This is a genomic window from Methylobacterium oryzihabitans, assembly GCF_004004555.2.
Classification (GTDB): Bacteria; Pseudomonadota; Alphaproteobacteria; order Rhizobiales; family Beijerinckiaceae; genus Methylobacterium; species Methylobacterium oryzihabitans.
Window position 1 is genome coordinate 56,642 of the sequence record NZ_SACP01000016.1, and the last position, 55,541, is coordinate 112,182.

Annotated in this window: 51 protein-coding genes and 1 tRNA gene (2 of these 52 running past the window's edge); 26 read left to right on the plus strand and 26 right to left on the minus strand. The window is 71.7% G+C overall.

From position 1 onward, the window contains the following. Positions 1-749, plus strand: the 3' portion of a protein-coding gene (locus tag EOE48_RS16815; RefSeq protein ID WP_127731201.1) for a vWA domain-containing protein. Its footprint begins 427 nt before the window's first position; only the last 749 of its 1,176 coding nucleotides appear in the window; its start codon lies beyond the left edge, outside the window; the stop codon is at positions 747-749. A gap of 382 nt (positions 750-1,131) precedes the next feature. After that, the gene (locus tag EOE48_RS16820; RefSeq protein ID WP_246154536.1) at positions 1,132-1,812 is read left to right on the plus strand and encodes a DUF2490 domain-containing protein; all 681 of its coding nucleotides are present in this window, start codon (positions 1,132-1,134) and stop codon (positions 1,810-1,812) included. Between the two features lie 3 nt (positions 1,813-1,815). Here the strand turns inward: EOE48_RS16820 and EOE48_RS16825 are convergent, their stop codons facing one another. The 3 genes from EOE48_RS16825 to hslV form a co-directional block, all read right to left on the minus strand. Beyond that, complete coding sequence (locus EOE48_RS16825) at positions 1,816-2,136, minus strand: 2Fe-2S iron-sulfur cluster-binding protein (protein WP_127731205.1); 321 nt, start codon at positions 2,134-2,136, stop codon at positions 1,816-1,818. Between the two features lie 257 nt (positions 2,137-2,393). After that, positions 2,394-3,707 (minus strand): ATP-dependent protease ATPase subunit HslU, encoded by a 1,314-nt coding sequence (gene hslU / locus EOE48_RS16830; RefSeq protein ID WP_127731207.1) that lies wholly within the window; start codon positions 3,705-3,707, stop codon positions 2,394-2,396. A gap of 64 nt (positions 3,708-3,771) precedes the next feature. Beyond that, complete coding sequence (gene hslV, locus EOE48_RS16835; RefSeq protein ID WP_127731209.1) at positions 3,772-4,302, minus strand: ATP-dependent protease subunit HslV; 531 nt, start codon at positions 4,300-4,302, stop codon at positions 3,772-3,774. Positions 4,303-4,608: 306 nt separating this feature from the next. Here hslV and paoA point away from each other — a divergent pair, with 306 nt between their 5' ends. From paoA to paoC, 3 genes are read left to right on the plus strand one after another with little or no spacing between them, the layout of a single operon-like run. Continuing rightward, positions 4,609-5,202: an aldehyde dehydrogenase iron-sulfur subunit PaoA gene (paoA, locus tag EOE48_RS16840; protein ID WP_246154548.1), complete on the plus strand. Its 594-nt coding sequence runs from the start codon at positions 4,609-4,611 to the stop codon at positions 5,200-5,202. Further along, the gene (locus EOE48_RS16845; protein WP_127731213.1) at positions 5,199-6,173 is read left to right on the plus strand and encodes an FAD binding domain-containing protein; all 975 of its coding nucleotides are present in this window, start codon (positions 5,199-5,201) and stop codon (positions 6,171-6,173) included. The genes paoA and EOE48_RS16845 overlap by 4 nt, the downstream gene beginning before the upstream one ends. Next, a complete protein-coding gene (gene paoC, locus EOE48_RS16850) occupies positions 6,170-8,389 on the plus strand; it encodes an aldehyde oxidoreductase molybdenum-binding subunit PaoC (RefSeq protein ID WP_127731215.1) in 2,220 nt (739 codons plus the stop codon). Before EOE48_RS16845 ends, paoC begins: the two co-directional genes overlap by 4 nt. Positions 8,390-8,520: 131 nt before the next feature. Here paoC and EOE48_RS16855 read toward each other — a convergent pair whose 3' ends face one another. Beyond that, positions 8,521-10,917, minus strand: coding sequence for a hypothetical protein (locus EOE48_RS16855; RefSeq protein WP_246154538.1), 2,397 nt, complete (start codon positions 10,915-10,917; stop codon positions 8,521-8,523). Between the two features lie 231 nt (positions 10,918-11,148). On the opposite strand from EOE48_RS16855, the gene EOE48_RS16860 reads away from it, so the two are divergent. From EOE48_RS16860 to EOE48_RS16870, 3 genes are all read left to right on the plus strand, one after another. Beyond that, entirely contained in the window at positions 11,149-12,876 is a 1,728-nt protein-coding gene (locus EOE48_RS16860; RefSeq protein WP_425463670.1) for a di-heme-cytochrome C peroxidase, read from the plus strand. Between the two features lie 160 nt (positions 12,877-13,036). Then, positions 13,037-14,173 (plus strand): helix-turn-helix transcriptional regulator, encoded by a 1,137-nt coding sequence (locus EOE48_RS16865; RefSeq protein WP_127731217.1) that lies wholly within the window; start codon positions 13,037-13,039, stop codon positions 14,171-14,173. 78 nt (positions 14,174-14,251) lie between these two features. Then, positions 14,252-15,517 (plus strand): cytochrome P450, encoded by a 1,266-nt coding sequence (locus EOE48_RS16870; RefSeq protein WP_246154544.1) that lies wholly within the window; start codon positions 14,252-14,254, stop codon positions 15,515-15,517. Between the two features lie 12 nt (positions 15,518-15,529). Here the strand turns inward: EOE48_RS16870 and EOE48_RS16875 are convergent, their stop codons facing one another. The 4 genes from EOE48_RS16875 to EOE48_RS16890 form a co-directional block, all read right to left on the minus strand. After that, complete coding sequence (locus tag EOE48_RS16875; RefSeq protein ID WP_127731219.1) at positions 15,530-17,053, minus strand: ATP-binding cassette domain-containing protein; 1,524 nt, start codon at positions 17,051-17,053, stop codon at positions 15,530-15,532. Between the two features lie 34 nt (positions 17,054-17,087). Further along, positions 17,088-18,014 (minus strand): branched-chain amino acid ABC transporter permease, encoded by a 927-nt coding sequence (locus EOE48_RS16880; protein ID WP_127731221.1) that lies wholly within the window; start codon positions 18,012-18,014, stop codon positions 17,088-17,090. A 37-nt stretch (positions 18,015-18,051) separates the two neighbouring features. Continuing rightward, a complete protein-coding gene (locus tag EOE48_RS16885; protein ID WP_127731223.1) occupies positions 18,052-18,927 on the minus strand; it encodes a branched-chain amino acid ABC transporter permease in 876 nt (291 codons plus the stop codon). 447 nt (positions 18,928-19,374) lie between these two features. Then, positions 19,375-20,613 carry an ABC transporter substrate-binding protein gene (locus EOE48_RS16890; protein ID WP_246154545.1) on the minus strand — a complete coding sequence of 413 codons (1,239 nt, stop codon included), beginning with the start codon at positions 20,611-20,613 and terminating at the stop codon, positions 19,375-19,377. A gap of 232 nt (positions 20,614-20,845) precedes the next feature. On the opposite strand from EOE48_RS16890, the gene EOE48_RS16895 reads away from it, so the two are divergent. Together EOE48_RS16895 and EOE48_RS16900 are read left to right on the plus strand one after the other, a co-directional pair. Then, entirely contained in the window at positions 20,846-21,691 is an 846-nt protein-coding gene (locus EOE48_RS16895) for a carbon-nitrogen hydrolase family protein (RefSeq protein ID WP_127731227.1), read from the plus strand. A gap of 85 nt (positions 21,692-21,776) precedes the next feature. Beyond that, on the plus strand, positions 21,777-22,259 hold the full coding sequence (locus EOE48_RS16900; RefSeq protein ID WP_127731229.1) for a DUF1178 family protein: 483 nt from the start codon (positions 21,777-21,779) through the stop codon (positions 22,257-22,259). Between the two features lie 239 nt (positions 22,260-22,498). Here EOE48_RS16900 and EOE48_RS16905 read toward each other — a convergent pair whose 3' ends face one another. The 8 genes from EOE48_RS16905 to EOE48_RS16940 all read right to left on the minus strand — a co-directional run bounded on the left by EOE48_RS16905 (position 22,499) and on the right by EOE48_RS16940 (position 29,706). After that, complete coding sequence (locus EOE48_RS16905; protein ID WP_127731231.1) at positions 22,499-23,005, minus strand: disulfide bond formation protein B; 507 nt, start codon at positions 23,003-23,005, stop codon at positions 22,499-22,501. A gap of 2 nt (positions 23,006-23,007) precedes the next feature. Beyond that, positions 23,008-23,589: a YqaA family protein gene (locus tag EOE48_RS16910; protein ID WP_127731233.1), complete on the minus strand. Its 582-nt coding sequence runs from the start codon at positions 23,587-23,589 to the stop codon at positions 23,008-23,010. A gap of 110 nt (positions 23,590-23,699) precedes the next feature. Then, positions 23,700-24,668, minus strand: a complete 969-nt coding sequence (locus tag EOE48_RS16915; protein ID WP_127731235.1) for a cupin domain-containing protein — start codon at positions 24,666-24,668, stop codon at positions 23,700-23,702. Further along, entirely contained in the window at positions 24,665-25,927 is a 1,263-nt protein-coding gene (locus tag EOE48_RS16920; protein ID WP_127731237.1) for a M20 family metallo-hydrolase, read from the minus strand. The genes EOE48_RS16915 and EOE48_RS16920 overlap by 4 nt, the downstream gene beginning before the upstream one ends. Continuing rightward, a complete protein-coding gene (locus EOE48_RS16925) occupies positions 25,924-26,802 on the minus strand; it encodes an alpha/beta fold hydrolase (RefSeq protein ID WP_127731239.1) in 879 nt (292 codons plus the stop codon). Before EOE48_RS16925 ends, EOE48_RS16920 begins: the two co-directional genes overlap by 4 nt. 204 nt (positions 26,803-27,006) lie before the next feature. Continuing rightward, positions 27,007-28,149 (minus strand): pyridoxal phosphate-dependent aminotransferase, encoded by a 1,143-nt coding sequence (locus EOE48_RS16930; protein ID WP_127731241.1) that lies wholly within the window; start codon positions 28,147-28,149, stop codon positions 27,007-27,009. Between the two features lies 1 nt (position 28,150). Continuing rightward, positions 28,151-28,930: an SDR family oxidoreductase gene (locus EOE48_RS16935; protein ID WP_127731243.1), complete on the minus strand. Its 780-nt coding sequence runs from the start codon at positions 28,928-28,930 to the stop codon at positions 28,151-28,153. 65 nt (positions 28,931-28,995) lie between these two features. Beyond that, positions 28,996-29,706, minus strand: coding sequence for a GntR family transcriptional regulator (locus tag EOE48_RS16940; RefSeq protein ID WP_127731245.1), 711 nt, complete (start codon positions 29,704-29,706; stop codon positions 28,996-28,998). 233 nt (positions 29,707-29,939) lie between these two features. On the opposite strand from EOE48_RS16940, the gene EOE48_RS16945 reads away from it, so the two are divergent. The 7 genes from EOE48_RS16945 to EOE48_RS16975 all read left to right on the plus strand — a co-directional run bounded on the left by EOE48_RS16945 (position 29,940) and on the right by EOE48_RS16975 (position 35,593). Beyond that, positions 29,940-30,782, plus strand: coding sequence for an ABC transporter ATP-binding protein (locus EOE48_RS16945; protein ID WP_127731247.1), 843 nt, complete (start codon positions 29,940-29,942; stop codon positions 30,780-30,782). Further along, positions 30,779-31,555: a class II aldolase/adducin family protein gene (locus EOE48_RS16950; protein ID WP_127731249.1), complete on the plus strand. Its 777-nt coding sequence runs from the start codon at positions 30,779-30,781 to the stop codon at positions 31,553-31,555. Before EOE48_RS16945 ends, EOE48_RS16950 begins: the two co-directional genes overlap by 4 nt. A gap of 15 nt (positions 31,556-31,570) precedes the next feature. Continuing rightward, positions 31,571-32,572, plus strand: coding sequence for an ABC transporter substrate-binding protein (locus EOE48_RS16955; protein WP_127731251.1), 1,002 nt, complete (start codon positions 31,571-31,573; stop codon positions 32,570-32,572). Beyond that, on the plus strand, positions 32,569-33,369 hold the full coding sequence (locus EOE48_RS16960) for an ABC transporter permease (protein ID WP_127731253.1): 801 nt from the start codon (positions 32,569-32,571) through the stop codon (positions 33,367-33,369). The genes EOE48_RS16955 and EOE48_RS16960 overlap by 4 nt, the downstream gene beginning before the upstream one ends. Then, positions 33,366-34,121, plus strand: a complete 756-nt coding sequence (locus tag EOE48_RS16965) for an ABC transporter permease (protein WP_127731256.1) — start codon at positions 33,366-33,368, stop codon at positions 34,119-34,121. The genes EOE48_RS16960 and EOE48_RS16965 overlap by 4 nt, the downstream gene beginning before the upstream one ends. Then, positions 34,118-35,422, plus strand: a complete 1,305-nt coding sequence (locus tag EOE48_RS16970; protein ID WP_127731258.1) for an LLM class flavin-dependent oxidoreductase — start codon at positions 34,118-34,120, stop codon at positions 35,420-35,422. The genes EOE48_RS16965 and EOE48_RS16970 overlap by 4 nt, the downstream gene beginning before the upstream one ends. A gap of 81 nt (positions 35,423-35,503) precedes the next feature. Then, positions 35,504-35,593 (plus strand) — tRNA-Ser (locus EOE48_RS16975). Positions 35,594-35,614: 21 nt separating this feature from the next. Here EOE48_RS16975 and asd read toward each other — a convergent pair. Then, a complete protein-coding gene (gene asd / locus EOE48_RS16980; protein ID WP_127731380.1) occupies positions 35,615-36,502 on the minus strand; it encodes an archaetidylserine decarboxylase in 888 nt (295 codons plus the stop codon). Between the two features lie 35 nt (positions 36,503-36,537). Between asd and EOE48_RS16985 the strand changes: the two genes are divergently transcribed. Continuing rightward, the gene (locus EOE48_RS16985) at positions 36,538-38,253 is read left to right on the plus strand and encodes an aminotransferase class III-fold pyridoxal phosphate-dependent enzyme (protein ID WP_127731260.1); all 1,716 of its coding nucleotides are present in this window, start codon (positions 36,538-36,540) and stop codon (positions 38,251-38,253) included. 19 nt (positions 38,254-38,272) lie between these two features. Here EOE48_RS16985 and EOE48_RS16990 read toward each other — a convergent pair whose 3' ends face one another. The 4 genes from EOE48_RS16990 to EOE48_RS17005 all read right to left on the minus strand — a co-directional run bounded on the left by EOE48_RS16990 (position 38,273) and on the right by EOE48_RS17005 (position 41,337). Next, positions 38,273-38,908: a hypothetical protein gene (locus EOE48_RS16990; protein WP_127731262.1), complete on the minus strand. Its 636-nt coding sequence runs from the start codon at positions 38,906-38,908 to the stop codon at positions 38,273-38,275. A gap of 43 nt (positions 38,909-38,951) precedes the next feature. Then, positions 38,952-39,623: a class I SAM-dependent methyltransferase gene (locus EOE48_RS16995; RefSeq protein WP_127731264.1), complete on the minus strand. Its 672-nt coding sequence runs from the start codon at positions 39,621-39,623 to the stop codon at positions 38,952-38,954. Between the two features lie 26 nt (positions 39,624-39,649). Then, on the minus strand, positions 39,650-40,033 hold the full coding sequence (locus EOE48_RS30500) for a hypothetical protein (protein ID WP_127731266.1): 384 nt from the start codon (positions 40,031-40,033) through the stop codon (positions 39,650-39,652). Positions 40,034-40,374: 341 nt separating this feature from the next. Next, positions 40,375-41,337 (minus strand): tyrosine recombinase XerC, encoded by a 963-nt coding sequence (locus EOE48_RS17005; protein WP_127731268.1) that lies wholly within the window; start codon positions 41,335-41,337, stop codon positions 40,375-40,377. Between the two features lie 135 nt (positions 41,338-41,472). Between EOE48_RS17005 and EOE48_RS17010 the strand changes: the two genes are divergently transcribed. The 4 genes from EOE48_RS17010 (at position 41,473) to ada (ending at position 46,423) form a co-directional block, all read left to right on the plus strand. Beyond that, positions 41,473-42,489: an NAD-dependent epimerase/dehydratase family protein gene (locus EOE48_RS17010; protein WP_127731270.1), complete on the plus strand. Its 1,017-nt coding sequence runs from the start codon at positions 41,473-41,475 to the stop codon at positions 42,487-42,489. Between the two features lie 50 nt (positions 42,490-42,539). Further along, complete coding sequence (locus EOE48_RS17015) at positions 42,540-43,835, plus strand: TetR/AcrR family transcriptional regulator (protein ID WP_127731272.1); 1,296 nt, start codon at positions 42,540-42,542, stop codon at positions 43,833-43,835. 157 nt (positions 43,836-43,992) lie between these two features. Beyond that, a complete protein-coding gene (locus EOE48_RS17020; RefSeq protein ID WP_127731274.1) occupies positions 43,993-45,243 on the plus strand; it encodes an acyl-CoA dehydrogenase family protein in 1,251 nt (416 codons plus the stop codon). Positions 45,244-45,355: 112 nt separating this feature from the next. Further along, positions 45,356-46,423 (plus strand): bifunctional DNA-binding transcriptional regulator/O6-methylguanine-DNA methyltransferase Ada, encoded by a 1,068-nt coding sequence (gene ada / locus EOE48_RS17025; RefSeq protein WP_127731276.1) that lies wholly within the window; start codon positions 45,356-45,358, stop codon positions 46,421-46,423. A gap of 61 nt (positions 46,424-46,484) precedes the next feature. Here ada and EOE48_RS17030 read toward each other — a convergent pair whose 3' ends face one another. Beyond that, entirely contained in the window at positions 46,485-46,838 is a 354-nt protein-coding gene (locus tag EOE48_RS17030; protein ID WP_127731278.1) for a hypothetical protein, read from the minus strand. 425 nt (positions 46,839-47,263) lie between these two features. Here EOE48_RS17030 and EOE48_RS17035 point away from each other — a divergent pair, with 425 nt between their 5' ends. Next, complete coding sequence (locus EOE48_RS17035; protein WP_127731280.1) at positions 47,264-48,592, plus strand: globin-coupled sensor protein; 1,329 nt, start codon at positions 47,264-47,266, stop codon at positions 48,590-48,592. A 161-nt stretch (positions 48,593-48,753) separates the two neighbouring features. Here EOE48_RS17035 and EOE48_RS17040 read toward each other — a convergent pair whose 3' ends face one another. Next, entirely contained in the window at positions 48,754-48,945 is a 192-nt protein-coding gene (locus EOE48_RS17040; RefSeq protein ID WP_127731282.1) for a hypothetical protein, read from the minus strand. A 327-nt stretch (positions 48,946-49,272) separates the two neighbouring features. Between EOE48_RS17040 and EOE48_RS17045 the strand changes: the two genes are divergently transcribed. After that, positions 49,273-49,749: a hypothetical protein gene (locus tag EOE48_RS17045; protein ID WP_127731284.1), complete on the plus strand. Its 477-nt coding sequence runs from the start codon at positions 49,273-49,275 to the stop codon at positions 49,747-49,749. On the opposite strand, the gene nrfD is transcribed toward EOE48_RS17045, so the two are convergent. From nrfD to EOE48_RS17060, 3 genes are read right to left on the minus strand one after another with little or no spacing between them, the layout of a single operon-like run. Then, entirely contained in the window at positions 49,750-50,802 is a 1,053-nt protein-coding gene (nrfD, locus tag EOE48_RS17050; protein ID WP_127731286.1) for an NrfD/PsrC family molybdoenzyme membrane anchor subunit, read from the minus strand. Further along, the gene (locus EOE48_RS17055; protein ID WP_127731382.1) at positions 50,799-51,701 is read right to left on the minus strand and encodes a 4Fe-4S dicluster domain-containing protein; all 903 of its coding nucleotides are present in this window, start codon (positions 51,699-51,701) and stop codon (positions 50,799-50,801) included. Before EOE48_RS17055 ends, nrfD begins: the two co-directional genes overlap by 4 nt. Positions 51,702-51,703: 2 nt before the next feature. After that, entirely contained in the window at positions 51,704-51,937 is a 234-nt protein-coding gene (locus EOE48_RS17060) for a hypothetical protein (protein WP_127731288.1), read from the minus strand. Positions 51,938-52,112: 175 nt separating this feature from the next. Between EOE48_RS17060 and fdh the strand changes: the two genes are divergently transcribed. Continuing rightward, entirely contained in the window at positions 52,113-55,301 is a 3,189-nt protein-coding gene (gene fdh, locus EOE48_RS17070; protein WP_281292781.1) for a formate dehydrogenase, read from the plus strand. Further along, positions 55,298-55,541, plus strand: the 5' portion of a protein-coding gene (locus EOE48_RS17075; RefSeq protein ID WP_127731294.1) for a hypothetical protein. It continues 56 nt past the right edge of the window; 244 of the gene's 300 nt are visible here — the first part of the coding sequence; its start codon is at positions 55,298-55,300; its stop codon lies beyond the right edge, outside the window. Before fdh ends, EOE48_RS17075 begins: the two co-directional genes overlap by 4 nt.

The following is a 55,541-nucleotide window of genomic DNA, read 5'->3' on the forward strand; positions in this document are numbered from 1 at the left end:
ACGGCACCAACCCCGAGGGCATCCGCATCGGCCAGGACCGCAACCGCAACTTCCGGGCGGTGAAGGTCTGGGACAAGCGCGAGTTCAGGGATCTCGACGACCGCGCCGAGCTGACCTCGCGTACCATGCGGGTCGCGTTGCGCCGCCTGCGCCGCTTCGCCCGGACGGGAGCGGCGGAGGAACTCGACCTCGACGGCACGATCCGCTCGACGGCCGATCGCGGCTTCCTCGACGTGCGCCTGCGGCCGGAGCGCCGCAACGCCGTGAAGGTGCTGCTGTTCCTCGACATCGGCGGCTCGATGGACTGGCACGTGGAACTCGCCCAGGAGCTGTTCACCGCCGCCCGCTCGGAGTTCAAGCATTTCGAGCACTTCTACTTCCACAACTGCCTGTATGAAGGCGTGTGGAAGGAGAACCGCCGCCGCCATTCCGAGACGACGCCGGTGCTCGACCTGATCCGCACCTACCCGTCGGACTACCGGGTGGTGTTCGTCGGCGACGCCTCGATGTCGCCCTACGAGATCGCGATGCCGGGCGGCTCGGTCGAGCACTGGAACGAGGAGGCCGGGCAGGTCTGGATGGGCCGAATCCTCGACCATTTCCCGCGGGCGGCGTGGCTCAATCCGGTGCCGCAGCCCCATTGGGGCTACACCCAGTCGATCCAGATGATGCGCCAGCTCATGACCGGCCGGATGTTCCCGCTGACCTTGGAAGGGATCGACGGGGCGATGCGGGCGCTGGTGCGATGACTGGGTTCCCAAGAGCGGCTGCCGCTTTCCGCTTCACTCCCTTTCCCGGACGACTGAAGCGACAGCGGAAGGAGATCCGGGATCCAGCACAAGACGTCGCGAAGCGTCCGAAGCTCTGCAACGTTGCAGGATATGGAGCCGCTTCGCGGCACATCTGACGTCTGGTTCCCGGATCTCCTTCCACTTCGTTCCAGTCGTCCGGGAAAGGGGCCCGCCCGACTGCACGGCACGCCATCGCGGGCGGTGCGGCCTGTGGCCGGCCGGCCACGAGGCCAGCCGCCGACACTCGGAATCCGGTTCAGGCACTGGACCGACCCCCGCGAACGAGAAATCCTGCCCGGAAGCCGGTGGCGTTCGGGACGGCGGCGGGGGAGGGATCGTGGTGAGAGGTGCGCTTCCCCTGGCGTCCGGCCTGTGGCTGCTCGCCTCGGCGCTGCCCTCCGGGGCGCAGGTCGTCCATGACGGCCAGTTCTGGTTCAACGCGACGATCTTCGGCGGGGTCGGCAGCGTCGCGTATTTCGCCGAGGTGCAGCCGCGCGTCGGCGACGGTCTCTCGCGCCTCGACCAGCTCATCCTGCGGCCGGCGATCGGCTGGAAGCTCGATGATCGCCTCTCGCTCTATCAGGGCTACGCCCGCGTCGAATCCACTCCGCTCGGCGGCCGGGCCTTCGGCGAGGACCGCAGCTTCCAGCAGGTCAACTGGGAGATCGGCCGGATCGGCCGGCTGAAGCTCTCGTCGCGCACCCGCTTCGAGCAGCGCTGGCAGACCAACGGCCGCGACGTCGGCTTCCGCCTGCGCGAACAGGTGCGCGCCGCCTACCCGCTGACGGACGCCAAGGGGAGCGTCTCGGCGCTGGGCTGGGTCGAGACCTTCGTCGCCCTCAACGACACCGACTGGGGCGCCCGCGCCGGGTTCGACCGGGTCCGGGCCTTCGTCGGGCTCGAGATCCCGGTCGTGGACAGGTCGACGATCGAACTCGGCTACATGAACCAGACGGTCAACGCCCCGGCCCGCGTCGAGATGGACCACGTCCTGTCGCTGAGCGTCCTCTACCGGCCGTGAGGCTCAGCCCTGGCGCGCCGGGGTGGTGACGGTCAGGCCGTCGATCTCGGGGGTGACGCGGATCTGGCAGCACAGGCGGGAATTCGGCCGCACGTCGGAGGCGAAGTCGAGCATGTCCTGCTCCATCGGCTCGGCCGGGCCGACCCTGTCCTGCCATTCCTCGGCGACGTAGACGTGGCAGGTGGCGCAGGCGCAGGCGCCGCCGCACTCGGCGTCGATGCCCGGGACGTTGTTACGCAGGGCGGTCTCCATCACGGTCGAGCCGACCTCGCCCTTCACGGTCCGGGGCGTGCCTTTGGCATCGACGTAGGTGATCTGGACCATCGCTCGCTCCGAGCCTTCCGGCGGGCCGCGTCCGGGTGGTGTCGCGGCGGGGTCTGATTGGAGGGTGCGCCCCCGGAATGCAAGCGCTCCCTCGGCATGCCGTGGTCGTCCCGGACGGCACCATGGACCGGCGCCGTCCTCGAAACGGACGCCGGCACAAAGGTCTAGGATGCCGTCGAGTTCCCCTGGGCCGGCCGAAAGTGGAGGCCGGGCCGGGGACGCGACCTATTTGCCGCAGCGCGAGATGACCGGGAGCATCACAGGATGAACCGGCTGAGATCGGCGTTCTGCGCCAGGCTCTCGACCCGCTCGCGGACATAGGCGGCGTCGATCGTCATCGACTCGCCCGAGCGGTCCGGCGCGGTGAACGAGATCTCGTCGAGCACCCGCTCCAACACCGTCTGGAGCCGGCGCGCGCCGATGTTCTCGACCGAGGAATTGACCTCGACGGCGACGCGGGCGAGCGCGTCGATGGCGTCGTCGGTGAAGCCCACGGTCACGCCCTCGGTCGCCATCAGGGCTACCGCCTGCTTGATGAGGCTCGCCTCGGTCTCCGTGAGGATGCGGCGGAAGTCGTCCACGGTGAGGGGGCTCAGCTCGACCCGGATCGGCAGCCGGCCCTGGAGTTCCGGCAGCAGGTCGGACGGCTTCGAGACGTGGAAGGCGCCGCTGGCGATGAACAGGACGTGGTCGGTCTTCACCGGCCCGTGCTTGGTCGCGACGGTGGTGCCCTCGATCAGCGGCAGCAGGTCGCGCTGCACGCCCTCGCGCGACACGTCGGCGCCGGAGCGGCCCTCGCGGGCGCAGATCTTGTCGACCTCGTCGAGGAACACGATGCCGTTGTCCTCGACCTCGCGTATCGCCTCCTGGACGATGGCGTCCTGGTCGAGGAGCTTGTCGGATTCCTCGGCGATGAGCGGCGCGTAGGCATCGCGCACGCTCATCCGGCGCGGCTTGGCGCGGCCGCCGCCGAGCGCCTTGCCGAGCATGTCGCCGAGATTGACCGCGCCCATCGCGGCGCCGGGCATGCCCGGGATCTCGAACATCGGCATGCCGGCCGGGCCGCCGCCGGCGAGTTCGAGCTCCACCTCCTTGTCGTCGAGTTCGCTGTTGCGCAGCCGGCGCCGGAAGGCGTCGCGGGTCGACTGGCTCGCGGTTGGGCCGACGAGGGCGTCGAGGATGCGCGATTCGGCGGCGGCCTCGGCCTTGGCCTTCACGCTGCGGCGCTTCTCGTCGCGCTTGAGCCCGATCCCGACCTCGACGAGATCGCGCACGATCTGCTCGACGTCGCGGCCGACATAGCCGACCTCGGTGAACTTGGTCGCCTCGACCTTCAGGAACGGCGCTCCGGCGAGCTTGGCCAGCCGACGCGAGATCTCGGTCTTGCCGCAGCCGGTCGGGCCGATCATCAGGATGTTCTTGGGCGCGACCTCCTCGCGCAGAGGGCCCTGGAGTTGCTGGCGCCGCCAGCGGTTGCGCAGGGCGATCGCGACGGCGCGCTTCGCGTCGCCCTGGCCGACGATGTAGCGGTCGAGCTCGGAGACGATTTCGCGGGGGGAGAACGTGGTCATCGGGGTCCCGTGGGATGGGGCGGCCGGGGGGCGGCGAGACGAAGGGAGAAGCCGGACAGCGGGCTCACGGCGTGTCCAGGCTCTCGATGACGAGGCTGCCGTTGGTGTAGACGCAGATCTCGGCGGCGATCCGCATGGCGCGGCGCACGATCGCCTCGGCGTCGAGATCCTGCTCCTCCAGGGCGCGGGCGGCGGCCAGCGCGTAGTTGCCGCCCGAGCCGATCGCCATCACGCCGCCCTCCGGCTCCAGCACGTCGCCGGCGCCCGACAGCAGCAGGCTCACGTCGCGGTCGGCGACCAGCATCATCGCCTCGAGCCGGCGCAGGTAGCGGTCGGTGCGCCAGTCCTTGGTCAGCTCGACGCAGGCGCGGGTGAGCTGGCCGGGATACTGCTCCAGCTTGCCCTCCAGGCGCTCGAACAGCGTGAAGGCGTCGGCGGTGGCGCCGGCGAAGCCGCCGATCACCGCGCCCTTGGCGAGGCGGCGCACCTTGCGGGCGTTGCCCTTCACGATGGTCTGGCCGAGGCTGACCTGACCGTCGCCGCCGATGACCACGCGCCCGCCCTTGCGGACCATCAGGATCGTCGTCGCGTGCATGCGGGGGGCGCCTGCGTCGTCGTGGGACAAGGGGAAGGACTCCGGAACTTGGGTGTTCATCGCCCCCACAGGTGGGGGCGCTGGGCGCGTTCGTCCACCTCGCCGGGGTCCCGCTGCGGCTCATGAGCCCGATCGGCGCGCCGCCCCTGTTCGCCGGACCGGCGGGCCATAGGTTGGATTCAATCCAGGGTGGTCGCTCCGATCGGGTCCGGCACTGCGCCGCGGCCGGTCCGTCACGGCCATCCGTCCGTTCTGGAGGACGCGATGCCAGATCCCGCTTCCCTCGACCTCAACCGGAGGGACCTGATGGTCGGAGCCACCGCCGCCGCGGCCGCGGCCGCGCTGCCCACCGCCGCCGGGGCGGCCTCGGCCGCTCCCGCCGCACCCGTGACGGCCAAGGTCGCCTTCACGGTGAACGGCGAGCGCCGCGAACTCGACCTCGACCTGCGCACCAGCCTGCTCGACGCGGCGCGCGAGCACCTGCACCTCACCGGCTCGAAGAAGGGCTGCGACCACGGCCAGTGCGGCGCCTGCACGATGATCGTCGACGGGCGGCGCATCAACGCCTGCCTCACCCTCGCGGTGATGCACCAGGGCGCCGAGATCACCACCATCGAGGGGCTCGGCCAGCCCGACAACCTGCACCCGATGCAGGCCGCCTTCGTCAAGCACGACGGCTACCAGTGCGGCTACTGCACCCCGGGCCAGATCTGCTCGGGCGTCGCGGTGCTCGACGAGATCAAGGCCGGCATCCCGAGCCACGTCACCGCCGACCTCAACGCCCCGATGCAGGTCACCGAGGCCGAGATCCGCGAGCGGATGAGCGGCAACATCTGCCGCTGCGGCGCCTATTCCAACATCGTCGAGGCGATGACCGAAGTCGCAGGGAGACGGGCATGAAGTCGTTCACCTACGAGCGCCCCGCCACCCCGGCCGAGGCCGCGGCGGCCGTCGCGCGCAACCCGGAGGCGAAGTTCATCGCCGGCGGGACCAACCTGCTCGACCTGATGAAGCTGCAGATCGAAACCCCGACCCACCTCGTCGACGTCAACGGGTTGACGCTCGACGCGATCGAGCCGACGCCGGAGGGCGGGCTTCGTATCGGCGCGCTGGTGCGCAACACCGATCTCGCGGCGGATGCCCGGGTGCGGCGGGACTACGCGGTGCTGAGCCGGGCGCTGCTCGCCGGCGCCTCGGGCCAGTTGCGCAACAAGGCTACCACCGCCGGCAACCTGCTGCAGCGCACCCGCTGCCCGTACTTCTACGACACGGCGCAGGCGTGCAACAAGCGCCAGCCCGGCTCGGGCTGCTCGGCGCTCGACGGGATCAGCCGGGGGCTCGCGGTGATCGGGGCGAGCGAGCACTGCATCGCGACCCATCCGGGCGACATGGCGGTGGCGATGCGCGTCCTCGACGCCACCGTGGAGACGGTCGACGGCGGCGGCGCCACGCGATCGATCCCGATCGCCGAGTTCCACCGGCTGCCGGGCGACAAGCCGGAAACCGACACCACGCTGAGGGCCGGCGAGCTCATCACGGCGGTGACGCTGCCGAAGCCCCCGGGCGGGCGGCACGTCTACCGCAAGGTGCGCGACCGGGCGTCCTACGCCTACGCGCTGGTCTCGGTGGCGGCCGTCGTGCAGCCGGACGGGACGGGGCGGGTGGCGTTCGGCGGGGTCGCGCACCGGCCGTGGCGGGTCGAGGAGGCCGAGGCCGAGCTGCCGAAGGGCGCCAAGGCGGTGACGGCGCGCGCCTTCGCGGGCGCCAGGCCGACCCACGACAACGGGTTCAAGCTGACCCTCGCCGAGCGGACGCTCGGCGCGGCGCTGCACGAGGCGCAGGCTCCCGGACGAGAAGGGGTGAGGCCATGAAGTTCGACACGCCCGCGGGGCAGAACCCGATCGACCAGCTCAAGGTGGTGGGCAAGGCCACCGACCGCATCGACGGCAAGTACAAGACCACCGGCACCGCGCCCTACGCCTACGAGCGCCACGACGTCGCGCCGAACCAGGCCTACGGCTACGTGCTCGGCGCCACCATCGCCAAGGGCCGGGTGCGCGGCATCGACACAGCGGCGGCCCGGCGCGCGCCCGGCGTGGTGGCGATCGTCACGACGCTCGACACGCCGCGGCTGGAACGCGGCCGGATGAACGCCGCCTACCTGTTCGGCGGCGACGCCATCCAGCACTACCATCAGGCGGTCGCCGTGGTGGTGGCCGAGACCTTCGAGCAGGCGCGGGCGGCGGCGTTCCTGGTGAGGGTCGACTACGCGCCCGAGCCCGGGCGGTTCGACCTCGCGGCCGAGGCGCCCGCCGCGCCGCCGGTCGGCGGCAACAGCGGCGAGGGCAGCGGCGCCGCGGGTGCCGAGCGCGTCGGGGACTTCGAGGGGGCGTTCGCGCAGGCGCCGGTCCAGCTCGACGCGACCTACGCCACCGCCGACGAGAGCCACGCGATGATGGAGCCGCACGCCACCATCGCGGCGTGGACCGGCGACAGGCTCACGCTGTGGACCTCCAACCAGATGATCGCCTGGAGCAAGGGCAGCGTCGCCAAGATCCTCGGCCTCAAGCCGGAGAACGTCCGGGTCGACTCGCCCTATGTCGGCGGCGGCTTCGGCGGCAAGCTGTTCGTGCGCGCCGACGCGGTGCTGGCGGCCTTGGGTGCCAGGGCGGCCGGCCGCCCGGTGAAGGTGGCGCTGACCCGGCCGCTGATCGCCAACAACACCACCCACCGGCCGGCGACGATCCAGCGCATCCGGCTCGGCGCGACGAAGGACGGAACCCTCACGGCGATCGGGCACGAGAGCACGTCCGGCAACCTCGCCGACGGCAAGCCCGAGACTGCGGTCGACCAGACCAAGCTGCTCTATGCCGGCGCCAACCGGCTGACCGCGATGAAGCTCGCCCGCCTCGACCTGCCGGAGGGCAACGCGATGCGAGCGCCCGGCGAGGCGCCGGGCCTGCTGGCGCTCGAGGTCGCCATGGACGAGATGGCGGAAAAACTCGGCATCGATCCGGTCGAGTTCCGCATCCGCAACGACACCCAGACCGACCCGATGAAGCCGGGGCGCCGGTTCTCGCACCGCAACCTCGTCGGCTGCCTGCGGACCGGAGCGGAAAAATTCGGCTGGGCGAAGCGCAACCCGACGCCCGGCCAGGTCCGCGACGGTCGCTTCCTCGTCGGCATCGGCATGGCGGCGGGCTTCCGCAACAACCTGCTGGTCAAGTCCGGGGCGCGGGTGCGGCTCGATCGCGACGGCAGGGTGACGGTCGAGACCGACATGACCGACATCGGCACCGGCAGCTACACCATCATCGCCCAGACCGCGGCCGAGATGATGGGCGTGCCGCTCGACCGCGTCGTGGTCCGTCTCGGCGATTCCGACTTTCCGGCCTCGGCCGGGTCGGGCGGCCAGTTCGGCGCGAACAATGCGACCTCCGGCGTCTACGCCGCCTGCGTGCAGTTGCGCGAGGCGGTGGCGCAGCGGCTCGGCATCAACTCGGCCGACGCGGTGTTCGCCAACGGGCAGGTGCGGTCGGGCAACCGCGCCGTCCCGCTCGGCGAGGCAGCGCAAGCGGGCGAGCTGAGCGCCGTGGACGCGATCGAGTACGGCGACCTCGCCAAGACCTACCAGCAATCGACCTTCGCCGGCCACTTCGTCGAGGTCGGGGTCGATGCCGACACCGCCGAGGTGCGGGTGCGGCGGATGCTGGCGGTCTGTGCCGCCGGGCGGATCCTCAACCCGAAATCCGCCCGCAGCCAGGTCATCGGCGGGATGACCATGGGGGTCGGCGCGGCGCTGATGGAGGAACTCGCCGTCGACACCCGGCGCGGCTTCTTCGTCAATCACGACCTCGCCGGCTACGAGGTCCCGGTCCACGCCGACATCCCGCGCCAGGAGGTGATCTTCCTCGACGAGGCCGATCCGATCTCCTCGCCGATGAAGGCCAAGGGCGTCGGCGAGCTCGGCATCTGCGGCGTCGGCGCGGCGGTGGCGAACGCGGTCTACAACGCCACCGGCGTGCGGGTGCGGGATTTCCCGATCACCCTCGACAAGCTGATCGAACGCATGCCCGACGCGGCGTGAGGAACGCGCGCGGCGGTCCCCCGCCGCGCGTAGAGCACTTCGCGATCGCAACGCGATCGCGAAGTGCTCTAGGTCTTTGAATTTGCCGCATTTTCTGCGACGAACCGGTATCCACTTCGTCGGAAAATGCTTTAACGGACGGTCCCGAGATACCGCTGGAACTCCCGCACGTTGCCGGCGGTGCAGATCTGGCGCGACAGGTAGTCCTGGACCGAACCCGACAGCCACCAGCTCATCGACAGTTCCTTGATCCCGGGCGCCCTGCGGGGCTCGGGGGCGGGCGCCGCGAGGGCGCAGCCGGCGGCGCCCGGCGTCGGCAACTGATCGTCGACCGACAGCGAGAAGGCGCGCTCGCCCGTCGCCAGCGTCGCCTCGGCGGCGTGCCCGTCGCGGGTGGCGTAGAGCGTGCGCAGCGGGGCGGCGGGCACCGCGTACCAGTCGACCGCCATCAGGCTGCGCTCCGGCACCGGCTGGCCGGCGCCGGAGACGCGCACCGATTCCGAGGTCGGGTTGTTGGTGACGTGCAGGATCACCGGCTTCAGGTCCGGCCGGACGGCCTCGATCGCCCGGGCGAGTTCGGCGGCCGTGGTCAGGCCGTCGTTCTCGAAGTAGCCGCCGTCGACCAGCATGTCGTAGGGGCCGGCCTTGTCGGGATCGGGGATGCCGGGCCGGTAGACGAGGGCCGGCGGCGACAGCACCGGGAACCGGGCGCTCGCCGTGGCGGCGGTGGAGAGGCGGAAGGCCCGTTCGGGCCTCCTGGCCGCCGTCGGCGGCGCCCCGCCGTCGCAGCCATGCGGCGTCCCGAGCGTCTCGTGGACGTCGATGGCGGCGGGAAAGATCCGCTCCTCCCGCGCGCCCTCGCACCAGAACGGCAGCAGGTCCGACAGGATCGCCCGCCGTCCGTCCAGGGTCGACGTGGTGTTCAGCAGCAGCAGCGGGGACCAGCGCGCCTCCTTGCCGGGGAAGCGCCCGAGGGGCCGCGCGAGGCCGCCCTCCGCCGCGCCGTCCCGGGCCGGCACGACGCGCCGGTACTGGTCCTCGAACGCCTGTTCGAGCAGGACCGCCCGGTCGCCGGCGCCGAGGGCCTGGAGCGCGAAGCCGAACAGGTCGCGGAACACCAGCCCGATCACCGGGCGCGACAGGAAATCGCCGGAGGCGAGGCCCTGGAGGCAGGTCTTCCAGGTCATCGGGCCGCGCTCGGTGCCGTGGCCGAACAGCGTCGACGGCGCCTCCCGGCACGGCGGCGCGCCGTCGGGGCCGGCATCGTCGAGGGCCGCCCGGATCATCGCGGCGCCGACCGCGCCGCCGGAGACGCCCGAGATGGCGAACAGGCGGGTGCGGAGCGCCGGCTGGCTGGCGTCGAGCATGTCGCCGACGACGCTCGCGGTGAAGAACGCCGCGCGGCTCGCGCCGCCGGCGCTCGCCAGGATGACCGGGTCGGCGCGGCACTCGCCGCCGCCGGGGCAGTTGGCCCGCGTCCAGGCGTCGAGGGCCCCGCGCAGGTCGGCGCGCTGGACGCTGGCGGCCCCGTCGACTGGGCGCAGGGCATGGAATTGCGGCGTCAGGCCGCTCAGGACCGCGCAGGCGAGCAGCAGCAGACCGAGGAGCGGCAGCCTCAGGTAGTGCGACCACGTCGACAGGTAGGCGAGCACCGAGAGCGGCAGGGCGAGGATCACCGGGACCAGCAGCGCGCGCGGGAAGGCGGCGGCGACGTGGTCGGGCCGCGCCACGGACCACAGCCAGACCGCCGCCAGGGCGGTGAGGCAGGCGAAGGCGAAGACGTCTCCGCGCGGATAAGTCCCGAGGGCGAGCAGGCGGCGGGTCTCGGTCTGGCGCTCCTCCAGGAACCACAGCGGGGTGGCGTCGCTGAGCAGGCTGCTGCGGGAGCCGAAGCGGAAGTCGTCCCAGTAGTCGAGCCAGGACTCGTACCGGGTCTCGGCGTCGAGGAAGCGCAGGCGCAGGAAAACGTAGGCGCAGTAGACCAGCGTCGCGCCCGCGAGCAGCCACAGCAGCCAGCCCGGATCGGGCTGCCCGAGAATGTCCTGGGCGGGGCCGAGATCGCCCCGCGCGCCGGTGATGCCGACCCAGACGGTGCCGAGGCAGCCCAGACCGAGCAGCCGCGGGACCCAGGCCGAGGCCAGCCGGTAGCGGTCCTGCAACCTCTCCCGCACCCGGTCCGGCAGCGGCAGGCGCTGGCCGGGCGCCGCCCAGGCCTGCTGCGCCAGCACCTTGCGCGCCGCGAAGTGGACGATGCCGGCCCAGAGCAGCACGAGGCCGAAGAAGGCGACCCAGTAGGCCGGCTGCCTGCCGAACTCCATGAACAGGTCCCGCGCCGGGGCGGCCTTCCGGAACAGCACGAAGGCGAGGGCGACGCTCGCCGCGCTGACCCGGCACACCCACAGCACCCGCGCCCAGCGCAGGACCACGTCCCACGCCCGCGCCACGGAGGGCCGGGCCGGATCCGGGTCCGGTTCGGGATGCGGCAGATCCGATCCGAAATACGGGAAGCGCGGATGGTGCGGGGTCATGGCGTCACCCTTCTGGGGCGGGGGCCTCGCCGTCCCGCCTCCCATGCCCGAGGCGGCACCATCCTGCATCCTCTGTTCGGATGAGGCGCCGGGATCCGGGCTTGCCTACCATTCGCGCCGAGCGGCGGCGGGGGCGCCGGCGGCGACGGGGGGCGTGCCGTGACCGGGTGCAAGGCTCCAATCGAGACTTCACGCAGAACGCCATGGTTCGCGGCCGTCGCCGCCGGGGCGATGCTCGTGGCGGGACCGGCCGCCACCGCGGCACCCGAGGAAGGTCCGGTCCACTTCGCCGACCAGTCGTGGAGCGAGACCGACCGGGCGTGGTTCTACGGCGCCAGCCAGGGCTCGCAGATCATGCCCTATGCCTGGTTCCTGTCGCTGGAGGCGCCCGAGGGCGGCGGGCTGTTCGTCGCCGACCGGCTGGAGCGGTTCGGCTACCTGCCCAATCCCTATGACGGCCGCACCGGCCCCGCCACCGGCCTGCCGGTCGGCTTCGTCAAGGACGTCGACGATCGCGGCGAGTGGGTCGGCATGACCTGCGCCGCCTGCCACGTGAACCGGGTGTCGCTGCGCGGCCGCACGATCCAGATCGACGGCGGGCCGACCAACGCCGACATGTTCGCGTTCATCGCCGAGCTCGGCCGCGCGCTGACCCTCACCGCGTCCGACGACGCCCGGTTCGACCGCTTCGCCCGCCGGGTGATCCCGGCGGAGCTGTCGGGGCAGGGCGGGGCCGACCGCCGCCGCCTGCGCGCGAGCCTGACGCGGTTCGCCGGCGACTTCGCCCGCTACGTCGAGCAGAGCCGGGCCAGGGTGGCGTGGGGGCCGGGGCGCCTCGACGCCTTCGGGATGATCTTCAACCGCGCCACCGGGATGGACCTGCGCGACCCGCGCAACATCGCCGAGCCGAACGCCCCGGTCAGCTACCCGTTCCTGTGGGACACCTCCTGGCACGACTGGGTGCAGTGGAACGGCTCGGCGCCGAACAACCTCGTTGTCGAGCGGCTCGGCCGTAACGTCGGCGAGGTGCTGGGCGTCTTCGCCCATGCCGACATCCGCGAGCCGACGCTGCCGCCGCTGTGGTTCCAGACCTCGGCCGACCGGCTCAACCTCATGCGGATCGAGGGCCGCCTGCGCGATCTCACGGCCCCGGGCTGGCCGAATGCCGTCGCGCCGCCGACCGAGTCCCAGCGCCAGGACGCCGCCGCCGGCAAGGTCCTGTACGACCGGCTCTGCCTGTCGTGCCACGCCATCGCGCCGACCGGGCCGGACCGCCGCCAGAGCGTGACGCTGACGCCGCTCGACCGGATCGGGACCGACCCGGCGATGGCGCGCAACGCCGAGTCGCGGCAGGCGTTCAGCGGCATCCTGGAGGGCGTGCGGATGCCGTTCCTGGTCACGACCCCGCCGCTGCCGGAACGGCTGCGCAGCCTCGACCTCGTCGCGGCGATCGTCGCCGGAGCGATCCTGGAGCCGGTCGACCTGCTGCAGAACCCGAGCCGCCTCGGCGCGGATCAGGCCGACATCGTCGCCCGCCTGCTCAAGCGCGGCGCCTCCGAGAGGGAAGCGCGCAACGAACTCCTCAACACCATGTCCGGAGCCGGCGGCAAGGATCTCGTCGCCCGCTTCCTCGGCGACCGGCGCGACCGCGATCTCCTCGTCTACAAGGCCCGCCCCCTGAACGGAGCCTGGGCGACCGGCCCGTTCCTCCACAACGGTTCGGTACCGAACCTCTACGAATTGCTGCTGCCGTCGGACCAGCGCTCGAAGACCTTCCGGGTCGGAAGCCGCGAGATCGACGAGACGAAGATCGGCTTCCGCTCGGACATCGGCCCGTTCCTGTTCGATACGTCGCTGCCCGGAAACTCTAATGCAGGACATGAAGGTCCAGACTATGGAACGAGCAATCTTACGGAAGCGGAGCGCCGCCAGTTGATCGAGTATCTGCGCACGTTGTAGGAGATATTTTTCGGGGATCGAGACAGTGCTGACGCCAAGGTGCGCTTGAACACGGCGTGAATATTTTGCTATCCTAAAATATCGATTGACGGCGGGACATGAAGGTCCCCCGGCAGGCCTTTGCGCTCGCGTCGATCGGGCGGGGCAACGGAGCACCGCGATGCAGGATCTCGAGACGTATTCGCGGCTGGTCGGCTCGATCTACGACCGCGTCGGGCAGCCCGAACAGTGGACGTCGCTGCTGGAGGACGTCACCGGCTTCGTCGGCGGCCGGGTCGGGCAGCTCGCGATCTTCAGCCTCGACGGCAAGCGCAAGCCGACCTGGGCGGTGTCCGGGTTCGACCGCACCGCCTACCGGACCTTCCTGTACCGGCACGCGACCGAGGATCCGCGGCTGCCCTACATCCTGTCCAACCAGGGACGGGTGATCCGGGCCGAGGAGGGCGTCGACGAGCGCCACTTCCGCGAGACCGCCCTGTTCAAGGAGGTCGTGCGCCCGTTCGGCATCGAGCACAGCCTCGTCAGCTTCTTCGCCAAGGAGGCCGACGTGATGGCGACGCTGGCGGCGATGCGCGACGAGGCCGCCGGTCCCTTCGGCGCCGAGGAGGCCGGGCGGCTCGCCCTCCTCGTTCCGCACCTGCGGCGCGCCTTCGAGTTCTACGCGCTGCTGCGCCACACCGGCGATCGCGCCGCCGACCTCGCCTCCGCCCTCGACCTCCTCGACGCGGCCGTGATCCTCACGGATTCGCGCCTGCGGGTCACCCATGCCAACCGCTCGGCCGAGGCGCTGGCCCGGTCCGGATCCGGCTTGTCGCTCGACAACGGCAGCCTCGCCTTCCGCAGCCACCACTGCTCGCGCCGGCTCGCCAAGGCGGCCGAGGAGGCGCTGGCCGCGGCGAACGGCGAGGTCCGGATCGACCAGGCCGATCACATCGCGGTGGCGTCCGGCGACGAGGGCTTTCCCTACCGCGTCTCGCTCCACCCGCTGTCGCGCCGCACCGAGACCGGCGACGACCCGAGGTCGCAACTCGCGGTGGTGATCCGCACCGGCGCGCCGCGGTCGCAGGAGGGCGCCGCCTCCCGGCTCCAGACGCTGTTCGGCCTCACCGCGGCCGAGGCGTTCCTCGCCGGCGCCATCGCGTCGGGCCGGTCGCTGCACGCCCATGCCCGCGACCGCGGCGTGGCGATCTCGACCGTGCGCACGCAGTTGCGGTCGCTGTTCGCCAAGACCGAGACCCGGCGGCAGGGCGAACTGGTGGCGCGGTTGCGCGAGGGGCTCGACGTGTCGCTGTCGTGAGGGCGCGGGCTGGTCGGACCCTCCCCCCTCTGCGGGGGAGGGTCGGGTGTGGCGATTCAACTCCAACCGAGGCCGGTGATGAACGCGATGAGCCCGAACCCGCAGGCCGCCGGCGCGCCCTGCCTCGACACCCTGGAGGCCCTGCCGCCGGCCGAACGCTGGCCGCTGGCACGGGACTGGATCGCGCGCGCGCCGCGGCCGTTCTTCGCCCAGCTCCGCCTCCGGCGTCCGGTCCTCGATTGCGGCGCGGTGATCCTCGTCGCCGAGCGCGGCGAGGTCGAGCAGATCCTGTCGCTGCCGCGCCTGTTCACCGTCGGGCTCTACGGCCCGAAGATGGGCGAGTTCATGCTGGCCATGGACGAGACGGAGGTGAACTACCGCGACAAGGCGGTGATGCGCTCGGTGCTGACCTGGCGCGACCTGCCGGTGGTGCGGGCGATGGCCGGGGAGGTCGCCGACGCGGTGCTGGATGGCGCCGGCGGCGCGGTCGACGTCGTCGGGGCGCTGTCGCGCCTCGTGCCGCTGCGGGTCGTGCAGCGGCATTTCGGCTTCGACGCGCCGGATGCCGACCTGCTGCGCTGGTCCTTCGCCAACCAGTGCGACCAGTTCAACAACCTGCCGTTCGACGAGCGGCCCGACGCCGACGCGGTCCACGCCGCCGCCGAGCAGGCCCGGGTCGAGATGCGGGCCGCCTTCGGCCGGCTGATCCCGGCCCGCCTCCAGGCGATCGCGGCCGGCACCGCCGCCGACGACACCCTGACCCGGGTGCTGCGCCTGCACCTGCCGGAGGCGGCCGGGTTCGGCATGGACCGGGTGGTCATCAACGTCGGCGGCCTGCTGATCGGCGCCATCGAGACGACCTCGGAGGCGATCGCCAACGCCCTGTGCGAACTGCTCGGGCGCCCCGACATCCTGTCGGCGGCGTGCGCCGCCGCGAAGGCCGGCCCCGCGGCCTTCGACGGCTACGTCTGGGAGGCGCTGCGCTTCGCGCCGATCGTCGCCTTCATGTTCCGGCAGGCCAGCGCCGACACCGTCCTCGCCCGCGGGACGCCGCACGAGACGCCGGTGGCGACGGGCCGGGTGGTGCTGCCGCTGAGTCTCTCGGCGATGTTCGACGAGACGCGGGTGCCCGACCCCGAGCGGTTCGACCCGACGCGGCCGGCCCACACCTACCTGCATTTCGGCCAGGGCCACCACGAATGCCTCGGCCGCTACGTGGCGGCCGAGATGATCCCCGAGGTCGTGCGCCGGGTGCTGCTGCGCGCCGACGTGTGCGCGGCGGGGCCGATCGACGACGGCGGGACGCCGTTCCCGGCCTCGTTCCCGATCACGTATCGCCCGTGACGGAACCGCCCGCTACAGGTATCCGGTCCCGGCCTCCGCGGCGAACCGGTCGGGCGGGCCCTCCCAGACGATGCGGGCATGCTCCAGGACGTAGACCCGGTCGGCGTGCGGCAGCGCGAAGGTGACGTTCTGCTCGCCGAGCAGGACGGTGATCGGCGTGGTCTGGCGCAGGCGCTCCAGCGCCTTCGAGAGCTGTTCGAGGATCACCGGCGCGAGGCCCAGCGTCGGCTCGTCGAGGATCAGCAGGCGCGGCTTCATCATCAGGGCGCGGGCGATGGTGAGCATCTGCTGCTCGCCGCCCGACAGGGTGCGGGCGATCTGGCCGCCCCGGCTCTTGAGGATCGGGAACAGCTCGTAGAGCCAGTCGCGCTGGCGGTCGCTCTCGGCCACCGGCAGGTGCTGGCCGCCGAGGTCGAGGTTCTCGCGCACGGTCATGTCGCCGAACAGCTCGCGGGTCTCCGGCACCTGGACGATGCCGCCGCGGGCGATGGCCGCCGGGCTGCGCCGGCGCAGGGTCTCGCCGGAGAAGCCGATCTCGCCGGAATACGGCACCAGTCCCGAGACGGCGTTGAACAACGTCGTCTTGCCGGCGCCGTTGAGGCCGACGACCGAGACGAACTCGCCCTCGTGGACGTGGAGCCCGACGCCTCGCAGGGCCTGGGCCTTGCCGTAGAACACGTCGAGGTTCTCGACCTTCAACAGCGGCGAGCCGGAGAAGGTCGATTGCGACCGGGCGGCGGTCTCGATGCTGCCGCCGAGATAGACCCGGCGCACGGTCTCGTTGCGCATCACCTCGGCGGCCGAGCCCTCGGCGACCGGCTCGCCGAGATACATCGCCAGGACCCGATCGACGAGGGCGGCGACGCTCTTCACGTTGTGGTCGACGAGGAGCACCGCCTTGCCCTCGTCGCGAAAGCCCCGGATCAGGGCCGAGAAGTCGGCGACCTCGCCGCTGGTCAGGCCGGCGAAGGGCTCGTCGACCAGCACCACCTTCGGGTCGCGGGCGATGGCCTTGGCCAGCTCCATCCGGCGCAGGTCGGCGAACGGGAGGGTGCCGGGGAGCCGGTCGAGGACAGCGCCGAGCCCGACCCGCTCGGCGATCGCCCGGGCCTGCCGCTCGACGCCCGGATCGGCGATCAGGCGCAGGAGGTTGTCGGGCAGGAGCGCGAGCTTGATGTTCTCCAGCACGGTCTGGCGGTGCAGCGGCCTGGAATGCTGGAACACCAGCCCGATCCCGGCGCGGGCCACCCGGTGCGAGGGCCGGCCGGCGATCTCCTCGCCGTCGAGGAGGATGCTGCCGGCATTGGGCCGTTCCAGCCCCATGATGAGCTTCATCACCGTCGACTTGCCGGAGCCGTTCGGCCCGATCAGGCCGAGGATCTCGCCCGGGCGCAGCGCGAAGCCGATGTTGTTGACCGCGACGAGGCCGCCGTAGCGCTTGACGAGGCCGGAGACCGAGAGGCGCGGCGCGGCCCCGGCGGTCTGGGGCGCAGGGGCCTGGGGGGCGGTCGGCGTCTTGAGGACGGCCAGGGTCATGCGCGGACCTCGGAATGGGGACGGGGAGGCCGCGTCACGCGCGCTGGCCCTGGCGGGTGAGGAGGCCGAGAAGGCCGGCCGGCACGAACAGGATGACGGCGAGCGCCATCGCCGAGACGACGAAGGTCGAGAGGGCGCCGAGCGGCCGCAGCACCTCGCCGGCGGCGATGAGGAACACCGCGCCGAGCACCGCGCCGACGATGGTGCGCCGGCCGCCGAGCACCGCCGCGATGATGACCTGGACGCCGACCGAGACGTCGACCAGCGTGCCGACCGAGGCGGTGCCCATGTAGAAGACGAACAGCGCCCCGGCGAGGCCGGAGAAGAACGCACTGACGCAGAACGCCGCGAGCTTGTGCTTGGCGACGTTGAAGCCGAGCGCCCCGGCCTCGACCGGATCCTGGCCGCTGGCCTGGAGGATCAGCCCGACCGGCGAGCGCGCGATGGCGAAGAGCACCAGCCCGCTCACCGTCATGAAGCCGAGCGCGATCCAGTAGTTCGTCGCCGCATCGATCGAGATCACGTCCGGCACGGTCAGGCCGATCTCGCCGCCGGTGGTCTCGGCGAAGACCACGATGAGGTTCTGCAGGATCAGCACCGCCACGACGGTGGTCAGGCCGAAATACGGCCCGCGCACCCGCAGGGCCGGCAGCGCCAGCACCACCCCGCCGACCACCGCCGCCACCGCGCCGGCGGCGAGGCAGACGGGGATCGACACGCCGTTGCCGTTGAGGATGCCGGCGGTGTAGGCGCCGAGCCCGATCAGGAAGGTCGGGCCGAAATTGACTTCGCCGGCGAAGCCGAACAGCAGGTCCCAGGCCATCGAGAACACGCCGAAATAATAGGCCACCGTGAGCAGGCCGAGGATGTAGCCCGACACGCCGAGCGGCAGGAACGCCGCCACGACGAGGAACACGATCGTGAGCCAGAACAGCGGGCTGGTGACGAGCTTCAGGGTCATCCGGAGGCGCCTCGGGCGAAGGGGGTTTCGGTGGACGTCAGCGCCGGCCCAGCAGCCCCTGCGGGCGCACGTACATGACGGCGACGAGGAGCAGCAGCGCGGGGATCGTCCGGTAGGCCGGCGAGACGAGGTAGGCGGTCATCGTCTCGAGGTAGCCGACGACGTAGGCGGCGATCAGCGAGCCCGAGACGCTGCCGAGGCCGCCCAGCACCACGATCGAGAACGCGCTCGCGGTGAGCGGGCCGACGCTGTAGGACGACACGCCGAGGAACTGGCCGAGCAGCACGCCGGCGATGCCCGCGAGCACGCCGTAGATGAGCCAGATCACGACGTAGATCTGCGACAGCTCGAAGCCGAGCAGCGTCACGCCGCGGGGGTTCATCGAGGCGGCGAGCACCACCTTGCCGGTGCGGGTGCGGTTCACCAGCAGCCACAGCAGGCCGATCACCGCCCAGCACACCCCGGCGGTGACGATCTGGTTCCACGGCGTGCGGATGCCGGCGATGAGCACGATGCCCTCGACCAGCGGCATCACCGTCTTGGCGTTGCTGGTGAACAGGTAGGCGATGAATTCCTGGATCATGATTCCCCACAGCAGCGTGCCGGTGAGGATGAAGATCTCCTTCTCGACGGTCGGGATCGCGGTCGAGCGGTCGATCGGCTTGACCACCAGGGCGTAGGTGGCGAGCGTCAGCACCGTGCAGGCCAGGATGCCGGCGGCCGCGCCTCCGAACGGCCCGAGGCCGAACTCGCTCGACGCCGCCCAGGCGACGACCGCGGCGGTGACCATCAGGGCGCCGTGCGAGAGGTTGAGCACGCCCGACACCCCGAAAATCAGGGTGAAGCCGGTGGCGCCGAGCGCGTACAGCGCCGAGATCGCGAAACCGTCGATGAGGATCTGGATGGCAGTCATGCGGGGTCCTGGCCTCCCGGTCGGGGGCATGCATGGTCGGCGGCGCGCGAAACGCTCCCCCCGTGCGCAGGGCCTTCCGGGGAAGCGTCTGGTGATGAGAGCCGCGCTGGCTTTCTCCTCTCCCCGCCCGCGCAGGGCTGTCCGGGGAAATTTCCTTGTAAAATCAGGCGCGGGATCCCCTCTCCCGAGTGGGAGAGGGGTAGGGGTGAGGGTGGCTCGGCTTCCGAGTAAAGCTTCAAGTGTCGAGCAGCGCAGCTCAACGGTTGGGTGCTTTATTCGGCACCGTCTCCACCCTCACCCCCGGCCCCTCTCCCACTCGGGAGAGGGGAGGCGCGCCCCAATTTTCCCCAGACAGCTCTGCCGCCCGCAGGAAGTGGGGACACACGCGCCTTTCCCTTTCTCCCAGGCAGCCCGTCCTGGGCTCGGGAAGGGCAGGATCGCGCCGGCTCAGTTCGCCGCGGTGCCGGCCTTGATGAAGCTCGGGAAGGTCATCTTGCCGTTGGCGACGGCCTCGGGCCAGATCGCGAGCTGCTTGCCGCCCTGCCACTGCATCATCATGCCGGAGACGAGGCCCGGCCCGTACTTGATCGAGTGGGTGAACGGCTCGTCCTTCCCGTAGAACTGGATCCGCCCGAGGGTGCCCTCCCAGTCGGTCGCCTCCAGCGCCTCGACGAGCTTGTCGGGGTCGGTCGAGCCGGCGCGCCTGATCGCATCGACGATGAAGTAGACCTCGTCGTAGGCGGTGTAGCCGGCATAGCTCGGATAGTTGCCGAACTTGGCCTTGAACGCCTCGGCGAAGGGCGCGGTCTTCGGCGTCACGTTGGTGCCCGGCGCGGCGAACATCTCGAACAGCACGCCCTCGACCGCGCCGTTGGTCTCCTTCCAGAACGTCGCGTTGGTCGCCTGCGAGGCGATGCCGATCATCGGAATCGGCAGTTGCTGGCTGCGCCACTGCACGGTCGGCTGCACGCCGACATGCGAGATGCCGGTGACGATCACGTCGGGCTTGGCGCCCTCGATGCGGCTGAAGATCGGGCTGAAATCGGTGGTGCTCGGCGAGAACCGGATGTGGTCGAGCACCTTGAGCCCGGCCTTGGGCAGGCACTCCTTGTAGCCCTCGTCGAGCGGCTTGGTCCACGCCGCGTCCTCGCTCATGATGACGGCGGACTTCATCTGCCGGCCCTCGGCGAGGATCGCCTTGGCGGCGTCGCACACCGCCTGCGCCTGCGCCGCCGAGGTGAGGTAGCCGTGGAAGGAATACTTGTTGCGGGCGTAGTCCTTGTGGACGTTGAGCGGGATCTCGTTCGAGGCCGCGCCGGGCGTGATGAACGGCATCTTCAACCGCGACGACCACGGCTGGAGCGCCAGCACCACCTCGCTGATGTAGCTCGCGATGACGGCGTGAGCCTTGTCCTCGCTCGCGGCGCGCTGGAAGGCGCGCACCGAGTCGGCCGCCGAGCTCTTGTTGTCGTAGGCGACGATCTCGACCTTGCGGCCGTCGAGCCCGCCCTTGGCGTTGATCTCGTCGGCGGCGAGCTGGGCCGCCTGCGGGATCGAGGCTCCGGCCAGCGCCTGCGCCTCGGCGATCACCGCGATCTTGATCGGGTCCTTGGTCTGGGCCTGGGCGGTGCCTGCCGCCATCAGCATCGTCGAGCCAAGAAGAGCCTTGAAGACGCGCCGCGTCATTCCCGGTGCAGACCTGCCCATGGCGTTCCCTCTGACTGACCGCCTTGTTTATCGGCGTGGCGGTTCGGGCGGGAGTTTAGCGGCTGTTTCGGCGCATACAAGCGTCGAGCCATGCGAATACGTTGGAGGCGGAATTTTCATCCTGTCCGGCGCAGGCGGGGCGGTGGAGTCCCGGATCGCGCGGAATTCGTCTAGGATGGCGCCCGAGATCGTCGCCCGAGGGCCGCCCGCCATGACCGCACCCCGCTTCGTCGCCGCCTGCGTCCAGATGCGCTCGGGCCGCGACCCGGCGCGCAACCGCGACGACGCGGTGGCGGGCATCCGCGAGGCGGCGGAGCGCGGCGCGGCCTACGTGCAGACGCCGGAGATGACCTCGCTGCTCGAGCGCGACCGCGAGGAACTGTTCCGGAAGATCCGGAGCGAGGCCGACGAAGCGACTCTCGGGGCCCTGCGCGACGTCGCCCGCGAACGCCGGATCTGGGTCCATGTCGGCTCCCTGGCGATCCGCAACGGCGACAAGGTCGCCAATCGCGGCTTCCTGATCGACCCGGACGGGGCGGTCGCGGCGTCCTACGACAAGCTCCACCTCTACGACGTCGACCTGCCGAACGGCGAGAGCTACCGCGAATCCGCGACCTATACCGGCGGGGCCTGCGCGGTGGTGGCGGACCTGCCCTGGGCGAAGATCGGGCTGGCGATCTGCTACGACGTGCGCTTCCCGGCCCTTTACCGGGCGCTGGCCGAGGCCGGTGCCGGGATCCTCACTGCGCCGGCCGCCTTCACCCGCCAGACCGGCGAGGCGCACTGGCACATCCTCCAGCGCGCCCGCGCCATCGAGACCGGCTCGTTCATGATCTCGGCGGCGCAGGGCGGCCGGCACGAGGACGGGCGCGAGACCTACGGCCACTCGCTGATCGTCGATCCGTGGGGCCGGGTGCTCGCCGATGCCGGCGGCGCCGAGCCCGGCGTGATCCTGGCTGAGATCGACCTCGGGCTGGTGGCCGACGCCCGCTCCCGGGTGCCGGCCCTGCGCCATGCCCGCCCGTTCACGATCGAGGCGGCGCGGCGCGCCGGCTGACCGGAGTGTCACGGCGGTGCAACATCGCGCCGCAAGGCGCCGCCGGCCCCTCGCGCCGGGGCCGCCGCAACCCGATATCCCGGTCATGATCCGTTACGCCCTGGCCTGCGACGCCGGCCACGATTTCGAGAGCTGGTTTCCGTCGAGCGCGTCCTACGACGAGCAGAAGGCGCGCGGCCTCGTGACCTGCCCGGTCTGCGACAGCGCCGCGGTGACGAAGCAGCTGATGGCGCCGGCGCTCGGGCGCGGAGCGCGCGAGAAGTCCCTGCCGGTGCCGGTCGAGGCTCCCGCGACGCCCGTTGCCACGCCGCCGCCGGCCGCGCCGGTGCAACTGATGTCCGAGCCCGAGCGGCAGGTGCGGGCGATGCTGAAGGCGCTGCACGAGCACGTCGCCCGCACCGCCGACCATGTCGGTCCGCGCTTCGCCGAGGAGGCCCGCCGGATCCATTACGGCGAGAGCGAGGAGCGGGCGATCTACGGCGAGGCGAGCCCGAAGGAGGCGCGCGCCCTGCTGGAGGAGGGCATCGCGATCCAGCCCCTGCCGGTGCTGCCCGACGACCGGAACTGAGGGTCGGTTCCCCCAGGCTCCCCTTTCCCGGACGACTGGAGCGAAGCGGAAGGAGATCCGGGAACCAGCAAGACGAGTCGCGAAGCGTCGATCTTTAGTGACCGTGCCGACATACCGAGCCGCTACGCGGCGCTCCTCGTGCTGGATCCCGGGTCGCATTCCGCTGACGCTGCATGCGCCCGGGAAAGGGCGCGGCGGTAGCGCCCGCGATCCGCAAAACGTCGTCGGTCGCCTGCCGGTCAGACCTGACGACGCCACGCCCGCCACGCCGCCGCCCCCGCGACCACCGCCAGCCCGAGCGAGATCACCGCGCTCCATCCGGCCAGCGAGACCCCGAGGAAGCGCCATGCGGCGCTGGTGCAATCGACGATGCGGACCGAATCGAGCGACTGCCGGAAAGCGTCGAGACCGGTCGGGGCCGCGGCTCCGCCGCCGCAGCCGGTCGGGCCGGGCCAGAAGCCCCATTCCGCGCCGGCATGGTAGGCGCCGAGCCCGGCGCTGGCCAGGAACAGCAGCGCCAGCCCGGCGAGCAGCCAGCGGGCGAAGCGCGCCGGCAGCAGGGCGGCGGCCGCGGCGAGGGGCAGGGCGAGGTAGTAGGGCTGGCGCTCGGTGAGGCAGAGCGCGCAGGGCACGTAGCCGAACCCGTGCTCGAAGATCAGCGCGCCGCCGACCGTCGCCGCCGCCCCGGCGAGAACCAGCAGGGCGGCCGGCCGCGGGCCGGGGACGAGGCGGGCGAGCGCGGTCATGCTCACAGCATGTAGCGGAACGCGACGAAGCCGAGAACCAGCACCACCGCGAACAGCCCGGCCACGACGTTGAGGTGCCGGTCGAGGATGGTGCGGATGCTCACGCCGTAGCGGCCGACCAGGAAGGCGAGCAGGTAGAACCGCGCCCCGCGGGTGATCAGCGACAGCACGACGAACCAGAACAGGTCGTAGCCGGCGAACCCCGACGTGATGGTGACGAGCTTGTAGGGGATCGGCGTGAAGCCCTTCAGCAGGATCACCCAGTGGCCGTAATGGGCGTAGGCCTCGCGGAAGGTCTCGGCGCCCTTGTCGAGGCCGTAGAGGCGAAACAGCCAGCTTCCGACCGAATCGTACAGCAGCGCCCCGATGGCGTAGCCGACGAGGCCGCCGACCACCGAGGTCAGCGTCGCGATGAGGGCGTAGCGATAGGCCCGGTCGGGCCGGCTCACCATCATCGGCACCATCATCACGTCGGGCGGTACCGGGAAGAACGAACTCTCGGCGAAGGACACCGCCCCGAGCGCGTAGGGGGCGGAGGGACGCGCGGCGAGCGCGAGGATCCACTCGTAGAGGCGGCGGAGCATCGAGAGCCCTGGCTTGTCTTCGGAACCGCGCCCTTTGAGCACAGGATTGCGGCCTTGGCGAGATCCTTGGTGCACTGCAGCGAAGGAACTCCGCGTCAGTCCGCCCGCGATCATTCCTCCAGGAAGGAGAAGCCCATGGTCCGGGCATGATAGTGCAGCCCGCCATCCTGCACGATCAGGAACCGGGCCCGGCCGCCGCCGTGGTTGTGGTGCGAGTGCGGGGCGCCCGGCGGCGTCACCAGGGTCGCCCACGGCGTCCAGTCGCAGCGGGCGCCGTCGACGGTCGAGAAGCAGGCCTCCCCCGTCACCGCGAGGGTGATCGCCGCCGAGTTGTGGCGGTGCGCCCGCTGGTGGGTGCCGGCCGGCAGGGTGTTCAGCGACAGTGTCAGGGTCGGCAGGATGTTGCGGCCCGCCTCCAGCCCGTCCGAGGAGAAGATCAGGGCGAGGCCGGAGGTCGCGGCGTTCGACGTGGCGGCGAAGATCAGCGCGAGCTGGCGCTCGATCTCGGCCGCCGGGTAATGGACCGGCGCCACCGGTTCGGCCGGGGGCCGCGAGGCGTCGTGGGCGAGCTGCGGCTCGTTGCCGACCAGCCACAGCACCGCCCGGCTCCCGGCCGCGTGCTCCACCGGGCCGCTAGGCAGCAGCATCACGTCGCCGGGGCCCCACGACAGCGTCTCGCCGCCGCAGCGGGTCGTGCCGGTGCCCGCGATGACGAAGGCGATCGTGCCGGTCGCCGGAAAATCGGTGGCGAGGGTCTCGCCGGCCGCGATCGTGGCGTAGCGCGCCAGCATCAGCGGCGTGGTGGCGGGGAACGGGCAGGCCATGGCCAGCGACTGGTCGCAGGCGACGAGGCCGGTCGGCGTCTCGGGCGTCAGCGCCCGGGCGGCCTCGTCGGAGAAGACCCGGCCCGGCACCGGCGGCAGCTTGATGTTGAAGGCGTTGCCCGAGTTGAAGAACCGGGCCCGCGCCTGCGCGGGACCGGCCGGGTCGCGCGGGTGCTGGACCGGGAGGTCGGCCATATCGACCGGCACGCGATCCGCGTGATCGGGCTCGGCCCGTTCCGTGAAGGTCTCGGTCATCGAACGGCTCCGTCGGTGAGGGGCAGGGATTCGGCGTAGGCGAGGTCGGCGAGGACGCGGGCCAGAACCGTCGCGCCGGCGGCGACGTGGTCCGGCTCGGCCCATTCCGCCGGGGCGTGGCTGATCCCGCCGCGGCAGGGGATGAAGATCATCGCGCTCGGGCACAGGCCGGCGAGATGGCGGGCATCGTGCCCCGCGGCCGAGAGGACCGGCATCGCCGGAAGGCCGCATTCCGCCGCGGCCCGGGCGATCCGGGCCTGGAGCACCGGGTCGAACCGGTTCGACGGCGCGTCGACCAGCGGCGTCACGGCGACCGCGCACGGGCCCGCCCGCTCCCGGCACAGGGGAGCGATCCGGATGCCGGCGGCGTCGAGCACCGCGTTGTCGGGATGGCGCAGGTCGATGCTGAACCGGACCTCTCCGGCGATCACCGAGGGGGCGTTCGGCGTCACCTGCACCCGGCCGATGGTGAATCGGATCGCCGGGTCGATCGCGCCGATCTCGGCATCGAGCGCGGCGGCGCAGCGGGCGAAGGCCGTCACCGCGTCGCGGCGCTCCGCCATGGCCAGCGTGCCGGCATGGCCCTCGGCGCCAGAGATCCACACCGAGAAGGTCTTCTTGCCCTGGATTCCGGTGACGATCCCGACCGAGCAGCCGGCCGCCTCCAGCACCGGCCCCTGCTCGATGTGCAGTTCGAGATAGGCCGCGACCGGCCCGCCCAGCGCCCGGCGCGGCAGGTCGGGAACCGCGGCGTGGAGCCGATCGAGGGCGTCGCCGACGCTCGTCCCGTCCGCGTCGCGCACCGCACGGATCGCGTCGAGGCCGCGGACGCCGCAGAACGCCTCCGACCCCATCATGCCGGGAGCGAAGCGGCTGCCCTCCTCGTTCATCCACGCCACCGCGACGCAGTCGCGGGCCGGGACCCGCCCGCTCGCCGCGAGGTCGGTCAGCGCGTCGAGGGCCGCCAACACACCGGCCGCGCCGTCGAAGCGCCCGCCGTTCGGCTGGGTGTCGAGGTGGCTGCCGGCGAGCACCGGCGCGGCGGCGCGGTCGCGGCCGGGCAGGACCAGGAACAGGTTGCCGGCGGGGTCGGTCGCCGGCTCGAGCCCGGCTTCGCGGGCCCAGCCGACGACGAGGCGCCACGCGGCGATCTCGCCCTCGCTCAGCGCCTGCCGGTCGACCCCGCCGCCCGGGATCGCGCCGATCTCGGCGAGCGCCATCAGCCGCCGCCACAGCCGGCTCTCGGTCACCCCCGTCATGAGGTGCGCATGATCTGGCCCGGCAGCGCCCGCGGATCGCGGGGCAGCCAGCGCCCGGCCTCGACCTGCGCGATGAACTCGGCCAGCAGGGCGTTGAAGGCGGCGGGCTCCTCGAGATTCAGGGTGTGGCCGGTCTTCGGGAAGACCGAGAGGCCGCAGGCGGGGATCGTCTTCTTGAGGAAGATGCCGGGCTGGAGGCAGTGGTCGTCCTCGTCGCCGACCACCACCAGGGTCGGCACCGCCATCCGCTTCAATTCGTTCTCCAGGTCGTAGAAGGACGGCCGCCGGGCCTGGACGCCGCGCATCGTCATCGCGGCGCCGCGGTCGGAATGGGTGGCGAGGCGGTCGGCGAACTCGCGCCAGCCGCGCGGGTCCTTGTTCTGGAACTGCACCCGGCTGGCGCCGAGCGCGTAGATCTTCGCGAAGTCCTGCGCGCCCTGGCGCTCGAACCGGTCGGCGACCTCGCGCGAGACGCCACGGAAATACTCTTCGTGTTCCTTCTCGCAGCCGTAGCCGGCCCCGGCGATCGTGAGCGAGAGGGCGCGCTCGGGGGTGCGCAGCCCGACATGCAGGGTGCAGAACCCGCCCATCGACAGGCCGACGATATGGGCCTTGTCGATGCCGAGCCCATCGAGCACCGCGACCGCGTCGTCGGCGGCGAGGGCCTGCGAGTAGGCGTCGAGCCCGTCCGGCACGTCGGACGGCGGGTAGCCGCGCGCCGCATAGGTGATGCAGCGGTGGCGGCGGCTGAAGAACCGCAATTGCGGCTCCCACGACGCATGGTTGCCGCCGAATTCGTGGATGAACAGGATCGGGGTGCCTTCCCCCGCCTCCTCAACGTGCAGGGACACGCCGTCCCGGGTGATGATGTTCATCGATAGGATTCCCTTGGCTGCCACCTTTCCCGGACGACTGGAACGAAGTGGAAGGAGATCCGGGATCCAGCACGATGAAGTCGCGAAGCGTCCTTGTGCAGCAGCAGCGCCGACAGGTTGAGCCGCTTCGCGGCAGCTTCTTCCATCTGGATCCCGGGTCGCATTCCGCTTGCGCTGCATGCGCCCGGGAAAGGGCGAGGGTGGTCAGAATTGCGGCGGCAGGTCGTTCAGGGTGCGGGCCTCGGCGGCCAGGGCCGGCAGCAGCTCGCAGAACTTCTCCACCCACGGCGTCGGGACCGAGGTCGAGACCTTGACGAAGCGGTCGCCGAACCGGGCGGTGTGGTAGGTGCCCTGGCGGATCATGATGCCGTGGCGGCGGTAGCACTCGACCAGCGCCTCGGGCCGGATCCCGGCCCCGACCGTCTCCAGCACCAGGAAGTTGCCGTGCGAGGGGAAGACCGGCAGGGCCAGCCCCTCGACCCGGCCTGCCGCCTCGCGGATCATCGCCTTGTTGGCCCGGTCGATGCGGCGGACCTCGGCCATCCATTCCGGCTTGACCGCGAGCCCGGCGCCGGCGGCCGCCTGGGCGACGACGCTGGCGCCGAGCACGCTCGTGGTGCGGGCCGAGAACTCCTCGAACAGGGCAGGGGAGGCGACCAGTGCGCCGATCCGCAGCCCGGCGAGGCCGAGCCACTTCGAGAAGCTCAGCGACACCACCGCGCCCTCGGGGGCGGCGTGCAGCGCCGGGTGGTGGCCGTCGGCGAAGTCCCGGTAGGTGCAGTCGTGGACGAGCAGCGCGCCGCATTCCCGCGCGATGGCCGCGAAGCTCTCGATCTCCTCGCGGGTGTAGCGGATGCCGAGCGGGTTGTTGGGATCGACGAGGTAGATGATCGCCGTGCGCTCGTCGACGTTCGCCCGCAGCGCCTCGGCGGTGAGCCGGTAGCCGCAGGCCGGATCGTAGATCGGGATCTCGATCACCGTGGCGCCGGCCTGCTCGGCGAACAGGCACGGCCACTTCCAGGTCGGGTCGGTGGTGACGAAGGTGGTGCCGAGCCGGCAGCGGGCGCGGCAGACCATCGCGAGCGCGTTGACGCCGCCCTCGGTCACCAGCGCCTCGGCGCCGGGCGTGCCGAGATCGGCGACGATCGCGGCCCGCAGGGACTCGAAGCCGAGGGGCGGCGCGTAGGCGTTGTAGGCGCCGTCCTCGATCGCCTGCAGCATCGCGGCGCGGACCGCCGGATGCGCCTCGATGTGGTTGGTGTTCTGCCCGAGCCAGATCAGGCCCGGCGTCGCCGACAGTTCGTCGAAGTAGCGGTTGCGGACCAGAGCCGCCGAGGTCGCGGCCATCTCAGATCACCGAGCCGCGCGCGGCGATGCCGCCGTCGATGGTGACGACGGTGCCGGTGATGTAGCCCGCCCGCGGCGAGGCCAGGAAGGCGCAGAGGTCCGCGACCTCCTCCGAGGTGGCGGGACGCTTGCCCGGGTACTTGTCGAACAGCTCCTGCCAGCGCGCCTCGTCGCCGAGCATGTCGATCGCCTTGCGCTTCATGATCTTGAGCATGCGGTCGGTGGCGACCGGGCCGGGATTGACCGCGACCACCCGCACGCCGTGGTCGAGGCTGCGGCCGCCCAGCGCCTTGGTGAACGACATCAGGGCGGCGTTGCCGGTCGAGCCGGCGATGTAGCTCGCGTCCCAGTTCTCGCCCGAGTTGCCGATGACGTTGACGATGACGCCGCCGCGGGCCTTCAGGCGCGGATAGTACAGCCGCGACAGGGTGATGTAGCCGAACACCTTGAGGTCGAAGCCCCGGCGCCAGTCGGCCTCGCCCAGCACTTCGATCGAGCCGGCCGGGATGTCGCCGGCATTGTTGACCAGGATGTCGACGTTGCCCGCCGCCTCGGCCAGTTGCTCCATCGCGGCGGGGCTCGACAGGTCGAGGGCGTGGATTGTGACGCGCACGCCGTACTCGGCCTCCAGGCTGCGCTTGGCCTCCTCCATCGCGGCGCCGTTGCGGGCGGCCAGGTGCAGGTGGCAGCCTTCGGCGGCGAACACCCGGGCGACGGCGAGGCCGATGCCCTTCGAGGCGCCGGTAACGAGGGCGGTCTTGTCGGTGAGGTCGAGCTGCACGGAGTTCTCCCGGCGTGCGGTTGGTATGCATGGCGCAGCAAGTTGCATACCAAGCCGGAGCTTCTTCACTCGAAGGCGGCGAGGAAGTCGAGCAGGTTGTCGCCCAGCAGCGCGACGTGGTCGCGCATCGCGCGGTGCGCCGCCTCCGGGTCGTGGGCGAGGATCGCCCGCATGATCGCCTCGTGCTCGCGGATCGTGTCGGCCATCCGGTTCGGCATCCGGGTCACCCGGCGGCGGTAGGCGGCGACCTGGTTGCGCAGGCGCCGGGTCTGGTCGGCCAGGAAGGCGTTGCGCGACGCCTCGTAGATCGCCTCGTGGAACTCCTGGTTGACGTCGTAGAAGGCGTCGGCGTCGCGCCCCTCCACCAGGGCGACAAGCCGTTGACGGATCGGCTCGATCGTCGCCGCCCAGGTCGGCGGCACCCGCCGGGCCGCGAGCCGCGCGCACAGCCCCTCCAGCTCGGCCATGACCTGGAACATCTCGATCAGCGCGTGCGGGCCGATGCTGCGCACCACCGCGCCCTGGCGCCCGCGCAGCTCCACCAGATGGCTCGCCGCGAGCAGCCGGAACGCCTCCCGGACCGGCGTGCGCGACACGCCGTAGCGCAGGGCGATCTCCTGCTCGTCGAGGCGGCAGCCGGGTTCGAGGTGGCCGGCCGCGATGGCGGCCTCCAGCCGCTGGCGCAGGCTCTCCGCCAGGGTGAGGCCGGGGACGGATGGCGGCCCGGGACGCTCGTCGTCGAGCCTGATGACGCCATTTTGTGCGCGTGGTGCCATCTTATGCATCTCTGTGCGGGATCAATGTATACATAAGCGTCGATCCAGTCCCCGTGCGCCAGCAGGACGGCGCCGGCCTCGCCTGCGGATCCTCCTAGCCAGAACCGTACCGAAGCCCGGCCGGCTCCTCTGGCATAGCCGTTGCAGAGATCCGGGCATCGCGGCCGGCGCTCGGGCATGCCCGAGGCGGCCTTCATTATACAAGAACCCGAAAGGCATCTCACTTGCGGGCCATGCTGCGACCCAAGGACGACGCGCCGCTCCCCGGGCCGGCCCCGGCGGCCGAGCCGCTGATCGCGCTGACCGGCGTCGACAAGACCTTCGGGCCGGTCAAGGCGCTGTCGGGCTTCACCGCGACGGTCGGGCGGGGCGAGTTCGTCACCGTCGTCGGCCCGAGCGGCTGCGGCAAGAGCACCCTGTTCAACATCGTGGCCGGGCTGGAGGAGCCCGATGCCGGCGGGGCGCTGCGCTTTGAGGGCCGGAGCTGCCACGCCGCCGAACTGCTCGGCCGGGTCTCGTTCATGCCCCAGCGCGACCTGCTGCTGCCCTGGCGCAACGTGGTCGACAACGCGATCCTGGCGCTCGAGATCGAGGGCCGGCCGCGCAGGGAGGCGCGGGCCGAGGCCCTGCGGATGCTGCCCGAGTTCGGCCTCGCCGGATTCGAGGCGCAGTACCCGCACCAGCTCTCCGGCGGCATGCGCCAGCGCGTGGCGCTGATGCGCACCTTCATGTTCGAGCGCGACCTGATGCTGCTCGACGAGCCGTTCGGGGCGCTGGACGCGCTGACCCGCACGATGATGCAGCGCTGGCTGCTCGACGTGTGGCAGCGCCACCGGCGCACGATCCTGTTCATCACCCACGACGTCGACGAGGCGATCTTCCTCGGCGACCGGGTCCTGGTGATGACCGCCCGCCCCGGCGCCGTGAAGCTGGAGCAGCGCATCGACCTGCCGCGGCCGCGCCGGCCCGACCTCGTCACCGCCCCCGAGTTCATCCGGCTCAAGCGCACCCTGCTCGAGGCAATCGAGGAGGAGAGCATGAAGTCGTTCCAGACCAGCCAGGAGACCGCCCGATGAGCGCCCTGACGCCGGCGGCCCGCCGCTTCGACCCCGCCGAGTGGGAGGCGCGCGTCGCGCTCGCCGCCTGCTACCGCATGGTGGCGCAGCTCGGCCTCGACGACCTGATCTACAACCACATCTCGGCCCGCATCCCCGGTCGCGAGAACGAGTTCCTCATCAACCCCTACGGGCTGCTGTTCGACGAGATCACCGCGTCGAGCCTCGTGAGGATCGACGTCGACGGGCGCATCCTCGACGACACGCCCCATACGGTGAACCTCGCCGCCTTCGTGATCCACGCGGCGATCCACAAGACGGGCAACGAGGCGGCCTGCGTGCTGCACACCCACTCGGATGCCAGCGTCGCGGTGTCGGGCCAGGAGAAGGGGCTGCTGCCGCTGAGCCAGTTCGCGATGCGGTTCTACGACCGGCAGGCCTTCCACGATTACGAGGGCGTGGCGATCGACCTCGACGAGCAGCAGCGCCTCGTGCGCGACCTCGGGCCCCACAAGGTCATGCTGATGCGCAACCACGGCATCCTCACGGTCGGCCGCACGCCCGGCGAGGCGTTCATGCTGCTGTACTACTTCGAGCGCGCCGCGCGCATCCAGCTCGACATGCAGGCCGCCGCCGCCGCCGGCGCCGCCCTGGTGATCCCGCCGCACGAGGTCTGCGAGCGCGCCGCGCGCCAGTTCTGGGAGCAGCACGGCGACATCCTGATCCCCGGCGAGCGCGAGTGGCCGGCGCTGATGCGCCGGCTCGACCGCACCGACCCCTCCTACCGCCACTGACCCAGGAGACCTCCGATGCTGAAGCGCCGTCACCTCCTCGCCGCCTTCGCCGCCGCGCTCCTTGCCGGCCCCGCTGCCGCCGCCGAGCCGGTCAAGGCGAGCCTGCGCCTCAAGTGGCTGCCGCAGGCGCAGTTCGCCGGGTTCTACGTCGCGGCCCAGAAGGGCTACTACAAGGCGGAAGGGCTCGACCTGACCATCAACCCGGGCGGGCCGAACCTGCTGACGGAGAACCTCGTCGCCACCGGCGCCGACACGTTCGGCCTCTCGGGCGGCTCCGACAGCGTGTTCGCCGCCCGCGACAAGGGGCTGCCGGTGGTCTGCATCGGCGTCTCGCATCAGGTCACGCCGTTCGTTTTCGTCACCCGCAAGGACGGGCCGGTGAAGACGCTCCAGGACTTCAAGGGCCGCACCGTCACCACCTGGTTCACCGGCGCCAACCACGTCCTCAACGCGATCCTGGCCAAGGAGGGGATCAAGCCCGACGAGGTGAAGATCCAGCCGCAGCAGGTCAGCGTCACCCCGTTCGTCGACGGCGCCACCGACGTCGCCACCGCGACCTACTACAACGAACTCTACGCCATCCAGAGCCGCGTGGGTAAGGACAACCTGCGCACCTTCGTCGCCGAGGATTACGGCGTCACCTTCCCGCGGGACACGCTGATCGTCTCCGAGACGACGCTGCGGGACAAGCCCGACCTCGTGAAGGGCTTCCTGCGCGCCTCGATCCGCGGCTGGCGCGACGCCTTCGCCGACCCGAAGGGCGCCGTCGACACCGTGATGGCGATCGCCCCGACCCTCGACCGCGCGCACCAGGACTTCATGCTGACCGAGGTCAAGCGCCTGATGACCGCGGGCGCCGCCAAGGAGCGCGGCCTGTTCGCCATCGATCCCGACGCGCTCGCCAAGGCCCAGGACCTGCTGCTCCAGGCCAAGGTCGTCGCCAAGCCGGTCGACCTGAAGGCGGCGTTCGATTCCCGCGCCCTCGACGCCCTGTCCGCCGCGGACCGCCAGCTGTGAGCGCCGCCCTCGCGGCGGCCGCGCCGCCCGCCGGCCGGCGCGGCCATCCCCTCGTCCGCCGGATCGGCGGGCGGGTCCTGGCGCTGCTCGCGGTCGCGCTGGCCTGGGAGGGGCTGGTGCTGCTGTTCGGCATCCGGCCGTTCTACCTGCCGCGGCTGTCCAGCGTGCTCGGCGCGATCCTGGCGACGCCGGGCGCCTACGCCGCCGGCTTCCTGCGCACGCTCGCCGAGACCCTGATCGGCTTCGTCGCCGGCGGCGCCTTCGGAGTGGCGATCGCGGTGGCGTTCCTGCGCCTGCGCGCCCTGCGCGAACTGGTCTTCCCGCTCTTCGTGGTGTCGCAGACGATTCCGGTCATCGCCTTCGGGGCGCTGGTGGTGCTGTGGTTCGGCAACACGCTGCTGGCGAAGGCCGTCATCGCCTTCTACCTCACGTTCTTCCCTGTCACCGTGAACGCGCTGATCGGCCTCGAATCGGTCGATCCGCGCCAGATCGCCCTGATGCGCAGCTTCGGCGCCGCGCCGCGCCAGATCCTGCTGCAGCTGCAACTGCCGAGCGCCCTGCCGCAGATCTTCGTGGCGCTCCGGCTCGCCGCCTCGCTCAGCCTCGTCGGCGCCATCGTCGGCGAGTGGTTCGGCGACACGACCGGGCTCGGCGTGCTGCTGCTCCAGGCGATGTACAACGAGAACGTCGTGGCGATCTGGGCCGCGCTCCTGGTCTCGGCGCTGCTCGGCACCGGCTTCTACGCCGCGGTCGCCGCGCTGGAGCGCCGCCTCGTGTTCTGGGGAGCCGAGCAATGACGGCCCAAAGATCCCTCGCCGTGCAGCGCGGCGTCCTCGGCGCGCTGCTGCTGATCGGGCTGTGGGAGGGGGTCGCCCGCGGCTTCGCACTGCCGGCCTACGTCCTGCCGGCGATGAGCGACGTGCTCGTCGGCGTGTGGGCCAAGCGCACGATGCTCGCCGAGGCCGCCGCCTACACCCTCGCCGAGGCGCTGCTCGGCTACGCGCTCGGCGCCCTGATCGGCATCGGCCTCGCGGTCGCCCTGTCGTTGATCCCGGCTGTGCGCGGCTTCGTCGTCACCGCGGTGACGGCGGTCAACTCGGTGCCGGTGGTGGCCTACTCGCCGCTGATCCTGCTGTGGTTCGGCATCGGCGTCGCCTCCAAGGTGGTGATGGTGGCGCTCGCCGTCAGCTTCACGCTCTTCCTCTCGACGCTCGCCGGCCTCGACCGGGTCGACCGCCGCAGCGTCGACCTGATGCGCAGCTTCGGCGCCGGGCGCCTCGCCCTGCTGTGGCGCCTGCGCCTGCCGACCGCCCTGCCGCTGATCCTCGCCGGGCTGCGGGTCTCCACGGTGCGCAGCATCATCGTGGCGATCGTCACCGAGATGCTCGGCGCCTATGGCGGCCTCGGATGGGTGATCTATCAGGCCGTGCTCCAGATCGACTTCGTGCAGGTCTGGGCGGCGATCGTCGTCGCCTCCGCCGCGAGCCTGCTGTTCTTCGGCCTCGTCGGCTTCGCCGAGCGCCGGCTGCTGTTCTGGAGAGCGACATGACCGACCCGACGCCGCGCCGGATGCATCTCGGCCTCTTTCTGCTCGGCACCGGCAGCCACGTCGCCGGCTGGCGCATGCCGGGCGCGGTCGACAGCTTCCAGGACCTGTCCGCGATCCAGGAGATCGCCCGCACCGCCGAGCGCGGCTGCTTCGACCTCATCTTCATCGGCGACAACCTCTACGCCGACCCGGCCGCGCACCCGTCCTACACCCTGCGCCTCGAACCCCTGACCCTGCTGGCGGCGCTCGCCACGACGACCCGCCATATCGGCCTCGGCGCCACGGTCTCGACCACCTACGCCGACCCGTTCACGGTCGCGCGCGCCTTCGCGTCCCTCGACCACATCAGCGGCGGCCGCGCCGCCTGGAACGCGGTCACCACCGCCAACCCGGCCACCGCCGCCAATTTCGGCACGACCCACCCCGACCACGCCCGGCGCTACGAGCGGGCGGGCGAGTTCCTCGACGTGGTGCGCGGCCTGTGGGACGGCTGGGCCGACGACGCGGTGGTCGCCGATCGGGCGAGCGGCCTCTACATCGATCCGGCCGGCTTGCGCGCCCTCGACCACCACGGCCCGTTCTTCACGGTCAAGGGCCCGCTCAACATCGGCCGCGCGCCGCAGGGACGCCCGATCGTGCTCCAGGCCGGCGGCTCGGAGGCCGGCCTCGACCTCGCCGCGCGCACCGCCGACGTGGTGTTCTCCGTGGTCCAGGACCTCGACGAGGCCCGCGCCGCCTATGCCGCGCTCAAGGGCCGGCTGCCGGCCCACGGCCGGCGCCCGCAGGACGTCACCGTGCTGCCCGGCGTGATGCCGGTGGTCGGTCGCACCGAGCGCGAGGCGTTCGACACGCTGGCGCAGCTCCAGGGCTTCGTCGGCGAGCGCAACGCGCTGGCCCTGCTCTCCGACCGCCTCGGCCAGGACATGTCGGCCTACGACCTCGACGGCCCGGTCCCCGAGATCGCCCTGCCGGACAGCTACCACAGCTTCGCCCGGGTGATGCTGGCCAAGGCCCGGCGCGAGGGCATGACCCTGCGCGACCTCTACAACCTCACGGCGGCGGCCCGCGGCCACTGGGTGCTGTGCGGCTCGGCCGAGACGGTGGCCGACACGCTTCAGCACTGGTTCGAGACCGGCGCCGCCGACGGCTTCAACATCATGCCGCCCTACTTCCACGACGGCTTCACCGCCTTCGTCGACCTCGTGGTGCCGCTGCTGCAGGAGCGGGGCCTGTTCCGCCGCGAGTATCCCGGCGCCACCCTGCGCGACACCCTCGGCCTCGCCCGGCCGGAACGGGCCTGAGCGCCGCGATCCCCGCTTGCGCCCCGCCCGCGGCCCCGCTACACGACGCCACTCGCCGATGCCCGACAGGGCCGGCGGGCCGGAGAGGTGGCCGAGTGGTTGAAGGCGCACGCCTGGAACGCGTGTATACGGGCAACCGTATCGAGGGTTCGAATCCCTCTCTCTCCGCCACGTTCCCCAGACCCCGAATCGTCACGCCAGACCGCCGGGACCCTGCGGCAACGCGAGAAGCTTCCGGCCGACCCTGATCGTTCGTCCTTCGCAAATGCCGGCGCAGGGCGCGTAGCCGCGCGGGGCCAGCATCACGATCGTCGAACCGTGCTGGAACCAGCCCATCTCGTCGCCCTTGGCGAGCGGCGCGTCGCAGGGGATCGTGCGCGGACCGCCCGCGCGCAGGTCGAGACCGGGGTCGAGGAAGCGCAGGCGCACGCTCGCGACGAGGATCGCCGCGACGGCGACCAGCGTCACCGCCTCGCCGGTCGCGTCGAGCCGCAGGCGGATCGCCGCGCGCTCGTTGCGGCAGAAGAGGTTCTCGATCCGCTTGAGCGCGATCGGATTCACGTTCCAGGTGTCGCCGGACATGTAGGTGACCGCTTCCACCCGCCCGTCATGGGGCGCGTGGAAGCGGTGGTACATACTGGCCGTCAGCCGAAGCGTGACGAACAGGCCGTCCCGGTACGGCTCGGCCGCCTCCGCGCTGCCGAGCAGGTCCTCCAGGCGATAGGGGAACCCCTTCACCTGGAACAGGCGGGTGCCCTCGATCGGACCGAAGGCGCCGACGATGGCGTCGCAGGGGCTGACGATCGCGCCCGGTTCGGGGTCGATCGGCCGCGCGCCCGGCTTCAGCTCGCGGATGAAGCAATCGTGCAGGCTGTCGAACCGCGTCTTGCGCGCGTCGGACAGGTCGAGATCGGAGAACAGGCGCCACGCCCACATCGAGACGTCGCGCACTTGCGGCTGCCGGATTTGGCTCAGCCAGCCGACGAAGCGGGTCGCCAGGCGGCGCGGGATCCGGTTGGTCAGGAGGAAGTTCAGATCCTCGTGGCGGGCGATGCCGAGAAGGGCGGTGCGAAGCGTCATCATCCCGTGACATGTCCTTGGTTCACGCTGGCCGCATGGATGCTCTCGGAACCATCTCGGTCGCGGCCGCCGCAGCGGCTCTGGCGTTTCTCGGTGCGAAGCTGCCCCGGCGCCTCGCCCTGTCGCGGGCCAAGCACCCCTCGCTGACCGGCCACGTCCGGATGGCGAAGCGGATCGCCGCCCAACTGCCGTTCTACGAGTACGGCGAGGCGGAGTTCGCGAGCGTCGACGGGGCCTCGGACGAGGTCGCCGCGCGCCGCCGCGCCGGCTTCGCGCGCCTGTCGGCGCTCTACCGCGAGCGTTACGCGAGGACGCGCGCGATGACGGAGGAGGCCAGGACCGGCATCTCCGACCTGCAATTCACCGGGCGCTACCGCGTGCCGTTCCAGTTCAGCCGGATCGTCCGCGAGAACCTGTCGGCCGGGAGCTTCCTGCAGGCGGCGTCGGGCGTCGAGGTCGAGGATCTCGACGGCAACCGCCTCTACGATCTCACCGGCTCCTACGGCGTGAACCTGCTCGGCACCGACGCCTACAGGGACTGCATCCGGGAGGGCGCCGGCGCGGTCGAGGCGCTCGGGCCGGTGCTCGGCGCGCTGCATCCGGTCGTCTCCGACAACGTCCGCCGGCTGCGGGCGGTCTCGGGCATGGACGAGGTCTCGTTCCACATGTCCGGGACCGAGGCCGTGATGCAGGCGGTGCGGCTGGCGCAGTACCGGACCGGCCGGCGGCGCATCGTGCGGTTCTGCGGCGCCTATCACGGCTGGTGGGGCGACGTGCAGCCCGGCATCGGCAACCCCCGCCCGGCCGACGACACGCTGACGCTCGCCGACCTGTCCGAGCGGACCCTCCGGGTGCTCGCCGCGCGCCGCGACGTCGCCTGCGTGCTCGTCAATCCGATCCAGGCGATGCATCCCAATCGCGGCGCGCCCTCCGACGGGTCGCTCGTCGACTCCGGCCGGAGCGCCGCCTTCGACCGCGAGGCCTACGCCCGCTGGCTCGGGCGCCTGCGCGAGATCTGCACCGCGCGCGGCATCGTGCTGATCCTCGACGAGGTCTTCGTCGGCTTTCGCCTCGCGCCGGGCGGCGCCCAGGCGTATTTCGGGGTGCGCGCCGACCTCGTCACGTACGGCAAGACGCTCGGCGGCGGCCTGCCGATCGGCGTCCTGTGCGGGCGCCACGCCCTCATGCGGCGCTTCCGCGAGGATCGGCCCGGCGACATCTGCTTTGCCCGCGGCACCTTCAACGCGCATCCCTACGTGATGGGCGCGATGAACGCCTTCCTGCGGCGGCTGGAAACGCCGGAGATCCGCGACCTCTACAGGGAAATCGACGGGCGCTGGAACGCCCGCGCGGCCGCGCTGAACCGGCGGCTCGAAGCCGAGGGCCTGCCGGTGCGGGTCGTCGCGATGTCGTCGATCTGGACGGTGCTCTATACGAAGCCCGCCCGTTACAACTGGCTGCTGCAATACTATCTGCGCCTCGAAGGATTGGCCCTGTCCTGGGTCGGCACGGGGCGCCTGATCTTCAGTCTGAACTACACCGACGCCGAGATGGCGGCGGTGACCGAGCGCTTCGTCGCGGGCGCGCGGGCGATGGAGGCGGACGGCTGGTGGGCCGGGCCGGCCACCACCGACAAGGCGATCCGCCGCGGCGTGCTGCGGGAGATGCTCGCCGTGCGCTGGGATGACCTGCGTGGGCGATCCCGCCCCGCCCGGGACGGGGCGGGACGCGAGGCGATGCCGGCGGAGTAGGGATTCCGGCCGTCGAACCCTACCGCGCGGCGGTGCGGGCGGCCTCCTCGGCGACCTCGTCGGCGAGGCCGCGGTCGATCAGCTCGCCCTGCATCAAATAGAGCGGCGCGCGGCAGTACAGCTTGATGTCGTGGAACGGGTCGGTGATGATCTTGGCCGCCCAGACCAGCCCGGTCTCGACGTCGCGGATGACGAAGAGCTGAAGCACCCGGAACACGAGGCCGCCAATCCCGATCGCGAACCACAGCATGCCGACGTGCCGCACGAGTTCGCCCGCGTCCCGGTGCGGCTCGATCAGGCCGAACAGCGACGGGCTCAGGTAGAAGACGATCGGCGACAGCGCCCAGGTCGCCATCAGCACGACCTTGCGCTGCAGGTTGTAGCCGACCTTGATCTCTTCCTTGTGGTCGTGGGTGGCGTGGTTGACGTGGTCATAGCCCTTGGGCTCGAAGAAGAAGTGTCCGGCCTGGCGGCTCGTCATCGCGACGAGCCACGCGATCAGCGCGGCGACCGCCGGATCGTGGAAGCAGATCACGTAGGCGAGCACGAAGCTCAGCGCGCTCAGGAGATGGAGCGACTGGTTGATTCGGCTGTGATGGTAATAGCGGTGGTCGTCCCACCGCTGCACGCGCAACGCTTCGAGAAAGCCGCCCATGATCGTGTCCTCCGGAAGGGGGTCGAGGTGAGAAGGCCGTCCGTCAGGCCGCGTCGGATTTCCGCAGCCGGATCAGCGAGAAATGGCCGAGCGGCGGCAGCGGGCGGCGCTCGATGACGCTCACGCCGGCGGTCCGGTCCACCCAGTCCTGGTAGCGCTGCCAGGAGAACTCGGTGCGCCAGCCCAGCCGGTTGACGAGCGGGGAGAGCAGCGACTCGATCGTGCCGCGCAGGCCGGCATCGGCGCCGATGCGCGTCGTGATGACGATCTCTCCGCCGGGTCGCGCCACGCGCAGGAACTCGTCGAGGGCGGCCTCGGGGTTCGGCACCGCGGTGACGACGTACTGCGCCACCACCACGTCGAAGGAGGCGTCGGCGAAGGCGAGATGCTCGGCATCCATCACGTCGAGCTGCTCGACGTTGCGCAGCGCCAGCCGGGCGACCCGCTCGCGCGCCTTCGCCAGCATCGGGGCCGACAGATCGACTCCGACGAGGCGGCTGCGAGCGGAATAGTGCGGCAGCGAGAGGCCCGTGCCGACGCCGACTTCGAGGATGCGCCCGCCGATCCGCTCCGCCGCCGCGATCGCCGCCGAGCGGCCGCGCGCGAAGACCTTGCCGAAGACGAGGTCGTAGATCGGCGCCCAGCGATCGTAGGCCCTGGCGACCCCTTCCGTGTGCATGTCCCCGGCGGTGGGGAGCGCGCCGTTTCCTGCCATGACCGAAGCTCCTGGAGAGAAATGACTCAGGCCGTCGCCCGGATGCCGGACCCGATCGCCCCGCGGGCGAGCGCCCAGGCGCGGCGGCCCGTCCGGGAGATGCGGAGGGCGCCGAGACGGGCGGCCCGGAGGCCCTCGTCGAGCACGCCGATGGCGGGGTCGCCGATCCCGTCGCGCGGCCCGGTGACCGGGACGGCCGCGACCGGCACCCCGCAGGCCGGGACATCGAGCTGGACGACGCCGCAGGTGTCGGTGCGGTTCGGGATCCTCTCGGGCGACAGGGCGACGATCTCCGGCCCGACCCGGGGGGCGGTTCGTGCCCGCGGGGTCGGGGTCCGGACGACACCGTCGACCTGCAGCGCCCCGGCATCCGTCGCGATCAACACCCGCATGTCGCTGGACGTCCCCATGGCCGGCCCTCGACGCGAATCCGCGGATCATCCGCAGCGCGAGGGTCGTTGCACCGCTCCCGGAGCATTCTTTCAGCGGTACATTTGGATTTTTACGGCTGGATGACACCGGACGAGGTCGAAAACCCGTCGCGATCGCGTGAATTCATGAGGCGTCGAAATATTGCGCGCCGGGAGCGACGGTGATGGAGACGGAGCCGCTTCGCGGCCCATCTGACGGCTGGATCCCGGATCTCCTTCCGCTATCGCTTCAGTCGTGTAGGCCCATTCGGACCCGGAAAGGGATGCTGCGCGCGGTCAATACGATTGACCATCGCTCAAACAGGCTCTCACACAGGCTCTCAGACCCTCTGCGCCCGCGGATGCGCGGCGTCGAAGGCGTGGAGGAGGCGGGCCGCATCCACCTTGGTGTAGACCTGGGTGGTCGCGAGCGAGGCGTGGCCGAGCAGCTCCTGGATCGCCCGCAGCTCGCCCTGGCGGGCGAGGAGATGGGTGGCGAAGGAGTGGCGCAGGGCGTGCGGCGTCGCGGTCTCGGGCAGGCCGAGCGCGCCGCGCATCGCCGCGACCGCGAACTGGATGACCCGCGGCGAGAGCGGCCCGCCGCGGGCGCCGACGAAGAGCGGGCCGTCCTCGACGAGGCGGTAGGGACACAGGCGCAGATACTCCTCCACCGCGGCCCGCACCGGCGCGATCACCGGGACGCCGCGGGTCTTCCGCCCCTTGCCGAGCACCGTCAGGCTGTCGGTGTCGCCGGTCGGGGCGTCGCGGCGGCGGATCGCCAGGGCCTCGCCGATGCGCAGGCCGCAGCCGTAGAGCAGGGCCAGCACCGCCGCATCGCGGGCGAGGACCCAGTCCGGGCGCTCCTCGCCGGCGCGCAGGTCCGGGCTCGTCATCGCGATCGCGGCCCGGACCGGCAGCGGACGGGGGAGGCGGCGCTCGACCTTCGGCGAGCGCACCGCCGACAGCGCCGCGACGGTGCCGTGGCCCTCGCGGTCGAGGTGGCGGGCGAAGGAGCGCAGGGCCGCGAGCGCCCGCATCAGGCTGCGCCCGCTCAGGCCCTCGGCCCGGCGCGCCGCCATGTAGCCGCGCAGGTCGCGCGGCTTGAGCCCGACCAGGGTCGGGATGTCGGCGGCGGTGCCGGAACGGCCGAGATGGGCGAGGAACTGGCGCAGGTCGCGGCCGTAGGCCTCGACGGTGGCCGGGCTCAGCCGCCGCTCGCCGGCGAGCCCGCCGAGCCAGGACGCGGCCTCGGCCCGCACGTCCGGCGCGCCGGGAAGGAGGTCGGGGCAAACATCGTGGGTCATCGGCCGCTCCGTTGCCGGGAGGCTGGCCCGGGATGGTTGACAGGCGGTTGACGGCCCGGCGCTGGCACGAACCGCCGCCCCGGTGTAGCGAGCCACGGGCCGGCCGGGGCCGGCCGCGGCGGAGGGACGGATGCGATGCGCTTTCTGGTGACGGGGGCGGCCGGGTTCATCGGCTCCCACCTGTCCGGCCGCCTGCTCTCGGACGGGCACGAGGTCGTCGGGCTGGACGGGATGACCGACTACTACGACGTCGGGCTCAAGCGCGAGCGGCTCGCCGCCCTGGAGGCCCGCCCCGGCTTCACCGGCCGCGTCGCGATGCTGGAGGAGCCCGGCGCCGTGATGGCGCTGATGGCCGAGGCCCGGCCCGAGATCGTGATCCACCTCGCCGCCCAGGCCGGCGTGCGCTACAGCCTCGACCATCCGGCCTCCTACGTGTCGTCGAACCTCGTCGGCACGTTCCAGGTGTTGGAGGCCTGCCGCGCCCACCCGGTGCGCCACCTCCTGTTCGCCTCGACCTCCTCGGCCTATGGCGGCAACGGCTCGGTGCCGTTCCACGAGACCGACCGGGCGGTGTCGCCGCTCAACATCTATGCCGCCTCGAAGATCGCCGGCGAGGCGATGGCGCATTCCTACGCCCATCTGTGGGGCATCCCGACCACGGCGTTCCGGTTCTTCACCGTCTACGGCCCGGGGGGCCGGCCCGACATGGCGCCGTCGCTGTTCACGAAAAAAATCCTCGCCGGCGAGCCGATCGAGGTGTTCGGGCACGGCGAGGCGGTGCGCGACTTCACCTACATCGACGACCTCGTCGAGTGCATCGTGCGGCTGTGCGCGGTGCCCCCCGGCGGGCCGGGCACCGCGCCGGTCTCGGAGGCCGACACCCTGAGCCCGGTCGCGCCCTACCGCCTCGTCAACATCGGCGGCGGCCACCCGGTCAGCGTCACGGCGATGATCGACGCCATCGAGGCGGCGCTGGGCCTGACGGCCGAGCGGATCCTCAAGCCCCTGCCGCCCGGCGACGTGCCGCGCACCGAGGCGAGCATCGGCCTGCTGCGCGACCTCGTCGGCTTCGTGCCGGCGACGCCGATCGGCCCGGGCATCGCCGCCTTCGTGGCGTGGTACCGCGAGCGGGCGGCCCGGCTCGCCGCCTGAGCGGATTGCCGCGTCTTGTCAGCGGCATGGCGGCCGTGCTGAATGCCGCCATGCCCCAGTCCGTCGATGCGAGTGCCGAAGCCGAGGCCGGCAAGTCCGCGGGCGACAAGTCCGCGGCCGACAAGCCCGAGACCGTCCGGCCGACCCGGCGCTACGCCCAGAAGCGCGACGCGATCCTGCATGCCGCGGCCGCCCTGTTCAACGAGGCCGGGGTCAAGGGCACGACGCTCGCCGACGTCGCCCGCAGCGTCGGGCTGATGACCAACAGCGTGACCTACTACTACCGGCGCAAGGAGGACCTCGCGGCGGCGTGCTTCCTGCACACGATCGCGATGCTCGACGGCCTCGCCTCCCGCGCCGAGGCCGAGCCCGATCCGGCCGCCCGCCTGCGGCGTTTCCTCGCCCTCTACCTCGCCGGCCGCGCCGCCGTGGCGAAGGGCGAGGAGCCCGACACCGCGATGCTCAACGACGTGCGGGCGCTGCCGGAGCCGCAGGCCGAGGCGGTGTTCGCCGCCTATGCCGGCTTCTTCCGCCGGGTCCGCGGGCTGTTCGACGGCACGCCGCTGGAGCGCGCCGAGCGCAACGCCCGCACCCACCTGCTGCTCTCGGTGATCCATCCGGCCCGGCAGTGGATCGACCGCTACGAGCCGCGGGACTACGCCTGGGTCGCGGCGCGCACCGGCGACCTGCTGGTCGGCGGCATGGCCGGGCCCGGTTCCGCCTGGGCGCCCGGCATCCTCGCAGAGCCGCCCGGCCCGGCCGAGAGCGAGGTCTCGCCGGAGGCGTTCCTGCGGGCGGCCACCATCCTCATCAACCAGCAGGGCTATCGCGGCGCCTCGGTCGACAAGATCTCGGGCCTGCTCAAGGTGACCAAGGGGTCGTTCTACCATCACAACGACAACAAGGACGATCTCGTCGCCAACTGCTTCAGCCGCAGCTTCGCGCAGATCCGGGCGGTGCAGGACGCCGCCATCGCGGCCGGGGGCAGCGGCTGGGACCGGGTCTGCACCGCCTCGGCGACGCTGGTGCGCCGCCAACTCGGCCCCGGCGGTCCGCTGCTGCGGATGACCGCGTTCAGCGCCCTGCCGGAAGGGCTGCGCGAGGCCAACCGGCGCACGATGAACCGCCTCGCCGAGCGCTTCGCCCTGTGCCTCGCCGACGGCATCGCCGACGGCTCGGTGCGGCCGCTCGATGCCGGCATCGCCGCGCAGCTCGTCAGCAGCATGGTCAACGCCGCCGCCGAGCTGCCGTCCTGGGTGCCGGGCGTGACCCCGGAGGTCGCCGCCGACCTCTACGCGCGGCCCCTGTTCCTCGGCCTGCTGGCCCCGCCGGCCGGCGCCGGCTGAACCGGGATCGAAAGCCCGGTACGGGTCCCGCACGGCCGGCCGCTGCCACGTTTTCGAAAACGCGGTCTTCGCGACACGGGCTTGCCTCGCCGGCCATCCCGGCTAGGCTCGGCGCGAAAGGCCCGGGCGCCAGACCCCGGCCCAGGGAGGTCAGCCGATGGATTTCACCCTCTCCGCCCGTCAGGTCGCGTGGCGCGACCGCGTCGCCGCGTTCATGGTCGAGCACGTCCGGCCGGCGGTGCCGGTCTACAAGGCCGAGATGCAGGCCTTCGGCAGCGACCGCTGGCAGCCGGTCCCGGTCATCGAGCGGTTGAAGCCGCTCGCCCGCGCCCAGGGGCTGTGGAACCTGTTCCTGCCGCCCTCGCCGGAGCACGACGACGGCGAGTACCGCGGCGCCGGCCTCAGCAACCTCGACTACGCCCTCTGCGCCGAGGAGATGGGCCGGATCTCGTGGGCGTCCGAGGTGTTCAACTGCTCGGCCCCCGACACCGGCAACATGGAGGTGCTGCACCGCTACGGCTCGCCGGCCCAGAAGGCGCGGTGGCTGAAGCCGCTGATGGACGGCGAGATCCGCTCGGCCTTCCTGATGACCGAGCCCGACGTCGCGTCCTCGGACGCCACCAACATCGAGACCCGGATCCGCCGCGACGGCGACCACTACGTCGTCAGCGGCCGCAAGTGGTGGTCGTCGGGTGTCGGCGATCCGCGCTGCGCCGTCGCGATCGTGATGGGCAAGACCGACCCCGACGCCCCCCGCCACGCCCAGCAGTCGCAGATCCTCGTGCCCCTCGACGCCCCCGGGGTCGAGGTGGTGCGGATGCTGCCGGTCTTCGGCTACGACGACGCCCCGCACGGCCACGCCGAGGTGGTGCTGCACGACGTGCGGGTGCCGGCGGAGAACCTCCTCCTCGGCGAGGGCCGCGGCTTCGAGATCGCTCAAGGTAGGCTCGGGCCGGGGCGGATCCACCACTGCATGCGCACCATCGGCGTCGCCGAGGAGGCGCTCGCCCAGATGGCGCAGCGCCTCCTGTCGCGGGTCGCCTTCGGCAAGCGCATCGCCGACCACTCGGTGTGGGAGCAGCGCATCGGCGAGGCCCGGACCGAGATCGAGATGACCCGGCTCCTGTGCCTGAAGGCCGCCGACATGATGGACAAGGTCGGCAACAAGGGCGCGAAGCTCGAGATCGCGATGATCAAGGTCGCGGCGCCGCGCATGGCCCTGAAGGTGATCGACGACGCGATCCAGGCTTTCGGCGGCGCCGGCGTGACGAGCGATTCCGGCCTCGCCTTCGCGTATGCCCGCACCCGCATCCTGCGCCTCGCCGATGGGCCCGACGAGGTCCACAACCGCGCCATCGCCCGGCTGGAGCTCGGCCAGTACGGCAACGGCGAGCGGCGCAAGGGCTGAGAAGCCTTCGTGGCGCGGAGATCGGGGATTCGGCAGCAAGGGCCGGGATGCGAACGACCCGGCGCCGAGGCAGGGTGGCGGCGTGACGGGCAGCCGATGAGGAGACCACCCGATGCCCTCTCCCCCAACCTCCGAGCCGCTCCCGGACGAGGCGGCGCGCTGGGCCGCCCTGCGCGCCCGCGACAAGCAGGCCGATGGGTCGTTCGTCTACGCGGTGCGCACGACCGGCGTGTATTGCCGGCCGAGCTGTCCCTCGCGCCCGGCGCGGCCGGAGAACGTGTCGTTCCATGATTCCTGCGCGGCGGCGGAGGCGGCCGGGTTCCGGCCGTGCCGGCGCTGCCGCCCCGACGCGGCAGGGCAGGGCGAGCGCGACGCCGCCGCGGTCGCCCGCGCCTGCGCGTTGATCGATGCGACCGAGACCGCGCCCGATCTCGACGCGCTGGCCGCCGCCGCGGGCCTCAGCCGCTTCCACTTCCACCGGGTGTTCCGGCGCGTCACCGGCGTCACCCCGCGCGCCTACGCCGCCGCCCGCCGCGCCGGCCGCGTCGCCGAGGGCCTGCGGGAGGCCTCGAGCGTCACGGCCGCCCTGTACGAGGCCGGCTACAACTCGCCGAGTCGGTTCTACGCCGCGGCCCCGGCGCGGCTCGGGATGAGCCCGGCCGCCTACCGCGACGGCGGCGCCCGGGCGGCGATCCGCTTCGCGCTCGGGCCGTGCAGCCTCGGCACGGTGCTGGTCGCGGCGACGGAGCGGGGGGTCTGCGCGATCCTGCTCGGCGACGATCCCGACGTACTCCTGCGCGACCTCCAGGACCGGTTCCCGAAGGCGGACCTGCACGGGGGCGACGCGGCCTTCGAGGCTCTCGTCGCCCGGGTGGTGGGGCTGGTCGAGCACCCCGCCAGCCCCGTCGACCTGCCGCTCGACATCGGCGGCACCGCGTTCCAGCAGCGGGTCTGGGAGGCCCTGCGGCGCATTCCCGCCGGCACGACCGCGACCTACGCCGAGGTGGCGCGGGCGATCGGGATGCCGGCGGCGGTGCGGGCGGTGGCCCGGGCCTGCGGCGCCAACGCGCTCGCGGTGGCGATCCCCTGCCACCGGGTCGTCCGCTCCGACGGCGCGCTGTCCGGCTATCGCTGGGGCATCGCGCGCAAGCGCGATCTGCTCGACCGCGAGACCTCGTGACGACGTGCGCCGGCCCCGCAGGAGCCGGCTCGCCGTGGTCGGTGGTGTCGTCCGCTTCGGCCTACCAGCCGTAATACGGGCGGCGGTAGCCGACCGGGCCGTAGCCGTAGGGCCCGTATTCCTCGACCCGCACCACGCGACGCGGGCGGTAGACCGGAACCTCGTCGATCTCCTCGACCCGGACCACGCGGGGCCGGCGATAGACGACCGGCGGCGGGGCGTAGCCGTAGGCGGGCGCGTAACCGTAGGCGGGGGCCGCCTGGGCGTTCGACACCGCGGCGCCGAGCAGCGCACCGGCCGCGAGTCCCCCGATCACCCCGGCGGCGACGGCGCCGCCGCCGCCGGCCTGGGCCTGGGTGGCGACGCTGCCGACCCCGATCAGGGCGGCGGCCGAGAGAACCGCGATCTTCTTCATGGCTGACACCTGGCTGCGAGGTTCGGAAGTGCCGGCTTGCATCCCGTGGACGTTGCATCCCGTGGACCGGCCGTGATGACACCTTGGCCGACGGCGCCTGCATCGAAGCTGAAGCGGTCCGACAGCCTCCGTTCAGCTTCGCGGGAGAGGCCGGTCCGCGACCCTGACCGGGGAGCGGCCGCCGGTCTCGACCCGGCCGGGAGCCACCCGGGGGAAGGCCCCAGCCGCCAGAGCAGAACGCCCGCTTCGACATCATGACGATCGGCTTGTTTTACGCGGCGGCATGTACTCCGATAGTCGCCGATCCCGTTCTGTGGTATTCCAGTCTGCGCCGCCTGCCCTAACGACGGTGGTTCAGCATTCTTTATCGAATTCAGCCTAAGATTGATGCCCAGACCGCAGAAGCGGTGAACGAGGGGGCCTGGATGCTGGAAGCAGACAAGATCGACGCGCGCCTGGAATTTCTCGAGATCGATCCGGACGTGAGCGCGGAACTGAAGAATGTGTGGGCGTTGATCGAGCCGGCGTTGCCGGCGGTGCTGGCCCGGTTCTACGACAAGATGCAGGGCATTCCCCACCTCGCGGCGATCCTCGGTTCGCACAAGCCGCGCCTCGTCTCGGCCCAGTCCAAGCACTGGGCGCAACTGTTCTCCGGCCGGTTCGACGAGGATTACGTCGCCAGCATCCGCCGGATCGGTCTCGTCCATCACAGGATCGGGCTGGAACCGCGCTGGTACATCGGCGGCTACAGCTTCATCCTGAACGAGCTGACGCGGCTGGTCTGCCGGCAGAAGCGGTTCGGCGATCCGTCCCGGCGTCTCGCCGCCCTGAACAAGGCGGTGATGATCGACATGGATTTCGCGATCTCGGTCTATCAGGACGTGCTGCTCGAGGAGCGGCAGAAGCGCGGCAGCGTCCTGGCGGCGGCGATCACGACCTTCTCGGAGGCGGTCCAGTCCAGCCTGACCGTCTCGGGCGAGGCGAGCGAGCGCCTCGCCGGCAGCGCCCGGACCCTGTCGGAGGCGACGGACCACGCCATGCGGCTGGCCGGTGACGCGGCGGCTGCGGCCGAGCATACCTCGACCGCGATGCAGACCAGCGCCGCGGCGACGGAGGAACTGGCCGTCTCGGTGCGAGAGATCGGGCAGCAGGCCCACCGGTCTGCCGCCGTCGCCCGCAGCGCGGTCGAGACCGCCGAGCGCACCCGGCATTCCGTCGGCAGCCTGATCGAGCACACCACCGAGATCAGCCAGGTCGTCGAACTCATCAACCAGATCGCCGGCCAGACCAACCTGCTGGCGCTCAACGCCACCATCGAAGCGGCCCGCGCCGGCGAGGCCGGACGCGGCTTCGCGGTGGTGGCCGCCGAGGTCAAGACGCTGGCCGGGCGCACCGCCAAGGCGACGACCGAGATCGCCTCGCGCATCGACGCGATCCAGCACGCGACCCGGCAGAGCGCCGACGACATCCGGGCGATCGGCGGGGTGATCGACGAGGTCAACGTCATCGCGGCCGCGATCGCCTCGGCCGTCGAGGAGCAGGGCGCGGTGACCGGCGAGATCTCCGGCACCGTTCAGCAGAGCGCCGGCCATGCCGGCTCTGTCTCGCAATCGGTCGCGAGCCTCGCCGAGGCCTCGGCCTCCGCGGCCGAGGTCGCCGGTCAGGTCGCGGAGGCCCGCCGCATCCTCGACGAGCAGCTCGACCGCCTGCGCCAGGACATCGCGACCTTCCTCGGCCACGCCCAGGCCGCATGAAGGCGGACGCGGCGGCTCATACGGTTTCTGAATGATCGCTCGGCGATCCCTGCGGTATCGCTTCGCGATGCAGAACCCGGCTTCGCTCAGGGGCGCGGAGCCTCCGGCTCCGCCGCGCGGGCTTCTGATACGGCTTTTGAACGATCAGTTCAAAAACCGTATCAGAGCAGGGTCGCCGCCGACCGCAGCAGCCACAGCGCGACCCAGCCGACGAAGACGAACCACGCCAGGGTCAGGGGAATGCCGACCACGAGGGTCGTGACCAGCGCGATGCTGCGCAGCCTGTCCATGATCGGGACCGGCTGCACGGTTCGCACGGCGTCGCGGGTGGGCTGAGTCTCGATCTGGAGCATCTTCCAATCTCGTTCGTCCTGCGTGCCGGTGCTCCAGCAAATGGGCCACCATGGGGCACGAATCCGGTCTCCGCCAAAGGTCGCAGGCCGGCCGGGATAGCCGTCGCACGACCGGTTCACGATGCCATGCGTCGGCATGACGGCGCATGAACGATCCGTTCATGAAGCGTCGTGGCGTCCGCGCGGCCCCGGGAGCGATCGGGTGTGGACCGTTTCGCCCCGAGACGTTCTCGTGCGCCGATCGGGGTGTTAAGGATGCGTGAAATGACACCTCCGTGACTCGCGCGACGCCGGTCGTCGGCGGTCCGGGCCAGTCGGGAGCACGCGATGCGGGACCTGTGGCGCCGCCGGGCAGGGTCGCTGCTGATGGCCGGCTTTCTCGCTGCCGTGGTGGCGGCGCCGGCAGACGCACAGCAGCCCTGGGTCGATCCGCCGGGCAAGGAGGTCGCACCTGCCGAGTCGGTCCAGCCGCGCCGCAGCCCGTCGTCCTCGGTGCGGTCGGACAGGCCGGCCCGGACGCGGGCGGTCGCCGCGGCCCCGGCGGTCCAGCCGATCCGTCGCGCGGTGGTGCAGGCGCCGCACGCCGCCCGGCGTGTCCGGGTCGTCACGGCGCGCCCGATGGTATCGCGCTCGGTCGCGCCCGGCCGGCGCGGATGGCACGAGGTGCCCCCGGGCGGCGAGGTCGTCCTGCTCGCCCGTCCGCCGCTGTCGGGCCATCTCGTCACCCGCCGTGTGGTCTGGCAGGACGAGACCGGGATCAGGTCCCGGACCTATCGCGTCCTCGTCGACGACGCGCTCTGGTAGTCAAAGCCCGGGCGGCAGGTTGTCGGGCTGGCTGAAGCGGAAGCTCACGTCCGGACGCGCCGCCGAATCGTCGCCCGCCCCCATCACCGCGACCCGCAGCAGCGCACTGCCGGCGAGCACCGCGAGGCCGGCGGCGACCGACAGCGCCCGGCCGTCCTCCGGCCGTCCGGCCCGGTCGCGCCAGTGCCGGGCGGCATAGAGCCCGAGCGGCAGCACGACGCCGAGCCCGACCGCCCCGAACCGCTCCACCCGGCCGGCCCGGCCCCGGGTCGCCGGAGCGACACCCGTGCGGCGATACGCGAGGGCGGCGGCGGCATCGCCGGCGAGTTCGACCGCGAGGGCGGCGGCCGTGAGGGTCTCCAGGCGCCGGCGGGTCGGCGCATCGGTTTCGGCGAGGGCGAGCGCCGCCGCGCCGGCGGCCATCGAGGACGCCCCGAACCGCACCGCCAGCGCCCGCGGCGCCGCCGCCCAGAGCGGCGTCGAGGTCGCGGCGAGCAGCGAGGCGGTGTAGGTCGAGAGCCCGGCGCCGAGGACCGCCGCCGGCCATCCGGCGAGCCGGGCGACCACGCCCGCCGCCCGCGGCGCCACCCCGCGATCGCCGGCGAATTGTGCCGCCGCGGTGAGGATCGCGCAGCCCGAGAACCCCATCAGGATCCAGGTGCCGATCGACATCGGCGAGGTCGCCTTGGCGACCCGCAGCATGGTGTAGAACCGGCTCGGCGTGTGCAGGTCGTAGATCAGCAGGGCCGAGCCGAGGGTCGGGGCGAGCAGGGCGGTGTAGCGCGCCCGCCGCACCAGCGGCCCGGCCTCCTCGCCCCGCGTCGCCTGCGCGATGGCGGCGAGGATCGCCGACGAGCCCGACAGGCCGGCGAGGAAGATGTAGCCGCCGACGACCGCGTTCTCGAACGGAGCCGGCTTGAGCTGGGCCCGCCCGTAATAGGTCGGCCCGTCCCAGGCCGGGCCGGGGGAGGGGGCGACGGCGCCCGAGGCCCGGTCGGGGCGCGGCAGGCCGGGTTCGGGGCCCTCGGTCAGGACGGGATATTGCGTGGTCACGATCGCCTCCGGTCGGAGGCGCCGAGCAGGAACGCCGCCGCCACCGCGAGCCCGGCCACCGCCGCGAGGCCGGAGGCGAGGCTCGGCGCGACGCGGTTGGCCGGCCGGGTCGGGGCCGCCGGCAGGTTGTAGACCTCCGGCCGCGCGGTGAGCAGGAAGAACGCGTTGAGATGGCCGAGATCGCCGGTCGCCCCGGGCGCGCCCGGCGTGCCGTAGAGGTAGGCGCCGGGCACCCCGCGCTCGTGCAGGACCGCGACCCGCTCCTCGGCCCGGGCCTGGAGCACGGACAACTCGCCGAACTGGATCGAATCGGTCGGGCACGCCTTGGCGCAGGCCGGCTCCAGGCCGCCCTTGAGGCGGTCGTAGCACAGCGTGCACTTGTGCGCCTTGCCGTCGACCGGGCTGACGTCGACGACGCCGAACGGGCAGGCCGGCACGCAGTAGCCGCAGCCGTTGCAGATGTCCTGCTGCACCACCACGGTGTCGAACTCGGTCTTGAACAGCGCGCCGGTCGGGCAGGCTTCGAGGCAGGGCGCGTTGTGGCAGTGCTTGCACACGTCGCTCATCATCAGCCAGCCGCTCTGGAACGGCGCCTCGACGGTGTCGCGCACGCCGCCGCAGCCGCTCGTCTCGACGAAGGCGACGTGGCGCCAGGTGTTGGCCGAGAGGGCGCCGGTATTGTCGTAGCTGTGGCCGGTGAGGCCGAGATTGTCGGCCGGCAGGTTGTTCCACTCCTTGCAGGCGACCTCGCACGCCTTGCAGCCGATGCAGACGGTGGTGTCGGTGAAGAAGCCGTAGGAGCGGCCGGGCTCGATCCGTACGCCCGCCGTGAGTTCGCTCTCGTGCGGGATCACGCCGGGCAGGTCCGATTGCGGGAAGTCGGCGGCGCGGGGATGCATCGTCACCGGCCGGACTCCCCGCACACCGAGATCTTTTCCGCCACGAAGCCGATCAGGTTGCGGGTGCGCGCGTACTCGACCCGCACCCGCGCCTGCCGCCGCTGCAACGGCGCGAGCTGGTCGGCCTCTCCAGCGGCGTTGCGCCCGAGGATGAACAGATGCGCGCTGCCGTCGTCGCCGACGAGCTGAAACCGGCTCTCCTGCACGATGGTGACGACGCCTTCCCTGACCGGCATGCGGGACCCCCGGCGTTCGCCCGAGACGCCGGCCGATCCGGGCTGCTGGCAGAACGTGCGGATTGGAAACGGTCCAGGGAGGCGGCGGTTCGTTCTGTCCGGAACTTCCCCGCCGACGATCCCGTTGCCCGGCCGCGAGGACCCGGCACGGGCCCCGGGCGTGGAGTCGGCGACGATGGCGAAACGGATCCGCAAGGGCATCGGCGCGCGCGTCGCCGGGTTCCTCCACGACTGGTCGATCCCGCGCCAGATCGCCGGCGAGAGCGTGATGAGCACGGCCGCCCGCAGCCGGACCTCGGAGACGCTGCGGCCGCGGCTGGAGGAGGCCGACCGGGTCGGGACCGGGATCTGCCCGTTCTGCGCCGTCGGCTGCGGCCAGCTCATCTACGCCAAGCAGGGCCGGCCGATCCACGTCGAGGGCGACCCGCGCTCGCCGGTCAACCAGGGCACCCTGTGCCCGAAGGGCGCCGGCACCCTCGGCATGCTGCTGTCGCCCGAGCGGGTCAGCACCGTGCTCTATCGCGCACCGCGCGCGACCGAGTGGGAGGTCAAGCCCCTCGACTGGGCGATGGAGCGGATCGCGCAGCGCACCAAGCGGGCCCGCGACGAGACCTTCGCCGAGACCCTGCCGGACGGGCGCCGGGTCAACCACACCCTCGGCCTCGGCTCGCTCGGCGGCGCGACGATGGACAACGAGGAGAACTACCTCATCAAGAAGCTGTTCGGCGGCGGCCTCGGCATGCTGAACATCGAGAACCAGGCCCGGATCTGACACTCGTCCTCGGTGCCCAGTCTGGGCACCTCCTTCGGACGCGGTGCGGCCACGATGGCGCTGTGGGACCTCGCCAACAGCGACTGCATCCTGGTGATGGGCTCCAACATGGCGGAGAACCATCCGGTCGGCTTCCGCTTCGTGGTCGAGGCGCAGCGCCGCGGCGCGACGGTGATCCACGTCGATCCGCGCTTCACCCGCACCAGCGCGCTCGCCGACCTCTACGCGCCGATCCGCGCCGGCTCGGACATCGCGTTCCTCGGCGGCATCATCCGGCACATCCTCGAGAACGATCTCTGGTTCCGCGACTTCGCGCTCGCCTACACCAACATCGCCCACATCATCGCCGACGGCTATGCCGGCCCCGACGAGGCCGACGGGCTGTTCTCGGGCTTCGACCGCGAGTCCGGCAGCTACAGCCACGACACCTGGCAATATGCCGGCAAGACCGTCCCGTCGCCGGTCTCCGAGCACCGGGTGAAGATGCAGGAATCGTCGAAGGACGGCGATTTCGAGAGCATGAGCGAGGGACCGCCGCCGACCGACCCGACCCTGCAGCACCCGAACTGCGTCTACCAGATCCTGCGGCGGCACTACGCCCGCTACACGCCCGAGATGGTCGAGCGCGTCACCGGCTGCCCGCGCGAGACCTTCCTGAAGGTCGCCGACGCGCTCGCGCGCAATTCCGGCCGCGAGCGCACCGGGGCGATCTGCTACGCGGTCGGCTGGACGCACCATTCGGTCGGGGTGCAGATCATCCGCGCCGCCTCGATTGTCCAGGGCCTGCTCGGCAATGTCGGCCGGCCCGGCGGCGGCATCATGGCGTTGCGCGGCCATGTCAGCATCCAGGGATCGACCGACATCCCGACCCTCTACAACATGCTGCCGACCTACCTGCCGCAGCCGAACGTCTTCCACGACCATGCCACCCTCGCCGACTACCTGAACGTCGAGACCCCGGCGACCGGCTGGTGGGCGAACATGCCGAAATACGTCGTGAGCCTGCTGAAGGCCTGGTACGGCGAGGCCGCGACCGCGGCGAACGACTGGTGCTACCCGTTCCTCCCGAAGCTCACCGGCGACCTGTCGCAGGAGCCGATGACGCTGGCGATGGCGAGCGGCGTGATGCGGGGCCAGTTCGTCCTCGGGCAGAACCCGCTGGTCGGCGCGGTCAACGCCGACTTCGTCGAGCGCGGGCTCGGCAAGCTCGAATGGCTGGTGGTGCGCGACTTCGCCATGACCGAGACGGCGAACTTCTGGCAGAAGGGCCGCCTGATCGCGCGCGGCGAATTGCGGCCGGAGGAGATCGAGACCGAGGTGTTCTTCCTGCCGGCGGCGATGCCCGGCGAGAAGGACGGTTCGGTGACCAACACCAGCCGGCTCGTGCAGTGGCACGACAAGGTCTGCGAGGCGCCCGGCGACAGCCGCTCCGACCTGTGGTTCATCTACCACCTCGGCAAGCGCCTCAAGCAGCTCTACGCCGACAGCGCCGAGACCCGCGACGGACCGATCCAGGCCCTGACCTGGGACTACCCGGAGCACGGCGCGCAGCGCGAGCCGGAGGCCGAGGCGGTCCTGCGCGAGATCAACGGCTACCGGGTCGCCACCGGCGAGCAGGTGCCGAGCTACAAGGAGCTGAAGGACGACGGCTCCACCGCCTGCGGTGGCTGGATGTATTGCGGCATCTATCCGAAGGCCGGCCACAACGTCGCGCGCTCGCGGGTGCCGGACGGTCCGGACGGGCCGGGCTCGCATCTCGGCTGGGCGTTCGCGTGGCCGTCGAACCGGCGCACGCTCTACAACCGCGCCTCCGCCGACCCGGAGGGCCGGCCGTGGTCGCAGGCCAAGCGGATGATCTGGTGGGACGAGGCGTCGGAACGCTGGACCGGCCTCGACGTGCCGGACTTCGTCGAGACCAAGCGGCCCGACTACCGCCCCGACTGGTCGCAGCGCCCGCACGGCATGGACGCCCTCGGCGGCGACGACCCGTTCATCATGGAGGCGGACGGCAAGAGCCAGCTCTTCGTGCCGTCGGGCCTGAAGGACGGACCGCTGCCGACGCATTACGAACCGATCGAGAGCCCGGTCGACAACCCGCTCTACCGGCGCCAGATCAACCCGACGGCGCAGATCTGGGAGCAGGACGGCAACCGCCTGAACCCGCACGGCGACCCGCGCTTCCCCTACGTGTTCACCACCTACCGGCTGACCGAGTTGCATTGCGGCGGCGTGCCGACCCGGGTGATGCCGCACACCGCCGAGTTGCAGCCGGAGGCGTTCGTGGAGGTGTCGCCGGAACTGGCCGAGGAACTCGGCATCCGCCATCTCGGCTGGACGGTGCTGTCGTCGCTGCGCGGCGAGATCGAGGTGAAGGCGATGGTCACCGAGCGATTGCGGCCGCTGCGCATCGACGGCCGGATCGTGCATCAGGTCGGGATGCCGTGGGTGTTCGGCCGGGAGGGCTACGCGCGGGGCGCGGTCGCCAACGTCCTGCTGGCGATCACCGGGGACGCCAATACCAGCATCCACACCACCAAGGCGGTGACCTGCGGCCTGCGCCCGGGGCGGATCGCGACGGGAGCGCGCCGGTGACGGCCGGCGGCGACCATCCCGGGCGCGAGGCCCTCACCGCCCTCGACGCGGCGCTGGCGCAGCGCCCGCACAAGGACCACTCGTCGCTGTCGCAGGCGACGACCTGCCTGTGCGCGTTCCGCGACAATCTCATCGCGGCGGGCCGGGACGGCCGCCCGAGCCCTGACATGATGCGGCTCAACGCGATCATCAGCGTCGTATTGGCGGGTCATTTCCCGCTCGGGGCGGTCCCGTGGGACG

Coding starts and splice junctions, on each gene's coding strand:
- EOE48_RS16825 (WP_127731205.1), bottom strand. CDS start 2,136: ATGGTCCAGATCACCTACGTCGATGCCAAAGGCACGCCCCGGACCGTG.
- hslU (WP_127731207.1), bottom strand. CDS start 3,707: ATGACCACGTTCTCCCCCCGCGAAATCGTCTCCGAGCTCGACCGCTAC.
- hslV (WP_127731209.1), bottom strand. CDS start 4,302: ATGCACGCGACGACGATCCTGATGGTCCGCAAGGGCGGGCGCGTGGTC.
- paoA (WP_246154548.1), top strand. CDS start 4,609: ATGGTCGGAGCCACCGCCGCCGCGGCCGCGGCCGCGCTGCCCACCGCC.
- EOE48_RS16845 (WP_127731213.1), top strand. CDS start 5,199: ATGAAGTCGTTCACCTACGAGCGCCCCGCCACCCCGGCCGAGGCCGCG.
- paoC (WP_127731215.1), top strand. CDS start 6,170: ATGAAGTTCGACACGCCCGCGGGGCAGAACCCGATCGACCAGCTCAAG.
- EOE48_RS16855 (WP_246154538.1), bottom strand. CDS start 10,917: ATGACCCCGCACCATCCGCGCTTCCCGTATTTCGGATCGGATCTGCCG.
- EOE48_RS16860 (WP_425463670.1), top strand. CDS start 11,149: ATGCTCGTGGCGGGACCGGCCGCCACCGCGGCACCCGAGGAAGGTCCG.
- EOE48_RS16865 (WP_127731217.1), top strand. CDS start 13,037: ATGCAGGATCTCGAGACGTATTCGCGGCTGGTCGGCTCGATCTACGAC.
- EOE48_RS16870 (WP_246154544.1), top strand. CDS start 14,252: ATGAACGCGATGAGCCCGAACCCGCAGGCCGCCGGCGCGCCCTGCCTC.
- EOE48_RS16875 (WP_127731219.1), bottom strand. CDS start 17,053: ATGACCCTGGCCGTCCTCAAGACGCCGACCGCCCCCCAGGCCCCTGCG.
- EOE48_RS16880 (WP_127731221.1), bottom strand. CDS start 18,014: ATGACCCTGAAGCTCGTCACCAGCCCGCTGTTCTGGCTCACGATCGTG.
- EOE48_RS16885 (WP_127731223.1), bottom strand. CDS start 18,927: ATGACTGCCATCCAGATCCTCATCGACGGTTTCGCGATCTCGGCGCTG.
- EOE48_RS16890 (WP_246154545.1), bottom strand. CDS start 20,613: ATGACGCGGCGCGTCTTCAAGGCTCTTCTTGGCTCGACGATGCTGATG.
- EOE48_RS16895 (WP_127731227.1), top strand. CDS start 20,846: ATGACCGCACCCCGCTTCGTCGCCGCCTGCGTCCAGATGCGCTCGGGC.
- EOE48_RS16900 (WP_127731229.1), top strand. CDS start 21,777: ATGATCCGTTACGCCCTGGCCTGCGACGCCGGCCACGATTTCGAGAGC.
- EOE48_RS16905 (WP_127731231.1), bottom strand. CDS start 23,005: ATGACCGCGCTCGCCCGCCTCGTCCCCGGCCCGCGGCCGGCCGCCCTG.
- EOE48_RS16910 (WP_127731233.1), bottom strand. CDS start 23,589: ATGCTCCGCCGCCTCTACGAGTGGATCCTCGCGCTCGCCGCGCGTCCC.
- EOE48_RS16915 (WP_127731235.1), bottom strand. CDS start 24,668: ATGACCGAGACCTTCACGGAACGGGCCGAGCCCGATCACGCGGATCGC.
- EOE48_RS16920 (WP_127731237.1), bottom strand. CDS start 25,927: ATGACGGGGGTGACCGAGAGCCGGCTGTGGCGGCGGCTGATGGCGCTC.
- EOE48_RS16925 (WP_127731239.1), bottom strand. CDS start 26,802: ATGAACATCATCACCCGGGACGGCGTGTCCCTGCACGTTGAGGAGGCG.
- EOE48_RS16930 (WP_127731241.1), bottom strand. CDS start 28,149: ATGGCCGCGACCTCGGCGGCTCTGGTCCGCAACCGCTACTTCGACGAA.
- EOE48_RS16940 (WP_127731245.1), bottom strand. CDS start 29,706: ATGGCACCACGCGCACAAAATGGCGTCATCAGGCTCGACGACGAGCGT.
- EOE48_RS16945 (WP_127731247.1), top strand. CDS start 29,940: ATGCTGCGACCCAAGGACGACGCGCCGCTCCCCGGGCCGGCCCCGGCG.
- EOE48_RS16950 (WP_127731249.1), top strand. CDS start 30,779: ATGAGCGCCCTGACGCCGGCGGCCCGCCGCTTCGACCCCGCCGAGTGG.
- EOE48_RS16955 (WP_127731251.1), top strand. CDS start 31,571: ATGCTGAAGCGCCGTCACCTCCTCGCCGCCTTCGCCGCCGCGCTCCTT.
- EOE48_RS16965 (WP_127731256.1), top strand. CDS start 33,366: ATGACGGCCCAAAGATCCCTCGCCGTGCAGCGCGGCGTCCTCGGCGCG.
- EOE48_RS16970 (WP_127731258.1), top strand. CDS start 34,118: ATGACCGACCCGACGCCGCGCCGGATGCATCTCGGCCTCTTTCTGCTC.
- asd (WP_127731380.1), bottom strand. CDS start 36,502: ATGACGCTTCGCACCGCCCTTCTCGGCATCGCCCGCCACGAGGATCTG.
- EOE48_RS16985 (WP_127731260.1), top strand. CDS start 36,538: ATGGATGCTCTCGGAACCATCTCGGTCGCGGCCGCCGCAGCGGCTCTG.
- EOE48_RS16990 (WP_127731262.1), bottom strand. CDS start 38,908: ATGGGCGGCTTTCTCGAAGCGTTGCGCGTGCAGCGGTGGGACGACCAC.
- EOE48_RS16995 (WP_127731264.1), bottom strand. CDS start 39,623: ATGGCAGGAAACGGCGCGCTCCCCACCGCCGGGGACATGCACACGGAA.
- EOE48_RS30500 (WP_127731266.1), bottom strand. CDS start 40,033: ATGGGGACGTCCAGCGACATGCGGGTGTTGATCGCGACGGATGCCGGG.
- EOE48_RS17005 (WP_127731268.1), bottom strand. CDS start 41,337: ATGACCCACGATGTTTGCCCCGACCTCCTTCCCGGCGCGCCGGACGTG.
- EOE48_RS17010 (WP_127731270.1), top strand. CDS start 41,473: ATGCGCTTTCTGGTGACGGGGGCGGCCGGGTTCATCGGCTCCCACCTG.
- EOE48_RS17015 (WP_127731272.1), top strand. CDS start 42,540: ATGCCCCAGTCCGTCGATGCGAGTGCCGAAGCCGAGGCCGGCAAGTCC.
- EOE48_RS17020 (WP_127731274.1), top strand. CDS start 43,993: ATGGATTTCACCCTCTCCGCCCGTCAGGTCGCGTGGCGCGACCGCGTC.
- ada (WP_127731276.1), top strand. CDS start 45,356: ATGCCCTCTCCCCCAACCTCCGAGCCGCTCCCGGACGAGGCGGCGCGC.
- EOE48_RS17030 (WP_127731278.1), bottom strand. CDS start 46,838: ATGAAGAAGATCGCGGTTCTCTCGGCCGCCGCCCTGATCGGGGTCGGC.
- EOE48_RS17035 (WP_127731280.1), top strand. CDS start 47,264: ATGCTGGAAGCAGACAAGATCGACGCGCGCCTGGAATTTCTCGAGATC.
- EOE48_RS17040 (WP_127731282.1), bottom strand. CDS start 48,945: ATGCTCCAGATCGAGACTCAGCCCACCCGCGACGCCGTGCGAACCGTG.
- EOE48_RS17045 (WP_127731284.1), top strand. CDS start 49,273: ATGCGGGACCTGTGGCGCCGCCGGGCAGGGTCGCTGCTGATGGCCGGC.
- EOE48_RS17055 (WP_127731382.1), bottom strand. CDS start 51,701: ATGCATCCCCGCGCCGCCGACTTCCCGCAATCGGACCTGCCCGGCGTG.
- EOE48_RS17060 (WP_127731288.1), bottom strand. CDS start 51,937: ATGCCGGTCAGGGAAGGCGTCGTCACCATCGTGCAGGAGAGCCGGTTT.